We start from the raw sequence: 56,855 nt of genomic DNA on the forward strand, positions 1-56,855 counted from the left end.
CTCGGCGAGTCGGAGCTGGCCCGGGAGGCCGCCGACGCGGCGGTGGCGGGCGTCGACGCGGACGACGCGTGGTCGTTGCCGTACGCGCTGGTCGCGTCGGCGCGGGTGCTGATGAGCGGCGGTACGCCCGAGGGCGCCGATGAACTGCTCGGGCGGGCCGAGCGGGCCGCGGGGATGGACCAGCAGGCCCACTTCGAGGTGCGCACCGCCCGCGCGGAACTGGCTCTGCACCAGCGGCGGCCCGAGCTGGTGCCCGGCCTGTTGCGGGACGGGGAGGCGCCGGTGCTGACGGCGTGGGCCCATGTGCTGCGCGGGGAGCGGGAGTCGGCGCGCCGGGTCGCCGCCGCGGAGATCGAACGGGCCCGGGGTACGGGGGAACGTCTCGCCGAGGTGGAAGCCGGGGTGGTGCACGCGGTGGCCCTGGGCGGCGCCGCGGGGGCGCTGGCGCTGGCGGCGGTCGAAGAGGTGGCCCGGGGCTTGCCGTACCCCGCCGGGGTGGGTCGGGTCGTCGCGGCTCGGGGGGTGTCGGGTTCGGGGTGATGCGCGCGCGTCGGCGCCGTCGGGGGGTGCGGGTTGTTCGCGGCTGCGGGCCCGGTGGGGCTTCTCGCGCAGTTCCCCGCGCCCCTGGCGCCGTTGCACATTCCCTTTTATTGCGGCCGCGGGTTGTATGGGCTTCTCGCGCAGTTCCCCGCGCCCCTGAAGCGAGCTTCGCTCGCCCAGGGGAAGGTTGCGCGCAGCGCATGCCTCAGGGACGCGGGGAACTGCGCGAGCGGCCACGACGGATCCGCGTACCGCTCCGGACAGGACCCGGCAGACGTGACCGGGCCGCCCCGCCGCGGGCGCCCAGGCCGGAAGCCACCAGCAACAGGGCACTGAGCATCACGAACGGCGCCGCCGTACCGGCCACCCCCGCGATCAGCCCCGCCGACGCGGGCGCCGCGACCTGGCCCAGCCGGTTGCCGGTGAGGCGCAGCGCCAGGGCCGTCGAACGGGCGTCCGGCGGGGCCGCCTGGACGACCGTCGTCATCGACAGCGGCTGTCCCACGCCCAGACAGAATCCGAGCACGATCAGGATCGCGGCGAGGGCCCGGACCGGGACCGGGAGGGCGATCGACGCGCACAGCAGCGCCGCCAGCAGGCAGGTCGTCGCGATGAGTACCGACCGCCCCAGCCAGTTGATCAGCGGAGTCATGACGAGGCGACAGGCGATCGTCGCGCCCGCGCGCAGGCTCAGGAGCACGCCGACGACGGACGGGGCGATGCCGCGGTGTTCGCCGACCACGGGCAGGTAGGCGGTGAGGATGTCGGTCGCCGACAGCACCGCCAGGCTGATGAAGATGCCGCCGGGCACGCCGCGCGTCCGGAGGATCCGGCGCACCGGGACCCGGGACGCCGCCCGGTTCGCGCCCGAACTCGTCGACGTACGACGGGATTCGATGCGCCACAGCGAGGTGAACGCCATCGCGCACACGCCCGCCGAGATCAGCAGCGCGAGCGCACTCGTGCCCGCCATGTCGTCCCCGCCGATCACCGCGCCCGCCGCGATCGGGCCGATCAGCTGGCCGAGGGAGGCGCCGATCGTGAAGTGGCCGAAGTTGCGGTCCTGTTCGTCGGGGCCCGACTGGCGGGCCACGATCGACTGGGCGCCGATGACGAAGCAGAGGTGGCCGAGGCCCATCACGCCGCTCCACGCGGCCATCGCCACGAGGGAGTCGGCGAGGCCGCTCAGGGCGCAGCCGCCGGAGATCAGCACCACGCCGACCGGCAGCAGCGGCGCGCACCGGCCGTGGTCGGTCCGCCGGCCGAGCGGTACCGCGGCGAACAGCGGGAGGAGCGCGTAGACACCCGCGATCACCCCCACGGCCCGCTCGTCAGCGCCGAGCGCGAGCGCCCGGTAGGAGACGGCGGGCCGCGCCATCGACACCGCCCCCTGCGCGAAGCTGAAGGCGATGACGAGGCGCAGCAACCACGTACGGCTCATCGGTTCGTCCGGCCGGTCACACGATCCCGAACAGCAGGCCGGCGCCGAGGACCACGAGCGCGGTCAGCGCGGCCCATTTCACGGTGAACCTGGTGTGGTCGCCGAACTCGACCTTGGCCATGCCGACGAGGACGTACACGGCCGGGACGAGCGGGCTCGACATGTGCAGCGGCTGGCCGATGAGGGAGGCGCGGGCGATCTCCAGGGACGAGACGCCGTGCGCGGCGCCCGCCTCGGACAGGACCGGCAGGATGCCGAAGTAGAAGCCGTCGTTGGACATGAAGTACGTGAAGGGGATCGACAGGACACCCGTGACGAGGGCCATGTGCGGGCCCATCCAGTCGGGGATGCCGTTCACGACCCACTTGGCCATGTGGTCGACCATGCCGGTGCCCTGGAGGACGCCGGTGAAGACGGCGGCGGCGAAGACCATGCCGGAGACGTTGAGGACGTTCTCGGCGTGCGCCGCGATGCGGGCCTTCTGGTCGGGCATGTGCGGGTAGTTGACGGTGAGGGCGAGCGCCGCGGCCAGGATGAACAGGACCGGGATCGGCAGCCACTCCATGATCATCGCGGTGAGCAGGGTCACCGTGAGGAGCGCGTTGAACCAGTAGAGCTTGGGCCGCAGGGTGGCGCGGTTCGGGTCGAGGCCGGCGAAGGTCTCGCCGTCCTCGTTCTCGTACGAGGGGGCCGCGTGGTCGCCGGTGCCACCCGTCGCCCTGCCCTTGCCGGTACCGGTACCCGCGCCCACGAGGACCTTCTCGTCGGCGGTCTCGGTCACCGTCTCGGTGACCTCCTCGAGCGACAGGTAGCCGAGGCGCTTGCGCTCGCGGCGGCCCAGCACGTACGCGAGGGCGAAGACGAAGAGGAGACCGACGCCGAGCGCGGGGATCATCGGGACGAAGATGTCGCTCGCGTTGAGCTTGAGGGCCGTGGCCGCGCGGGCGGTCGGGCCGCCCCAGGGCAGCGTGTTCATGACGCCGTTGGCGGTGGCCGCGACACCCGTCATCACGACGAGGCTCATCTTCAGGCGCTTGTACAGCGGGTACATCGCCGAGACGGTGATCATGAAGGTCGTCGAGCCGTCGCCGTCGAGCGAGACGATCGCGGCGAGCACGGCCGTGCCGACGACGATGCGCACCGGGTCGGCCTTCGCGAACTTCAGGATGCCGCGCACGATCGGGTCGAAGAGACCGACGTCGATCATCACGCCGAAGTAGACGATCGCGAACATCAGCATGGCGGCCGTGGGCGCCAGATCGCCGATGCCGGCGATGACGTAGTCGCCGAGGTGCGCGCCCTTGCCCACCAGGACGCAGAACAGCGCCGGGATGAGCACGAGCGCCGCGATCGGCGACACCTTCTTCATCATGATCAGCACCAGGAAGGTGGCGATCATGACGAATCCGAGGATCGTCAGCATGGGTGGGTTCCTATCGTCGTTCGCCCTTGAACTACCGCCCGGGGGTCGGCGGTCAGCGAGACGTTAGGGGCCGCCCGACAGCGTTAACAAGATGTTGACGCGTGAGCAATAAGCGCAAAACTCCAGGTCACAGCTTTACGACGATCAGTGCGCAGGCTCCGGCCCGTCAGTCGAGGGTGCGGGCCAGATAGGCGCGCAGCAGTTCCCGGGTCTCCGCGATGATCGCCTCGTCGCCCTCGGGGCCGGTCTGGAACGCGAGGCGTACGAGCGCGTCGGCCGCCTCGACCGCCACCAGGAAGGTGCGCCGCAGCGCCTCGTCGGCGGTGCGGCCGAGGTGGGGGGCGAGGAGGTCGGTGAGGGTGTCGGCGACCCGGACGTTGGGAGCCGCGTCGGGGGCGCCGACCGGGATCTGGGTGCCGAAGTCGACCAGGGAGAAGCCCGGTGCGGTGCGCTTCATGGCGAGGTACTCGTCGAGGAACGCGTCCATCGCGGCGCGCCAGTCGTCGGCGGGGATCGCGTCGAGGCGCCCGGTGACGCGCTCCGTGTACCGCTCCAGGTTGCGCTGGGCCAGGGAGTCGACCATGGCCCGCTTGTCGGTGAAGAAGCGGTAGACCGAACCGATGGGGACGTCGGCGCGGCCCGCGACGGCCCGGGTGCTCAACCGCTCGTAGCCGACCTCGTCGAGGAGATCGGCGCAGGCGTCGAGGATCCGGCTCAGCCGTTCGGCGCTGCGCCGCTGAACGGGGGTGCGGCGCAAGGAGGTCGGGTGGGGCATGCCGGTCACCCTACGGCGCGGACGTCGCACGGGGTCAGGGGCTGGGCGACGCGGTCTCGGCCCCGGAGGCGGTGAGGTCGGCCGTGGCCTCGACGGGTTCGCCCTCCACCGCCCACACCGTGCGGTCGTCGGCGTAGAGGCGGGCGGTGACCTTGTGGGTGCCGCGGGTGACCCGGTCGCCGGGCAGCCGGTAGTCGACGGCGCGCAGCAGGGTCAGGCGCCGGCCGTCGAGGTAGAGCTGGACGTAGCCGCGGCCGTGCACGGCGCGGGCCTCGGTGCCCCGGGGGCTGAGCCGGAAGTTGCGGACCCGGATCCGGATGTCCCAGCCGCCGTCGGGCCCCGGGTCCGGCTGGACGACCAGGCCGACGTCAGGGGCGTCCTTGCCGGGGATCTGGCGCAGGTGGCGGCCCTCGGCGTCGGTCTTGTCGAGCACCGTGCCGACGTGGCGCGGGCCGCCGTCGTCGTCACCGCACCCGGCGAGGCCCGTGAGCAGGGCACAGGTGAGAAGGGTGGCGGCGAGGGCGCGGGCCGGCGACGTCCTGGGCATGCTCCGGACAGTAGAGGAACCCTCACGTTCGGGGATCCGTCTCGGGGAGGAGGCCCGGGGGCCCTCGCGGCGGACCCCGCGAACCCGGCGGACCGACCTCTTGCGCGGGCCGATCATGAATCCTACGGTTGAGCATAGGAATCATTGACGAGGGAGCGATGATGAGCGGGGACGTACGCAAGGCGGCCGAGACGCTGACCTATCTGTCCGGTTTCGGGAACGAGCACAGCTCGGAGGCCGTGCCGGGCGCCCTGCCCGAGGGGCGGAACTCGCCGCAGCGGGCCCCGCTCGGGCTGTACGCGGAGCAGCTCAGCGGCACCGCGTTCACCGAGCCCCGCGCGCACAACCGGCGTTCGTGGCTGTACCGCATCCGCCCGTCGGCGGCGCACCCGGAGTTCACCCGGACCGACAACGGCGCGATCCGCACGGCCCCGTTCACCGAGACGGTGCCCGACCCCAACCGGCGCCGCTGGAACCCGCTGCCCGAGCCGGCCCCCGGCACGGACTGGCTGGCGGGCCTGTGGACGCTGGGCGGCAACGGGGACGTGACGCAGCGCACCGGCATGGCCGTGCACCTGTACCACGCCAACTCCTCGATGTCGGACCGGGTGTTCAGCGACGCGGACGGCGAGCTGCTGATCGTGCCGGAGCGCGGGGGGCTGCTGCTGCGCACGGAGTTCGGGCTGCTGGCCGTGGATCCGGGTGAGGTCGCGCTGATCCCGCGCGGGGTCCGGTTCCGGGTGGAGCTGCTCGACGAGAGCGCCCGCGGGTACGTGTGCGAGAACTACGGGGCGCCGTTCCAGCTCCCCGACCTGGGTCCGATCGGCGCCAACGGCCTGGCGAACGTGCGGGACTTCAGGGCTCCCGTCGCCGCGTACGAGGACCGGGCAGACGCGGCCGGAGCGGTGGAGGTGGTCAACAAGTTCTGCGGCAACCTCTGGACCGCGACCTACGACCACTCCCCGCTGGACGTCGTCGCCTGGCACGGCAATCACGTCCCGTACGTGTACGACCTGCGCCGCTTCAACGTCATCGGCACGATCTCGTACGACCACCCGGACCCGTCGATCTTCACGGTCCTCACCTCCCCCTCGGACACCCCGGGACTCGCGGGCGTCGACTTCGTGGTGTTCGCGCCGCGCTGGCTGGTGGGCGAGGACACGTTCCGGCCGCCGTACTTCCACCGGAACGTGATGAGCGAGTACATGGGGCTCATCGAGGGCGCCTACGACGCGAAGACCGCCGGAGAGGGGGGCTTCGTGCCGGGCGGCGGCTCCCTGCACAACATGATGTCCGCGCACGGGCCCGACCGGGAGACGTTCGACAGGGCGAGCGCGGCCGAGCTGAAGCCGCAGCGGGTCGACGACGGGCTGGCGTTCATGTTCGAGACGCGGTGGCCGGTGGTCGCGACGGAGCAGGCTGCCGGGGCGGGGCACCTGCAGCGCGGCTACGACGATGTGTGGCGCGGGCTGGAGCGTCACTTCGGGGTGTAGTGGTGGGCGGGTGTGTCCGCCGGGTGACGGATGCGGCGCGGATCGCGGGTGCGTGGGGGCTCGTCGCGCAGTTACCCGCGCCCCCGAAGCACGCGCCGCGCGCGGCTTCCTCCTGGGTGGGCGGAGCTCGCTTCGAGGGGCGCGGGGAACTGCGCGACCAGCCACGCACCGTCCGCGGCCGCCGACCGGACCACCCTCGGCAGACGAGAGCGCACCCATGCCCCAGGCCACATTGCGCATCACGCCCCCGACCGATACGGATAACCCCGTGACGTCATTCGCCCCGGACTCGATCGTCCTGAACCGTAAGTTGCCGCTCTGGTATCAGGTGTCGCAGTCCCTGCGCGCCTCGATACTCGGAAGGTCACCGCAGGACCCGCTGCGCCTGCCCACCGAGGAACAGCTCGCCGGTCACTACGGCGTCTCGGTGCTGACCATGCGCCAGGCCCTCAAGGAGCTGGAGGACGAGGGCCTGATCACCCGGCACCGCCGCCGCGGCACCTTCATCGAACCGGCCGCCCAGCGCGGCGCACCGGTGCGGCTGCTCGGCTCGGTGGACGCGATCGTGGCGCAGCAGTCCGGCATGACGGCCGAGCTGCTCGAACACGGCAGCACGCCCGTGCCCGCCGCGCTGGCCGACCACTTCCCGGGGACCGGGCACGTCGCGATGTACCACCGGCTGCGCAGCGACGAGAAGACCGGCGAGCCGACGAACCACGCCCGCAACTACATCCGGCCCGAACTGGGCGAACGGGTCGACGTCGCGGACCTGGAGCGCTGGCCGATGACGAAGGTGCTCAGGGACGTCGTGGGCGTGCGGATCACCCGGGTCACCGACTCCGTCGAGGCGCGGCTCGCCGACCCGGAGACGGCCCGGCTGCTCCAGGTGCCGCTGCTCAGCCCGATCCTGCACTACACGGGCATCACGTACGACGAGGAGGGCCGCGTCCTCGACGTGGCCGTCATCCACTACCGCGGCGACCGGTTCTCGTTCTCGGTGACACTGGACGCGGACTGACCGCGCGCACGGGGGACGTACCATGCCGCACGTGACGAACGACCGGCTCACCGACGCGATCGAGCTCTCGGACCTCATGCCGTGGTCCGTGGCGCCCCTGCGCCTGGGCCGCGGCTGGCCCGTCGCGCCGGACGCCGCGTCCCTGAAGGCCCGTTGGGACAGATTCGTCCGCGCGAGCGCCGCCGAACGCGAGGCGCTCCTGGAGTCCTCCCGTGCCCGCACCCTGCACACGGCGGCGGCCCAGCTGCCCGGTCAGCGCGCGGGCACCGAGCCGCTCGCCCACGCCGAGGGCCCCTGCCCCGAGCCGGTGCGCATCCTGCACGGGCCGTTCGACGAGCAGTGGCTGATCCCCGACCAGCGCCTGATCGACGCGGCCCGCCCCGAGCTGTGGCGGGTCGCCGACGAGCGGCAGCTGTACCTGGTGGAGCAGGGGTACGTGCCCGAGGCCGCGGGCCCCGTCGTGCTCGCGTCCGCCGTGCTGCCCGAGGGCCGCTCCCCCGCCGGACGTCCCGGCCGGATCCGCCCCCTGTACCGGCGTCCGGGCGCGGCCGAACCGAACATCGCGCCGGGGCTGCTCCAGCACCTCTCCGGAACGTACGGACAGGACGTCGCCGCCGACGATCTGTTCGCCTGGATCCTGGCCACGGCCGGGCGCGACGCCCGCAAGGAGTGCCGGGTGCCGCTGCCCGCCGACCCGGACGTGTGGCGGCGCGGGGTCGAACTCGGCCGCCGCGTCCTGTGGTTGCAGCGGCGCGGCGCCGGCACCGAGCGCCCGAAGCTGCCGGGCGGCCGCCGCCCGTACGTCCGCGCCCCGCTCCCGGCCCGCCCGGCGGAACTCCGCTACGACCGCGAGGAGGAGGCCCTGCTCGTCGGGGACGGCCGGATCTCCCCCGTGCCGACGGCCGCCTGGGACTTCCACGTCAGCGGGGTGCGCGTCCTGGAACAGTGGTTCGCGCGCCGCACGGCGACGGCCGAGCCCGGCACGCTCGCGGCGGTCCGCCCGGCGACCTGGCCGCAGAACTGGACGTCGGAACTGCTCGAAGTCGTCACCGTCCTGGCCCTGCTGACCGAACTGCGCCCGCTCCAGGACGAGTTGACGGCCGCCCTCGGCGATCTGATCACCCCGGCCGAGCTGCGCGGCGCCCACGTCCTGCCGGTCCCGGACAGCGCCCTGCACCCGGCCTCGGTCCTGGACCACCAGGAAGAGGGGCCGGGCGGCCAGTTCGCGCTGCTCTGAGCGGAGCTACGCGCCGACCTCGCCCGCGAACCCCTCCAGCGTCCGCCGCAGTGCCCGCTCGAAGACGGCCTCCAGGTCGATGGGTCCGGCGTCCTCGGTGAACGCGGCGGCGAGGCGCGGGTACTTCCCCGTGGCCACCTGGCTGCCGAGGTAGGCGATCCGCACGGCCTGTTCCTGCTCCTCGCTCCACGGCAGCGACCGGGTGCGCTCGGCGGTGGCGATCTCGTTGGCGACGTAGGTCGTCACCACGCTCGTCACGGACGCGATCAGCTCCATCTTCGTGCCGTAGGACACCTCCAGCGGGTCCAGGCAGCTCAGGCAGTACTCCAGGTACGTCAGGGCGTTGGGGCTGAACCCGTACACCGGTGACATCAGGCGCGGCAGCCAGGGGTGGCGGTGCATGAGGGCGCGCGCCTGCCGGGCGAGGCCGAGCACGTCGGCGCGCCAGTCGCCGGACGGCTCGACGTAGTCGTACTCGGCGCTGACGGCGTCGACCATCAGCTCGTACAGGTCCTCCTTGCGCGGCACGTAGTTGTACAGCGACATCGTGCCCATGCCGAGGTCACCGGCGACCCGGCGCATGGAGACCGCGTCGATGCCCTCCGCGTCGGCGACGCGCACCGCCGCGGCCGCGATGTCGGCCCTGCTGTGCGCGGGCCGTGGGCCCCGTCCGGCGCGCTCGGGGCGCGCCCAGATCACTTCGGGTACGGCCGCTCGGCCCGCCATTGATCATCACCTCGCGAACCATCGTAGTTACGTACGGCGTACGTAGTGCGGTACGGTGGCACCATGACTTCTACGTACGCTGTACTTAGTGAGGGTCTGGAGAAGCGCTTCGGCAAGGGCGACACGGCCGTGCACGCCGTACGGGGCCTGGATCTCGCGGTGCGCGAGGGCACGGTCTGCGGTCTGCTCGGGCCGAACGGCGCGGGCAAGACGACCGCCGTACGGTTGTTGACCACGCTGCTCCGACCGGACGCCGGGACCGCGCGTGTCGCGGGCCACGACATCACCGCGCAGCCGCACGAGGTCCGCCGCCGCATCGGGGTCACCGGGCAGTACGCGTCGGTCGACGGCGAGCTGAGCGGGCGCGAGAACCTGCGGCTCTTCGCCCGGCTGCTGCGCGCGCCCCGGGAGGACGCGGACGCGCTGCTCGAACGGTTCGGGCTCGTCGAGGCCGCCGAGCGGCCCGCGCGCACCTACTCGGGCGGGATGCGCCGCCGCCTCGATCTGGCGGCGAGCCTGCTCACCCGGCCCGCCGTGCTCTTCCTGGACGAGCCGACGACCGGCCTCGACCCGCACAGCAGGAACGCCATGTGGGACGCCGTGCGCGACCTGGCCCGCGAGGGCACCACCGTCGTGCTGACCACCCAGTACCTGGACGAGGCCGACCGGCTCGCCGACGACGTCGTCCTGATCGACGAGGGCCGCGCCGCGCACAGCGGCACGCCCGCCGAGCTGAAGGCGCAGATCGGGCACTACGCCGAGGTCGTCGTGGCCGACCCGGACGAGCGCGCGCTGCACGCGGCCGCCGTCGTGCTCGATCAACTCACCGGCGCCCGACCCGAGTTGGACCGCGCCCGGCAGGCCGTCGGCGTCGTCGTGCTGGACCCGACGGTGACGCTGCCGCGCGTCGTGCGCGAACTCGACGCGGCGGGCGTGCCGCTGGCGGACGTCACGCTGCGCCCGCCCACCCTCGACGAGGCGTTCCTGCGCCTCACCACCAGCCGCCCCGAAGGAGTCCCCGCATGAGTTCCGCGATCGTGTACGACAGCACGGCGATGCTCGGCCGGCATCTGCAGCGCATCCGGCACGCCCCGGCGATCCTGCTGATGACGCAGACGATGCCGATCGTGTTCCTGCTGTTCTTCGGGTACGTCTTCGGCAGCGCCCTCGCGATGCCGGGCGCCGACTACCGGGCGTTCCTGGTGCCGGGCATGCTGGTGGCGACCGCGGCCAACGGGATCATGACGGGGATGTTCACCGCCGCGCAGGACTCGCACCGCGGCGTCATGGACCGCTTCCGTACGCTGCCGATGTCCCGCTCCGCGGTGCCGGTCGGGCAGGCGGCGGCGGACCTGGTGACGACGGCCGTCGGACTCGTCCCGCTGGTCCTCGTGGGTCTCGCCATGGGGTGGCGGATCGAGGGCGGGGCGGCGGCCGCGTGCGGCGCCTTCGGGCTGCTGCTCCTGTTCCGCTCCGCCGCGACCTGGGTGGGGATCCTGCTGGGGCTCGCCTCCCGGAGCGAGGAGGCGGCGGGGCAGCTGGGCGGTGCGACGTTCATGCTGCCGCTGCTCTCGAACGCGTACATCCCGACCGACGGCATGCCGGGCTGGGTCCGCACGCTGGCCGAGTGGAACCCGATCAGCGCCGTCGCCACGGCGGTGCGCGATCTGTTCGGCAACGCCCCGGTGCCGCACGGCGCGTCCTGGCCGGTGGCGCATCCGGTGGCCGGCTCGCTGAGCTGGTGCGCGGTCCTGCTCGCGCTGTGCGTGCCGCTCGCCGTCCGCCGCTACACGCACGGCGGACGGTGAGCGGAGCGACGGACGGCGCGCGGGACGACGGGCCCTAGGTCTGGGGCGCCAGTTCGGGGCCGAGCGAGGAGAACTTCTCCTGCGACACCACCCGCTTCGGCGGCCAGGTGATGTTGTTCGGCGGCCACTTCTGTCCGGTCTTCTTCAGGAACCAGGCCGGCGGCTCGTACATCGGCGGCTCATAGCCGTCGGGCAGCGCCGTCTTCCACGCGACGCCCTTCGTACGCTCCTTGAACTCGTCCTTGACGGCCTTCAGGCGCTCGGGCTGGGTGATCAGGTCCACCGCCGTCGCCGCCAGATACTTCGCGGCGGCCACCACGGCGGCCTGCCCGGGGGCCGCGGCGGCGCAGGCCGCGGTGGACCAGGTGTGCATCTTGGTGCCGATCGGGGCGAGCGCCGCGCCCATCGACACGGTCGGCACGTTCCAGCTGATGTCGGCGACGTCGGTCGACCCGCCGCCCAGGAACGCCGGGTTGGGCGGGGTCAGGTCGCCGATCGCGTCGTGCATGCCCTTCTGCGGCAGCCCGAGGGACTCCTGCAGCTCCTTCGCCAACGCATGGGCGGCGTCCGGGAATGCGGGCGGGCCGATCTGCCGCATGTTCTCGTGCAGCAGCTCGGCGAAGGACTGCGAGGGCAGCTGGTTCCAGCAGGCCGAGGTGATCCGGTGCTGCACCTTCGTCTGCGACGCCTTGGCGGCGGCCTCGGAGACGGCGATCACCTTGTCGAGCAGGACCTGGACGCGGGCCGGACTGCCTTCGCGTACGTAGTAGGAGATCTCGGCGATCTCCGGGGTCACGTTGGGGATGTCCCCGCCGTTGTTGATGACCCAGTGCAGGCGACCGCTCGGGGCGAGGTTCTCCTCGCGCAGAAACTCCGACATCGTCGCCATCATCACGGCGGCGTCCAGCGCCGACTTGTTGCCGAGCGGGGTGCCGCCGTGGCCCGCGACACCGAGGAAGGTGAAGGTCACGGCGGTCATCGCGGTCGTGCTGCCCCAGCCGGTGGCGTTGGCCGTGGAGGGGTGCCAGTCGAGGAAGGCGTCGAGGCCCTCGTACACGCCTTTGCTGACCGCGTACGTCTTGCCGATCAGGGTCTCCTCGGCGGTCGAGCCGAAGAACTTCACCGTGACGGGGAGCTTGTGCTTCTTCGCCGCCTGCGCGACGGCGGCGGCAGCGGCCGCCGCGGCGGTGCCGAGCGCGCTGTGCCCGCAGCCGTGCCCCGGGCCGTAGCTGGGGGCGAACGGGTCGTGGACGTACTCGCGCGGGTCGTGGTGTCCCACGCCCTTGTTCTGGGAGAGGCCGGGCAGCGCGTCGTACTCACCGCTGAAGCCGAGCACCGGGCCGCCGCTGCCGTACGTGAACGTCGCGGTGAAGGCGGTCGGGAATCCCGCGGTGCCGAACTCGACGTCGAATCCGGCCCGTTCGAGGAAGCCGGCCTCGGCGAGCGAGGAGTTCCACTCGCGCAGGGACAGTTCGGCGTTCTCCCAGATCTCGGCGTTCAGGCCGGTGATCCGGTCGGTGTTGCCGGTGATCCAGCCGAGTGCGGTGGCCTTGGCGGGGCTGTCCTCGGCCAGGCCCTCGGGGGCCTTGTACTCGGCGGCCCCGGCGGGGGTCGTGTCGGCCGCGGCGGCCATGGCGGGGTCCGCCTCCGCCGTCATCACGGCGGCGGTGACACCGGCCGCGCCGAGCATCTGCATGATGCGGCGTCTGCTGAGCTGGGGGCCCGACGCCAGCAGCGCCGAGTGATGTTCGTGCTGGTCGTGCAGGTCACACACGCGTACCTCCGGGGGACGGGGGCGAGGCTGGTGTAGCTGTATCGGCCATCGACGATCACGGCACACAGTGGACCCCGGAAGTTGCTCCGTCAACATCCGTGCATGACAAGCCTGTTACGGAAGCGGGAGAAGAGACGGACGCACACACGAGCCAGGCCCGCACCCGACCCCCACGCCGGAGCGTCCGCCGCATGCCGTGGGGATGACGGTCGCGAAGATGCGCAGCGGTACGCCGGACGGCGCGGAGGTCGAATGCGGGCCTGGACCCTTGCTGGACGGGCGGCCCGGCCCGGAGGCCGGGCCCGAGGGCCTAGTGGCCGCCGAACAGCGAGCGGCGCAGTCGCCGCAGAGGTGCGAAGAGCGAGACTCGTCGCACTCGTGCACGGCTGGTGCTGCGCTCGTCGTGCGCGGTGTCACGCGCGGTCAGCTCACGCATCAGCGTCGTCGCCTCGACCGTCTCGCGCTGCGGGACGGCAGGGCCGCCGAGCACCGAGAGATGGCGGTCGAGCCGCGAACTGGTCGCACTGCTCCCGCAGGTGATCGCAGGCACACGAGGCCTGCTGCGCACTGTTATCTGTTCCATGTCACTCCCCACCCGTACGAGGGCACTCAGCCCGGGCAGGTTAACCCTATCGCCCCCGCGCGACACTCGTGTATCCCGGTAGCAGGATTCACCTCCCCTGTAAGGAGGTTGACGCCTTCCCCGTGATTACTCTCCGAATCCAACTGATTTCAGGGCGAGTTGGACAAGAGGGGCACTTGTGGGGTGCCGGGAGCCGCCGTCCGGCTCGGTCGTGACAGCCAGTGAGGAGGCGTCCGACGTCAAGCCGGTCGCGAGCAACGGCGTGTCGGAGCCGCTGTCGGGCAGCACGCCCAGGGAACGCGGCGGCCCGGAGCCCTTGGGGAGCACCCACAGCTGGTGGTCGCGGCCGCGGGGCGGCGGGGCGAGATCCGTGACGGTGATCACGGCGCTGTGCCGGCGGGACGATGCGACGACGGCGATGCCGTCGCCGCGGACGGCACGGGCGTCCGGAGCGGCGAGAACGTGGGCGATCTCACGTGCCTCGGCCTGCCGTGCGTCGAGCCGGTCCTGAGTGCGGGTCAGCTCCACCCCGAGCAGCACCGCGGCGATCAGCGCGAGGACGGCGGCGCCCGCGGCCAGCGGCACGAGCAGCGGTCGGCGGGCCGCCGGCGCCGCGCCGGGCGGGGGCGCCGGTTCCTGTTCGAGGGTGCGGACGGCGCTCAGGACACGGTCGCGCAGCCCCGGCGGGGCCGGGACGCGGGCGGCGCGGGCCAGGCGCAGGGTGTCGACCGCGTGGGCCTGGACCTCGGCGGTGCAGCGCTCGCAGTGCCGCAGGTGCCGTTCGAACCGGGCGAGTTCGGGCGGGTCGAGGGCGTCGAGGGCGTACGGGACGGCGAGCGAGTGCACGTCGCGCAGCGGCCAGGCGGTGAGCCACCGCGGCAGGCGCCTCATGCGGAGGCCCCGTCCAGGCAGGACCGCAGGCGCAGCAGCCCGTCGCGCATCCGGGTCTTGACGGTGCCGAGCGGGACGGCGAGACGGCGGGCGACCTCGCGGTAGGTGTAGCCGTCGTAGTAGGCGAGGGTGACGGCCTGCCGCTGGAGGTCGGTGAGCCGGCCCAGACAGCGGCGCACCCAGTCCCGCTCCAGGACCGACTCGACCTCCTCCACGACCTGGTCGAAGGGCGGGGTGTCGGCCCGGCGCGCGGCGCGCTGCTCGCGCTCCCCCGCCGCGCGCACGCTCCTGACGCGGTCGACGGCCCTGCGGTGGGCGAGGGTGAGGATCCAGGGGAGGGCGGTGCCGCGCCGCGGGTCGTAGCGGGCGGCGGTGCGCCACAGTTCGAGGAACACCTCCTGGGCGACCTCCTCCGACTGCGCCGGGTCCCGCAGCACGCGCCGGATCAGTCCGTACACCGGGCCCGAGACCTGCCCGTACAACTCCTCGAAGGCCTGCTGATCGCCGCGTCCCACGCGGGTGAGCAGTGCGTCGGTGCTCTCCACGACATCCATACGGTCCCCCGTTCCGGCCCGCTCATTGTGCTGCCGCCCGTGATGCGGAGACAGGGGCGGGAGCGGATGGCACGCGCCGCCCCGCGACCGTCCCGGAAGCCGGACCAATCCGCCCCGCCCCGGGCCCCGAATGGCCGTCAAGAGGCTCGCGCGGTGCGAGCACCGAGACCTGAAGACGTTCACGAGGGACGGACGCGATGACAGCAACCGCCAGGAAACGCCGGGGAGTTCGCCCCCTGGCCGCGCTGATCTGCGGCGCGCTGGCCGCCGGGGGGCTCGCCGCCGCCGGGGCGACCGTGCTGCGACCGCAGGAGGCGCACGCCTCCAGCCATAGGGAGGCACCGCTGATCTCGGGGGACCCGCAGCACGACAACACGGACGTGTACGCGTTCGTCAGCCCCGACAAGCCGGACACCACGACCCTGATCGCCAACTGGATCCCGTTCGAGGAACCGGCCGGAGGACCGAACTTCTCTCCGTTCGCGGAGAACTCCCAGTACGACATCCACATCGACAGCGACGGTGACGGTCAGGGCGATCTGCTCTACCGCTGGACGTTCCACACGAAGACCAGGAACGGCAGCACGTTCCTGTACAACACGGGCCCGGTCACCTCGCTCGACGACCCGGACCTGAACGTCACGCAGACGTACGACATCGATCTGCTCACGCTGCACGACCAGAGGATCGTCTCCACGACCGAGCTGGCCGACGATCTCCCGGTCGCGCCTTCGAACGTCGGAAAGGCGTCGATGCCGCAGTACGGGACGCTGCGCGAGCAGGCGGTGCGCCAGGTGCAGGGCGGCGGATCGGCGTTCGCGGGCCAGGCCGACGACCCCTTCTTCCTCGATCTGCGGGTCTTCGACCTGCTCTACGGCGGCAACCTGTCGGAGGTCGGCCGGGACACGCTCGCCGGATACAACGTCAACACCATCGCGCTCCAGGTCCCGACGGCGTCCCTGACGCAGTCGGCGCAGCAGCCGATCATCGGCATCTGGTCCACCACCCAGCGCAAGAACGCCGAGGGCGCCTGGACCCAGGTCTCCAGGCTCGGCTCCCCGCTGGTCAACGAGGTGGTGATCCCGCAGCGGGACAAGGACAGGTTCAACGCCTCGCACCCGTGGAACGACGCGGACTTCCTGCCGTACGTCACCAAGCCCGAGCTGCCCAAGCTGCTCCAGGCGATCTACAAGCTGCCGGCACCGGAGGAGCCGCGCAACGATCTCGTCTCCGTGTTCCTGACCGGTGTGAAGGGCCTGACGCAGCCGCCGCACGTGCGGCCCGCGGAGATGCTGCGCCTCAACACCTCCATCAGGCCGACGAGTTCACCGAAGCGGCTCGGCGTCCTCGACGGGGACAACGCCGGGTTCCCCAACGGGCGACGGCTGACGGACGACGTCGTCGACATCGAACTGCAGGCCGTAGAGGGCGAACTCCTCGGCAACAAGAACGACTTGGGCGACGCCGTGAACGCCAACGACACGCGGTTCGGCTCCACCTTCCCGTACGTGGCCCTGCCCACGTCCGGCTCGCGCGGCCCGCTGGCGAAGAAGGACGGCAGTGGCGACACCAACCGCAGCGCCCTCAACGGCGGCGCGCTGGGCAGCAGTTCGTCGCCGTCCGGCGGCTCGCCCGACAACACGCTGCTCATCGCCTCGGCGTCGGCGGCGGGCGCCGGTGTGCTGCTCGTCGGCCTGGGCCTGGCGTGGTGGCGGGGCCGGACGCGGCGGCGCGGGGCGCTGTAGCCGGCACCCTCCCTGCTCATTCCCTCCCCCTCCTCCCCTTTCCTCCGCTCACAGAAAGGTGATCTTCATGGCTCCGCGCCTCTCAGGACGCACCGCCGTCGCCGCGTGCGCACTGGCACTCGCCCTCACCGGGGGCGCGGTCGCCATCGGCGGGGGCGGCGACGGCCATCGGCCCACGGTGGCCGCCGAGCCGCCGCCCCAACAGCTCGGCACGGGCGGCCTCGACCGTTCGGTCCAGACCCTCCAGACCCATCTCCGGTCCCAACCCCAGGACTTCGGCGCATGGGCGACGCTCGGCACGGCCTACGTCGAACAGGCCCGCACGCTCGGCGACCCGTCCCGCTACCCGCAGGCACAGCGCGCCCTGTCCCGCTCCCTGAAGCTGCGCCCCGACGGCAACGACGCCGCGCTCGCCGGACGGGCGGCCCTCGCCGCGGCCCGGCACGACTTCCGCGGCGCCCTGCGGGACGCCCGCCGCGCCCTCGCCGTGAACCCGTACAGCGAGCGCGCCCTGTCCACCCGTATCGACGCCCTGGTCGAGCTGGGCCGCTACGGGGAGGCCGGGCGGGCGGCCTCCGAGGCGGACGCGCGCCGCCCCGGCATCCCCGTCTTCACCCGTTTCTCGTACGTGCGTGAGCTGCGCGGCGACGTCACGGGCGCCCGGCGCGTCCTGCGGCAGGCGCTCGCCTCGGCGTCGTCGCCCGCCGACGAGGCGTACGTCGCCACGGCGCTCGGCCAACTCGCGTGGCGCCAGGGAGACTTCGGCGAGTCCCTGCGCGACTGCGGGCGCGCACTGCGGGCCGACGCGAGTTACGTGCCCGCGCTGGAGTGCCGGGGCAGGGCGCGGGCCGGCCGGGGCGACACCGCCGCGGCCGTCGCCGACCTGCGCGACGTCGTCGCCCGCTACCCGCTGCCGGGCCCGCTGGTCGAACTCGGCGAACTCTACGAAAAGCAGGGGAAGCTGTCGGCGGCCCGCGCCCAGTACGGGCTCGTCTCCGCCTGGATCGCGCTGGCCCGCGCCAACGGGGTCGACGTCGACCTCGACACGGCCCTCGCCGCGGCGGAGCACGGCGACCGGAAGGCGGCGCTGCGCGCGGCGCGGGCCGAGTGGGCGCGCCGGCACACCGTGCACACGGCGGACGCCCTCGGCTGGGCCCTGCACGTCAACGGCCACGACAGCGAGGCCCTCCGCTACGCCCGCTTCGCCACGCACACCGGCTACCGCGACGCGACGTTCTTCCGCCACCGGGGAATCGTGGCCCGGGGAGCGGAACGCAAGGAGTGGCTGAACAAGGCGAGGACCCTGACATGAACCACAACCTTGAGCGCCCGCAGCGGCCTGCAGCCATGAACAATCCGCCGCCCGCCCCCACCCGCCTCGGACAATCCACCACCAAGGACAATCCACCACCCACCCTCACCCACCTCGGGCAATCTGCCGCCAAGGACAATCCGCCGCCCGCCCCCACCCGCCTTGGGCAATCTGCCGCCATGGGCGGCAGGGTGGGCAAGGCGGCACCCCGGCGCGGGGCGAGCGCTCCGACCGGCCTCCGCCTCGGCCCCGCCGCACCATCGCCGGGTGCAGCACGATCTCGGCCGGTCGCGCGGTTCCCCGCACCCCTGGCGGGCCGCAGGATCCTCCTCGCCGCGCTCACCCTCCTGGCCGCCCTCGCCCTCACCCTGCTCCCCACCGCAAAGGCATCCGCCCACCCCCTGGGCAACTTCACCACCAACACCCACGACGGCCTCGTCCCCACCCCCACCCTGCTCCGCGTCACGCACCTGGAAGACCTCGCCGAGATCCCCGCCACCCAGGCCGAACCCGACATCAGGCGCACAGGGATGGCGAGTTGGGCCAGCACCCGCTGCCGCAGCGCCGCCGAATCCACCCACCTCACCGTCGACGGCCACCCCACCCCGCTCACCCCGGGCACCGCCCACGCCACCCTCCGCCCCGGCCAGGCCGGCCTGCACACCCTGCGCGTGGAGTGCCACGCCACCGCCCCACTGCCCCGCGAGGGCGCCACGCTCACCTTCCGCTCACCCGCCCGCCCGGGCCCCGGCTGGCACGAGATCACCGCGCAGGGCGACCGCACCACGCTCACCCGCAGCGACGTCCCCCGCACCTCCACGTCCCGCCTCCTCACCCACTACCCCAAGGGCCTGCTGTCGTCCCCGCCCGACGTGACCACGGCCGCCCTCCGCGTCACCCCCGGCGGCCCGGCCCTGACCGGACAGCGCCCGCCGCCCACGGCGTCCGGCGCCCTGCCGCGCGGCGCCGACCGCTGGACCAGCGCGCTGACCGGCCTCGTCGCCCGCCACGACCTCACCCCGGGCTTCGCGGCGCTCGCCCTGGCCGGCGCCCTCGTGCTCGGCGCGCTGCACGCGCTCGCCCCGGGCCACGGCAAGACGCTGATGGCGGCGGCCGCGGCGGCCCGCGGCCGGGCCCGGCTGCGCGACGTCCTGCCGCTCGCGGCCTCGGTCACCGTCACGCACACGCTGGGCGTGGTCGCGCTCGGCGCCCTGGTCATCGGCGGCTCGACGGCGACTCCGTCGATCGTGGCGTGGCTCGGCGTGGCCAGCGGCGTCCTGGTGACGGGCGCGGGCCTGACACTCGTACGCAAGGCATGGCGCAACAGACTGACACCCCGCACCCGCGCCCACACACACGATCACGATCACAGCCACAGCCACGAGCACGACCACAGCCTCGACCACAGCCACCCCCACCCCACAGCCCCCACCCTCCGCGGCGCCCTCTTCCTCGGCTTCGCCGGTGGCCTCGTCCCCAGTCCGTCCGCGGTCGTCGTCCTGGTCGGCGCCGCGGCCCTCGGCCAGGCCTGGTTCGGCACGCTGCTCGTGGTCGCGTACGGGGCCGGGCTCGCGGTCACCCTGACGGCGGCCGGGTTCGTCGTCGTACGGGCGGGGGCGTTCGCGGGCCGCCGGATCGGGCGGGCGCGGGCCGGGACGTGGCGGGTCGCCGGGCGCCTCGTGCCGCTCGGCTCCGCGTGTGTCGTTCTCGCCCTCGGGTGCGGATTGGTGTTCAAGGGGGCCGCATCGGCGCTCGGTTGAGCTACTTTTGTTCAGACTTGTCGTGTTGTCGTGGCGAGTGGGGGCGGCGCCCGTGAGCTCAGGTCCTGCCAGTGGCGGAAGTGGAAGCGGTGGTCGGGTCGTCGCAGGGCGGTACCGACTGCTCGACCCGATCGGCGAGGGTGGCATGGGCACCGTGTGGCGGGCCCATGACGATGTGCTCGGGCGCGAGGTCGCCGTGAAGGAGGTGCGGGCCCCGGCCGGGCTGCCACCGGCGGACCGCGAGCGGATGTACCGGCGCCTGGAGCGCGAGGCGTGGGCGGCGGCACGGATCGCACACCGCAATGTGATCACGCTGTACGACGTGGCGACGGACGGCGAACGCCCCTGGGTCGTCATGGAGTTGGTGCGCGGTGTCTCCCTCGCCGACCAGCTGGACGCGGAGGGCCCCCTCTCCCCGCAGCGCGCCGCACACATCGGGGCCGAGGTGCTCGCCGCGCTGCGGGCCGCGCACGAGGCCGGGGTGCTGCACCGCGACGTGAAGCCGGGGAACGTCCTGCTGTCGAACGACGGCCGGGTCGTCCTCACCGACTTCGGGATCGCCATGGTCGAGGGGACACAGGCGCTCACCATGACCGGGGAGGTGATCGGCTCCCCCGAATTCCTCGCCCCTGAGCGGGCGTTGGGACGCACGCCGGGCCCGGAGTCCGATCTGTGGTCGCTGGGGGTGCTGCTGTACGCGGCCGTGGAGGGTCACTCCCCTTTCCGGCAGGACACCCCGCTGAGCACGCTGCGTGCGGTCGTCGACGAGGAGCTGCCGCCGGCGGACCACGCGGGGCCGTTGACGCCCGTCATCGAGGGGCTGCTGCGCAAGGATCCGGCCGAGCGGATCTCCGCGGCGGACGCCGAGCGGGATCTGCGGATCGTCGGCGCGGGCGGCACGCTGCGCCCGGGGTCGTCGGGGCTGTCGTCGATGCCCACCCAGACGGGCCGGTACCCGTCGGCCTCGTCCACGCCGCCGAAGCCCCTGCCCGTACCCGTACCCCTGCCGACGGCCGGTGCCGCGTCCGCCGGCTCGCCGTCCGCGGCGGCCGGCACCGCGTCGACCGTTGCGGCCGACACCGGCCGGCGCGACGCGCGCCGCGCCTCGCTCGCCCTGATCGCGGGCATCGTCGTACTGCTGCTGGCGATCGGCGGACTGGCGTACGCGCTGCTCAACCGTGACGACGGGGGCGGCGGGAGCAACAGCGGCGGCAGCTCGGGGGGCTCCGGCAGCGGGAGTTCGGGCGGCGGTGCGACGAACGCGGGGGGCGGTGGCGGCGGTTCGTCGACCGGCGGCGGCCCGAGCGAGAGCTCCTCGGCGCCGGGCGGCAGCAGCACCAGCCCGGGAAGCGGCGGGTCCGGGGGCGGGGGCGGGCACACGACCACCCCGGCCCAGTCGGTGCGGGTCAGCGTCTCGGCGGTGCGCGGCAGTTACTCCGGGCCCTGCCCGCCGCCCGCGTCGGCGGCCCCGGCCTTCGCGGCGACGATCACCGTGGGGCGGACTCCGGCCGAGGTCGAGTACCGGTGGGTGACGAAGAGCGGGGAGCCGTCGGATCCCGGCTGGAAGACGCTCAGTTTCGGTTCGGGCGGCGCGAAGAGCCGTACGGTGAACACGACGGAGGCGACGTACACGGACGGCGGCACGCTGCGCAACGAGATCGGGGTGGAGGTGCGCAGCCCGGTCGCGGTGACGTCCGACTTCGTCTCGTACTCCGTGACGTGCGAGGTGGTGACCCCCACGACGGGAGCCACCACCGGTTCACCCACGTACTGAGGGGACGGTCACGCGGCGGACGTGAAGACGGGCAGGTAGCCGCCCGACTGTCCGGCGGCGGTCGGGTGGTACGACTCGCCGATGTTGGTCCAGTTGACGCTGTGCAGCCACGAGTCGCTGGAGCAGATCTCGTGTCCGGTGAACGTCGTGCGGACGTCGCCGAAGGTGAAGCCGTGGTCGGCGGCCTTCTTGCTGATGGTGGTGTCGAGCAGGTCGGCGGCGCTGTTGATGGCGGAGCGTTCGGTCTCGGACAGGCCCGCGAGGCACGAGCCGTTCAGCTGGTAGAAGCGGGGGTAGCCGATGGCCACCACGTGCGCGGCCGGGGCCTTGGCGCTGATCGCGTTGTAGACCGCGTCGAGGTTGCCGGGCAGGGTCGAGGTGACGTACGTGCGGGCCTGGGAGATACGGCTGAGGCAGGTGGACTCGGAGTAGAGGACACAGGTGGTCATCACGTCCGCGAAGCCCGCGTCGTTGCCGCCGACGCTGATGGAGACGAGGCCGGTGGCGCTGCTGAGCGAGCCGAGCTGATTGGCGATCACATCACCCGTACGAGCGCCCGAGCACGCCTCGAAGTTGAAGGTGGAGGGTGAATGGGCGGCTGCCCACAGGGACGGGTACGCCTTGGTGGAGCGCTTGCAGTCGCCGCTGGAGCTGATGTAGCTGCCGGAGCCGACCCCCGAGGAGTACGAGTCACCGAGGGCCACATAGCCGGTGGCCGCCGCCTGTGCGGTCGTCGCCCCGGTGAGGGCGACGCCGGATGCGAAGAGGAACGAGGTCACGAATGCCGCAAGTCGGAAACGTCTCATGGAACCTCCTTTAGCAGGATCTCTGCCACATCCGTGGTAGCACGCCCCTCTACTGCTCGGTAATACCCATGCGTGATGTTTTACATGTGCATGTCGATGCGTCAACTGAGGTTCAAGTCAAGGGAGTTCCCCTTGACGGCCCCCTTGCGGCTGCGCGACATTGAAGCCCGGCATCCGGCGCTTCAGGGGGCAAAGTCGCCCATGCAGACCATCGGCATCAAGCCGCCGTCATCCGGCGGTTCGGGGGAACAGCGGACGGACACACCGTCCGGCAGAGACACGCTGCATCTGCTCGCGGGGGCGGGCGTCGTCGCGGCAGGGGCAGGGCTCGTGCTCGCGCTCACGCACGCCGACTCACCACTGCGCGGACCACTCGCGCTCTTCTTCCTCCTGGCCGCGCCCGGCGCCGCGTTCGCGGCGGCCCTGCGCGGCCTCGACATCTGGGCCCGCATCCTCGTCTCGGCCGCCGGCGCGGTCTGCGTCGTGATGCTGGTCGCCCAGGGCATGCTCGCCACCCACCGCTGGTCGGTCGACGGCGGAGTCGTCGCGGTGGGCGCCATCAGCGCCCTCGCATTCCTCACCCAGTCGGCCGTCCGCAAATGGAAAGGCAAAATCCGCTAACGGGGCAGGAGTTGAGGTAAAGGACAGAACAACAAAAACGTGAGGCCTCGTTCCAGGTCTTGCCATACAGTCTCAATCATCAATACCGTCGTACATCCACCCGCATCGGACCATCACGCAATGCGATCTAGGGGAGGGCTCAAGATCGCGAAGGCCCGGCGCGGGGCGCGGTAGGGGGGTGCCGTGCTCGGTGAGCCGCTAGTTCTTACGACGTGGGTCGCTGAGTCGCGTGCCGCGCGGCCGGTCCAACCAACCGGTGTGTATTGCCAGCTCACCCGGCCTGTACGGAGAGCGATCCGTCCTGGCCGTAAGTGAGAACCCCCCTTTCGAACCGGATACACAACCGGACCGCCCGAGGGGCGGGCGGTCCACCGGACGAGAGGGACCAGACTCATGAGCAGTTCCGTGGTGCGCCCGGTGATCCCGGACGACGGGACCACGCCCGCACGAATACCCGCCCAGTACCGGGCGATCTCCACGCACCTGGCCATCGCGCCGCGGGTGAGCGTGGTCATTCCCGCCATGAACGAGGCGGAGAACCTTCCCTACGTCTTCAAGACTCTTCCGGACTGGATTCACGAAGTCGTCCTGGTGGACGGCAATTCGACCGACAACACGGTGGACGTGGCGCGGGAGCTGTGGCCGGACGTCGTGGTCGTGCCGCAGAGCGGAAAGGGCAAGGGGGATGCCCTGATCACCGGTTTCCAGGCCTGCTCGGGCGACATCATCGTGATGGTCGACGCGGACGGCTCGGCGGACGGCCAGGAGATCGTCAGCTATGTGTCGGCGCTGGTGTCCGGCGCCGACTTCGCCAAGGGCTCCCGGTTCGCCAACGGCGGTGGCACGGACGACATGACACCCATCCGCAAGCTGGGCAACTGGGCGCTGTGCACGGCCGTGAACGCCAAGTTCGGGGCCCGCTACACCGACCTGTGCTACGGGTACAACGCGTTCTGGCGCCACTGCCTCGACGAGATCGAGTTGGACTGCACCGGCTTCGAGGTCGAGACCCTGATGAACATCCGGGTCGTCAAGGCGGGCCTGAAGGTCCAGGAGATCCCCAGCCACGAGTATCTGCGCATCCACGGGGCGAGCAATCTGCGCGCTGTGCGGGACGGGATCCGGGTGCTGAAGGTGATCCTCCAGGAGCGCTCGAACCGGCGCGCCCTGCGCAACAGCAAGACCGGCCCCGCCAAGCTCAACCTGGTACGGGGAGACGGATCTTGACGGAGTCTCAGAGCACGCGGATGACGGCTTCGGTCGTCATCTGCGTGTACACCGAAGACCGCTGGACCGACATCCTCGCCGCTGTCGACTCGGTCCGGGAGCAGTCCTGCCCGGCCCTGGAGACGCTGCTGGTCGTCGACCACAATCCGGCGCTCCTCGACCGCCTCGGCAAGGAGTTCACGGAGGCGGCGGACATCCGCGTGCTCGCCAACCGGGGACCGCGCGGCCTGTCCGCCGGGCGCAACACCGGGATCGCCGTCGCGCGCGGCGAGATCATCGCGTTCCTCGACGACGACGCGGTCGCGGAGCGGGACTGGCTGCGCTGGTTCCTCGACGGGTACGCCGATCCGCAGGTGATGGCGGTCGGCGGGCGCACCGAGCCGATCTGGGCGTCGGGGCGCCGGCCGGTCTGGTTCCCCGAGGAGTTCGACTGGGTGGTGGGCTGCACGTACAAGGGCCTGCCGCGCGGCAAGGTGAAGGTGCGCAACGTGCTGGGCGGCAACGCCTCGTTCCGGCGCACCGCCTTCGACGCGGCCGGGGGGTTCGCCACCGGCATCGGCCGGGACGGCGACAAGCGGCCGCTGGGCTGCGAGGAGACGGAGCTGTGCATCCGCCTCAGCCGGGCCAGACCGGACGCGGTGCTGCTGATGGACGACCGCGCGGTGATCCACCACCGGGTCCCGGCCGCCCGTGAGCAGTTCGCCTACTTCCGCACCCGCACCTACGCCGAAGGTCTCTCCAAGGCCCTGGTCGCCCGAAGTGTCGGCGCCGACAAGGGACTTGAGAGCGAGCGCGCCTACACGAGCCGGGTGCTCCCGGCCGGGGTGGCGCGCGGGGTACGGGACTTCGTGCTCGGCCGGGCCGGGGGCGCGGGGCGGGCCGGGGCCATCGTGGCCGGAGTGGCGACGGCGGCCGGTGGGTACGTTCTCGGCAGTTTCCGGGCGCGGGGCGGAGGTGCTGGATCACCTGGGTTCTCCGTCGTGGAGATCGACCGGGACGACGCTTTGGGGGAAGCGGCATGAGTGACAGGGAACGGACGTCGGACGGAGTGCCGGTACCGATCCTCATGTACCACCAGGTCGCCCATGAGCCGAGCGACGAGACCCGGGGACTCTCGGTCTCCCCCGGGCAGTTCGCGGAGCAGATGGAGCTGCTCGCCGAGCACCGGTGCACTCCGCTGACCACCGCCGAGCTCGCCGGGATCTGGCGCGGCGGCGGCCGGGTGCTGCCCGACCGGCCCGTCCTGATCACCTTCGACGACGGCTACGAGGGCGTGCACCGGCACGCCCTGCCCGTTCTCGCCAAGCACGGCTTCGCGTCCACCCTGTTCGTCTCGACGGGGTGGCTGAAGGGCGCGCACGACACCGGCCGTGGGCTCGACACGATGCTCGACTGGGACCAGGTGCGGGCGCTCGCCGGGCAGGGCGTGGAGATCGGCGGGCACAGCCATACGCATCCGCAGCTGGACCAGCTCCCGGACGACGACCTGGAGTTCGAGCTGCGGGAGTGCCGCGAGATCGTCGCGCAGGAGCTGGGCGGGCCGCCCGTCTCCTTCGCGTATCCGTACGGCCATTCCGACCGGCGGGTGCGCCAGGCCGTGCGCACGGCCGGCTACGCCCAGTCGCTCGCCGTCGGCAACGGCCTCGCGAGGCGCCGCCAGGGTCCCTACGCCCTGCAGCGCGTCACCGTGCGCCGCTCCACCGGCGCCGCCGAGTTCGAGCGGCTGATCGAGGGCCGCGCGATCGGACGCACCTTCGCCAGGGACCGTGCCCTCACCAAGGGGTACGCCGTGGTCCGCAGAGCCCGACAGGTTCGCCGGAAGGCAGCTCGTACCCGTGTCTGACACGACCACCACCTCCGCCGCCCAGGCCGCCCAGGCCGCGCCGGGCACCACCGATGCCACCGAGCCGCAGGCGCCGCCCGGACGCAGACTCAGGCTGCCCGGCATGGGCCGCGGCAAGAAGGGCAAGACAGACGGCATGGGGTCGGGGGGCGGTAATCAGCTGTTCCGCAACGCCTATGCGCTGATGCTGAACACCGGCATCTCCGGGGTGCTCGGCGTCGGTTTCTGGCTGGCCGCCGCGCACTACTACACGGCGGACGCGGTCGGCCAGGGCTCCGCGGCGATCGCGGCGATGAAGTTCCTCGCGGGGCTCATGGCCGTGACGCTGACCGGGGCCCTGGCCCGCTTCATCCCGATCGCGGGACGCGGCACGGGCCGCCTCATCTTCCGTACGTACGCGGGGAGTTCGGCGGCCGTCGCCATCGCCGCGCTGATCTTCCTGCTGACGCTCGACGTGTGGGGCCCGTCGTACAGATTCCTGCACGGGCCGCTGAACGGTCTGGGGTTCATCGCCGCCGTCATCGCGTGGGCGCTGCTCACGCTCCAGGACGGGGTGCTGACCGGGCTGCGCAGCGCGCTGTGGGTGCCGGTCGGCAACACTGTGTTCTCGCTGGTGAAGCTGGGGCTGCTGGTCGCGTTCGCGACGACGCTCGCCACGACGGGTGTGTTCGTGTCGTGGGTGGTGTCCATCGCGTTCTCGGTGGTCCCGCTGGGCTGGCTGGTCTTCCGTCGGCTTGTGCCCAAGCACATCGAGGCGACGGACGGGAAGGCGGATCCGCCGAGTCTGCGGCAGATCGGCCGGTTCGTCGCGGGTGACTCCACGGGCTCGCTGTTCTCGCTCGCCGTCGTGTACCTGGTGCCGGTCGTCATCGCCTCGCAGGTCAGCTCCGCGGACAACGCGTACTTCTACATCACCACCACGATCGGCGGCACGGTCAATCTGCTGGCGATCAACATGGGTGCCTCGCTGACGGTGGAGGGCTCGCACGACCCGGCGCAGCTCGCCGCGAACACGCGGGCGGCGCTGCGCCGCATGGCCCGCATCATGATCCCGATCTGTGGGCTGCTCTTCATCCTCGCGCCGTACATCCTGCATGTCTTCGGCGCCGACTACGCGCACGCGGCGACGCCGCTGCTGCGCTGGTTCGCGGTCGGTGCGGCGCTGCGCGTGGTGATGGAGACGTACTTCGCGGTGCTGCGCGCACAGAGCCGGACCTCCGGACTCGCCTGGCTGCAGGGCCTGTTGTGCGTGCTGGTGCTCGGCCTGACGCTGCTGTTGCTGCCGCGGATGGGTCTGACGGGCGCGGGCGTCGCGGAGATCTCCTCGCTCGCGGTGATCGTGACGATCGCCGCGCCGAAGCTGTGGCGTGTGGTGCGGGCCGCGCCCGCCGCGCCGCCCTCCGACGCCGCGGCGCCCGACGGCGACCTCGCCGATCTCGGGACGCCGAAGGTGCCGGCCGGGGCGGCCGAGAAGCAGGGCCCGAAGTGGGCGCTGCGCAACGCGATGGACTCGGACACGCTGCATCTCGCGGTGCAGCTCAACCTGGACCACCAGGAGCGGCGGCCGGATGTGCGGCCGGGTCCCGTGACCCCGCCGCGCGGCACGCCCTCGGTGCACCGGCCGACGTGGGCGCTGCGGGCTCCGGTGCCGGGCCAGCGGTCGGGCGCCTCGGCCTCGCAGGCGTCCAGCGAGGGCAACAGCGAGAGCGGCTCGGGGATGCCGGGGACGCGCGACACCGTCGATCTGAAGCCGGGTGAGGAGACCGGCCAGGATTCGGGCGAGCCGCGCGGCCGGCAGCCCGGGGGCGGCGGTACGGAGGCGGGGACGGGGACGGGGACGGGGACGGACTCCGGCGACACCGGGGGCGGCAAGGGAGTCGGTCTCGTCTCCCCCTTGCCCGAGCTGCCGGTCACGCCCCCGGCACCGCCCGCGCCACCCGCGCCACCGGCCGCCCCGTCCGCACCCGTCCGGGCGCGCCTGACTCCGTCCGTGGCCGTCCTCGGCCTGCTCCTGGTCGCGGCGCTCGGTCTGTACTGGGGCCCCGTCCTCGGGATGAGCGACGTCGACCTGGACCGCATGGGCGGTCTGGGTCTGATCTCCGTCCTGTCCCCCGTGACGCTGCTCGGCGGCGCACTGCTCATCGGTGTCTTCGCCTCGCTGCTGTGGCTCGAACGCCCGCACACATGGCTGCTGTTGGCGACGCTGCTCGCCACGGTCGTGTCGCTGCACGCGCTGCCGGCCGTCATCGAGACGGAGCCGCGCTTCGCGACCGCCTGGCAGCACCTGGGCTTCATGGACTACATCGACCGCACGGGCTCGGCGGTGCCGGACCTGGACGCCCGCTGGAGCTGGCCGGGCTTCTTCGCCGCGGCCGCGTTCGTCGCCAAGGCGTGCGGCGTCAGCGACCTGGGCGAGGTCATCCGCTGGTGGCCGATGACGATCCAACTCCTCTATCTGGCACCGATGTTCCTGCTGCTGCGCTCGGTGCGGGCCGGCTGGAAGGCCAAGTGGACCGGCCTGTGGATCTTCGTGCTCAGCGGCTGGGTGGGCCAGGACTACTTCTCGCCGCAGGGCTTCACGTACCTGCTGTATCTGATGTTCGTGGCGATCCTGCTGGTCTGGTTCCGGGCGCCGCGCGTGCTGTGGACCAAGCGCCGGCCGGGTGAGGCGGAGGTCGAGCCGACGGACCGCCGTCAGCGGGCGGTGCTGCTCGTCGTCCTGATCGCGCTGTTCGCGGCGACGGTTCCGGCCCACCAGCTCACGCCGTTCGTGATGCTGGGCGTGCTCGCGGTGCTGGTCCTGGTCGGCCGCTCCGAACTGCGCGGTCTGCCGCTGTTGTTCGGGGTGCTCGTCGCGGTCTGGCTGGGCTTCCTCGCCGAGCCGTACTGGTCGGGGCACTTCAACGACCTGTTCGGCGGCGTGGGCGGTGTCGGCGGGAACGTCTCTTCGTCGGTCTCCGGCCGTATCCAGGGCGGCAGTTCGACGCACAAGCTGGTCCTCTACACGCGTGTGCTGCTCGCGGGCGGCGTGATGGCGTTCGCCTGCTACGGCTGGTGGCGGCGGCGCGACTGGAAGTACCGCGAGCGGACGCTGATCGTGCTGACCTTCGTGCCGTTCCTGGGCTTCGGCATGCAGTCGTACGGCGGCGAGATGGCGCTGCGCGTCTTCATGTTCGCGCTGCCCGGCGCCGCGCTGCTCGCCGGTCTCGCGCTCTTCCCGCGCACCGGCGTCACCGCGAAGGAGCGCGACAAGGACCGCATCAGCCTGGCCCCGCTGGCCGCGCTGATGGCGGGCCTGCTGCTCATGGGCGGCTTCCTGGTGGCCCGTTGGGGCAATGAGCCCTTCGAGCGGATCAGGCCGGGCGAGGTCGCGGCCATGGACTACGTGTACGCCCATGACAAGCCGACGGTGCGGCTGCTGTGGATGAGCAACGACACGGTCGACAACGTGACGCCCGCGATGCCGTGGGGCGCGCGCGACATGGAGAAGGTGCAGTACGTGCCGACGCTGGCGCCGGTCGACCCGGTCCTGGTCGGCGGCCTGGTGAAGGCGCTCAAGGACGCAGGACCGAACTCGTACCTGATGATCAACAAGAGCCAGGTCGTCTATCTCCAGCTCGACGTCGGCTACTCGAAGGCGTGGTCCTCGCGTCTGGTGGAGAACCTGGACCGGCGTACGGAGCTGAAGAAGGTCTACGCCAACGCCGACGTGACGATGTACCAGTTGCGCAAGGAGCCGTCCGGCAAGGTCGAGAAGCCGAAGCCGGGACCGATCGGCCCGCAGATCACCTGGACGCCGTGGTCGGTGGTGGGCGCGCTCGCCGCGCTGGCGCTGATCGTGCTGCTCACGGCGCGCGAGGTGGTCAGGGTGGCGGCCCGCCCGAGCGTGCGCCAACTGCGCTGGCTGCAGAGCACGTTCTGGTTCTCCCTGCCGCTGCTCGCGGTGGTGCTCGCGTCGCTGATCCAGCGGTTCATCACGATGGGGCTCAACTGAGGCGACGAGGACGACGAAGGGGCGCGGGGTGGTGCGACCACCCCGCGCCCCTTCGCCGTTCTTGTCAGCGCGTTCTCGTCAGCACGTCCTCGTCAGCACGTCCTCGCTAGCGCGTCACCGCTCCAGCCACTTCACCTCGTACCCCTGCATGTCGAACCGCTTGCCGTCGACCTTCGCGCTGATCGGGCGGTTCAGGGTGTTCACGACGAGGACCGCCTTGTCGTCGGCGAGGACGCGGACGTTGGGGACGTCGTCGGCGGCGACGGACACGCTCTTGTACTTCGTGCCCGGGCCGAACTCCTCGTTGAACCGGGAGACCAGGCCGTACATCGGCAGCGGTCCCCCGCCGGAGGAGCTGTCCGTGGGCCGCCACAGGCAGCCGGCGCACGAGTCGCCCTTCTCGTCCTCCGGGTTCCAGTAGAACCCGGACGTCGTGCCGCCCTTGGCCAGGGCGATCATTCCGGCGGCCTGCACGGCGACGCGGTGCGGCTCGCTCCAGCCGTCGCGCTCGTCCCTGCTGTCGGCGGGTTCCACGTAGTACTCGGCCCACCACAGCGGCAGATCGCCGGTCTGGTCCTCGATCCACTTGCTGACGGCCGTGAACTTGTCGGTGGCCGCGAACTCGTTCGGCAGCATCTCGTCGTCGTTCGTGTAGCTCGACCCGTCGACGACGACGAAGTCCGCGCCCACCTTGTTCTTGTTCCAGTAGTCGAAGGCGTCGACGATCCGCTGGTCCATCCGGCCCCAGGGCCCCTTGACGACGTCCGACGCCCCGTCGGTCTGTTTCGGGTCGAGGCTGTCCATCACCAGGTAGGGGCCGCCGACCAGGATGTCCTTGTCGACCTTCTTCAGCGCCTTGTAGACGCGGTTGTACAGCTGGGTGTAGCCCTCGTAGTCCCAGCGGGCCTTGCCGTCGTTCCAGAAGCCCTTGAACTCGTTCCACACGATGAAGTGCCGGACGTACGGGTAGCGCTTGGCGACCGTCGCGGCCAGGTTCGCGTAGTCCTGGTAGTGGTCGGGGTCGGGGGCCTTCTCCAGGTTCTGCTGACTCCAGTCGGTGTTGTCGACGCCGGGCTTGCCGCCCTTCATCCAGTCGGGCGCGCAGCACAGCGTGATCACGGGGGTGCCGCCCGACTTGCGGATGAAGTCGATGCGGCGGTCCATCGCGTCGAAGTCGTAACGCCCCTTCACCGGCTCGGGGTTGTCCGCGCCCCAGCCCATGATCGCCTGATTCTGCGGCATCGGGGCCCCGCCGAGCAGTTTCTCCGCGCGCACGACGGCCGGGTCCGAGCCCTCGTCCGCCGAGTGCTGGGTGTGGGTGAAGCCCCAGCCGACGTCGGGACCCTGCTGTTCGGGAGGGTCTGCGGGGGTGCCATGGACCTTGTCGCCGTCCGGCGACGTGCCCGCGTCGATGTTCTTGTTGTCAGGAAGCGTGCTGATCACGGTCAGCACCAGGGCCAAAGCGGCCACACCCACGCCGAGCAGGGCGATGAGCCGCCATCGCCGTGCCCCCGAATTCCACCCATGACGTCCCATCAAGGGCAAGACTAACCAGGGCAGTTGGCGGAGGAACAGACTCCGTTGCCACAGCCTCGTAACGACGTGCGGGTCAGAATGCACGGCGTGCTACGTGGGTGACGCGCTGCGGAAATCCCGTGCGGGCGGCCCTTGTGTGCCGGATCATGGCGGCATGTCTGCGAACCCTTTCGACGCGCTGCCGGTACGGCTGGGTGTCGACGACAGCGACTCGCCCTCCGATGTCGTCGACGCGCTCTTCCTCGGCCGCTTCGCCACGGGCGAGCAGCCGCACTCGCACGCGGTCAACATCGACCGGGTCAGGTCAGGTGCCACGCTGCTGCCGCCGGACGCCCGTATCCTGCGCTCCGCCCGCGACGACGACCGCAGCGCGACCCTCGCCGAGGGCGACGGCTGGACGCTGCTGATCTCCCGCTGGAACCGGGGCGCCGACGTCACGGTCACGGCGACCACCGCCGAGCTGGCGGCGAAGGTCCTCGGCCAGGCCACGGACGGCGCGGCCGACGAGCCGGAACCGCAGCCGGAGAACGTGACGATGGGCTTCTGGTACGTCTCACCGCGCCGCGGCCCGCACCGCACGACCCGGCAGATCTCGGCCGGTACCTGGGACGAGGTGCGGTCCAACTACACGGAGCCGGTGGCCGCGGCGATGGACCGGCTGATGAAGACGCGGCCCGAGGACATCGCGGGCCGGCTGCTGCTGCTCCACGGCCCGCCCGGCACGGGCAAGACGTCGGCGCTGCGCACGCTGGCCCGCTCCTGGCGGGACTGGTGCCAGGTGGACTGTGTGCTCGACCCGGAGCGGCTCTTCTCCGACGTCGGCTATCTGATGGACATCGCGATCGGCGAGGACGACGGCACGGCGAAGGGCCGCTGGCGGCTGCTGCTCCTGGAGGACTGCGACGAGCTGATCCGCGGCGAGGCCAAGCACACCGCGGGGCAGGCCCTGTCCCGGCTGCTCAATCTGACGGACGGGCTGCTCGGACAGGGCAGGAACGTTCTGGTGGGCGTGACCACCAACGAGGATCTGGAGCGGCTGCACCCCGCGGTGGTGCGGCCCGGCCGCTGTCTGGCCCGGATCGAGGTGGGTCAGCTGACCCGGCGCGAGGCCGTGGACTGGCTGGGCACCGAGGAGGGCGTGGGCCGCGACGGCGCGACCCTCGCCGAGCTGTTCGCGCTGCGCCGCGGGGTGTCGCCGACGGCGGTGCCCGATCAGCGGGACGGGGCCGACGCGGGCCTGTACCTCTAGGGCCCGCTGGGGCGTGTGCCTCCTGGCACCTGTATCTCCCGCCGTGCATACGGGCGATTAGGCTGCCGGGCATGGACACGACCGGCAGCCTTCCCGCATCCCATCGGGCCGTCCTGCGCGGCGCCGCGGATCTCGAGCCGGGCTTCGCGTGCGCCGCGCACGGCATCCTGGCCGACCTGGTCGCCGGGGGCGCCGCGCTCGGCTGGACCGAGCCGCCCTCCGCCGACGAGGTCACGGCGCTCGTCGGGCAGGTCGCGGCGGCGGTGCGGGCCGGCGACGGGGCGCTGCGCGCCGCGTATCGCGACGGCCGGCTCGTCGGGTTCGGGTACTGGCTGCGCTACGCGCGGCCCACGCACCGACCGCACGCCGATCTGGAGAAGCTCGCGGTGGCCGCCGACGCGCACGGCCACGGGGTCGGCAGAGCGCTGACCGGCGCGCTGATCGCCGACGCCCGGGCGGCGGGCATCGAGGTGCTGACCCTGGACGCCCGCGGCGACAACGCGAACGCGCTGCACCTGTACCGCTCCCTCGGCTTCACCGAGTACGGCCGGCTGCCCGGCTTCGTGGCGGTCGGCGAGAAGCGCTACGACAAGGTCTTCTGCATGCTGGACCTGCGCGGGCCCGGCCGGCGGCCCTGACCGGCCGGCGTCACGGGTACACGGCCCGCAGCGCGTCCCGCGCCGCCGCGAGTGCCTGGTCCTGGGTGAGCCCGAGGCGGCGCACCCGCTCGGCGAACGCCTGCGCCGCGGCCGACGCCTCCCGTGCGGCGGCGTCCCCCGCGGCTGCGATGAACGTGCCGTTGCGCCCCCGCGTCTCGATCACCCCGTCCGCCTCCAGGGCCCGGTACGCCTTGGCCACCGTGTTCGCGGCGAGGCCGAGCTCCTCGGCGAGGCCGCGCACGGTGGGCAGCTTGTAGCCGACGGGGAGCGTGCCGCCGCGGGCGAGCTCGGAGATCTGGGCCCGCACCTGCTCGTAGGGGGCCGCGCTGTCATCGATCCGGATCTTCAGAGTCACGGGCCGATTGTCCCGCAGCACCGGAAATTGGGAGGCACCCGGGCACGGTCGGCGCGTAGCGTGCGGCCCCATGACTGTGATCGTCCGCGCCCTGCGCGCCGGTAGAGCCGCCGAGACCGAGGGCTTCGTACGGGTCCGCCGTGCCTGTGTGCCCGCGATGCTCGCCACCCCCGCCTCCATCGCCCACGACGTGACGCAGGCCCATCCCGACGCGCACTACCAGCAGCTCATCGCCGTCACCGACGACGACACGGTGATCGGTACCGCGCAGGTCGGCATCGCGTACGACAGCCCGCAGCCGGGGCAGGGCTACGCGAACGTGTATGTGCACCCCGACCACCAGGGCCGAGGCGCCGGCACCCGGCTGCTGCGCACCGCCGAGGAGTATCTGGCCGGGCACGGCGCGCGCGAGGTGTACTCCTGGGCGCTGGACGACCCCCGCAATCTCGCCTGGGCCGCGGCCCGCGGCTACCGCGCAAGCCGCAGCGCCCACTTCCTCCGCCTCGACCTGACGGCCGACGCGCTCCCGGAGCGGCAACTGCCGCCGCCCGGCGTCGAGTTGCGCACGGCGGCCGACTTCGCCGACGACCCGCGCCCGATGTTCGAGCTGGACGCCGAGACGGTACAGGACGAGCCGAGCGACATCCCGACCGAGTTCGACGACTACGAGCAGTGGCTGGCGGACACCTGGGAGCATCCGCTGCTCGACCGCGAGCTGACGACGGTGGCGCTGGTGGACGGCCGTCCCGCCGCGTTCTCGGTGGCCCGGGTCGACGGCGAAGGCCGCTACTCGACGGGCATGACCGGCACGGCCCGCGCCTTCCGCGGGCGGGGCCTGGCCAAGCTCGCCAAGAACGACTCGCTGCACCGGGCCCGCGCGGCCGGGATCACGGTGGCGTACACCGGCAACGACGCGGGCAACGAGCCGATGCTCGCGATCAACAAGTGGTTCGGCTATGTCATCGACTCGACGGAGGTACGTCATGTCCGAACCCTCGAAGCCTGACCCGGTGCGGGTGCGGCTCGTCAAGGCGGGCCGCACGAAGATCAGTTACCCGGCGGACCTGCTCGCCGACGACGGGACGCGCGTCACCGTGCGGGCCGCCTGGGCGGGCGACGGGGTGCGCGACTTCGGGTTCGTCCGCTTCGAGCCCGGTGACGTGTTCACCGAGCACTACTGGCGCGACCGCTGGTACGCGGTCAAGGAGGTGCGCTCGGGGGACGGCACGGTGAAGGGCTGGTACTGCGACGTCACGCGGCCCGTGACGCTCGACGGCGCCGACATCGTCTGCGAGGACCTGGACCTGGATCTGTGGGTGTCGGCGGACGGCACGCAGGTGCTGCGGCTCGACGAGGACGAGTACGCCGAGAGCGGGCTCGCCGAGCGGGACCCGGCCGCCGCGCGAGCGGCGGCCGAGGCCCTGGACGCCCTTGAGCTCCTGGCCCGCAACGGGGAGTTGACGGGCCTGCTCGGTCTCAGTCGGTGAGGACGGGGTGCGCGACCACGGCGTACCGATGGTCGCGCACCGTCTTGCCCCACAGCCGCGCGTCCCCCGACAGGTCCTCGTACCGCAGGTCGGCGGCGAGGGGCCGCACCATCTCCCGCAGCCGCTCCGCCGGTATGCCGACCGGGCTCGTCTCGCCCCACACCCCCTCGACGAGCACGAGCCGGCCGCCGGGCCTCAACAGCCCGGCCCAGCGGCGCAGTACGGCCTCGGGGTCCGGCAGCGTCCACAGCACGTGCCGGCACAGCACCACGTCGTACGTCGCCGTGGGCACCGGCGGCTCGGCCGCGTCCCCGGTGCGGAACTCGGCTTCGTGGCCCGCCAGCTTGCGCCGGGCCAGCTCCAGCATGGCCGGGGACAGGTCCACGCCCGTGATCCGGTGGCCGCGCTCGGCCGCGAGGAGGGAGAGGCTGCCGGTGCCGCAGCCCAGGTCGAGCAGGTGGCCGGGCCGGTCGGGCAGCCAGGCGGTGAGGCGCTCGGCCCAGGCGGCGCGGATTCCGGGGTCGCGCAGTCCGTGGTCGGGCTCCTCGTCGAACGAGGCCGCCTCCACGTCCCAGTCGACGGGCTTCTGTTCAAGGTCTGTGCTCTTCGTCATTTCGCCATAGTGACAAGCACCACTGACAATTGCGCTTCGACAGGTGACCCTCCGGGAACAGGTCTACAACGGCCCCACATCGGAGCCGGTGTGGGGACAGGAGGCACCATGCGCCGAGTGACCATGCACAAGCCGGTCAGGTCGAGCAGTGTGACCCGCCGACAGCAGGACGAGGCAGCCGCGGAGCAGCGCCGGGAGCGCCCCGAGGTACGCCGGGACGTGCGCAAGACGTGGTGGCCGGACGAGTAGGCCGGCCGGGGCGGTGAGACGCCCGCTCGGGGACGGACCCCGACCGGGCCGGTGACGGTGCCCTTCGACGTGCCTCCGCGGGCAGCCTTGCACCGGGCCCGATGGTCGGCCCCGGGTATGCGAAGACGTTTCACGAGCGGTGTGGCCGCGGTGCTCGCCGCGGTGACGGCCGACCGCCGGATGGTGGTGTTCGGCTCCACGGGCTGCACCAACCCGAAGAAGCGGGACCTGGACGCGTTCCGGGTGCTGCGCGGCACGGACGCGGGGAGGGCGTACCAGCGGCACTTCACCCTCGACGATCTCGGCCGAGGGCGGCGGTCCGGGCACAGCCTGAGGACAGCCTGAGCCCGGCCTTAAGAGGGCCATAAAGATCGACTCGGGGCCCCCGAACGGTCCGGACGCGGCGGCGTGGCGGGCTAACTTCCTTGCCACACCCCCACGTTCGACATCCCGAGGAGTCCCCATGCCCGCACGCCGCCGCCGGCTGACCGCACTCGCCACCGTCGCTTCGGGCACCACCGCCCTGGCCGCCCTGGCCGCCGCTCCCGCGGCCGCGCACGGCACACTCGGCGACCCCGTCAGCCGGGTCGCCGCCTGCTACGCGCAGGGCCCCGAGAACCCGACGTCCGCGGCGTGCAGGGCGGCGGTCGCGGCGGGCGGCACCCAGGCCCTGTACGACTGGAACGGCATCCGGATCGGGGACGCGAACGGGCAGCACCAGGCGCGGATCCCGGACGGCAAGCTCTGTTCGGCGAACGCCGAGGAGTTCAAGGGCCTGGACCTGGCGCGGGACGACTGGCCCGCGACGAAGGTGTCGGCGGGCTCGTACACCTTCACGTACAAGGTGACCGCCCAGCACAAGGGCACCTTCAACCTCTACATGACGAAGCAGGGGTACGACCCGTCGAAGCCGCTGGCCTGGGCCGACCTGGACCTGGAGCACCCGGTCGCGACGAAGACGGACCCGGTGGCCGAGGGCGGCTCCTACACGTTCTCCGGCTCGCTGCCCGAGCGCACCGGTCGTCAGCTGATCTACGGCATCTGGCAGCGCTCGGACAGCCCGGAGGCGTTCTACTCCTGCTCGGACGTGACGTACGGGGGCGACTCCGCGGCGTCGGCGTCGGCAGCGGCGGCGCCCACGGCCTCCGCCCCGTCCGACGAACAGATCGCGAAGGACGCCGACAAGTCGACGGTGGACCACAGCGGGATGGACATGGGCAGTGCCGACCCGGCCTCCCCCACGGCCCAGGACATCACCAACTCACTGGGCACGCAGGGCAGTTCGGATCGCCTGGCCGAGACGGGAGGCGACTCGTCCACCGCGTACCTCGCGATCGGCGGGGCGGCCGCCCTGGCGATCGGCGCGGCGGGTCTGTTCGCCTCGGTGCGCCGCCGCGCGGTGGGGAACGGCGGCGCAGGCCGGCACAGCCGCTAGTTGAAGCAGTCGGTCCGCGTGGCGTGCGCCGGATCGAGGGCGTTGGCGACCTCGTGGTACGCCACGAGGTCGACCGTCCCTATGGTGACGTGCTCGGAGAGGTCGACCGGGCACAGATCCTGCAGCACCACGTTGCGCACGTCGGGCCCGTCGAGGAACTGGGTCCGGTACGGGGTGACGACCTCGTCGTACTTCGTGGCGATGACGGTGTAGTGGACGCCGGGCACGGTGTCGCCGCCGGCGTTGAGCTTGGTGATGAACGCCGAGCCCGCCACCTGGTCGGCGAGGGCCGGGGTGGCGAGGGTGAGCAGGTCACCGGCGCCCGGGAAGTACGGCAGGAGTTTCGTCAGCCCCGAGAGCGTGGTGCCGTGGTTGTCGGGCGCGATGCCGACGAGCGCGTTCACCTCGGCGGCGCCGCCGAGGAACTTGAGGTAGTAGCGGGGCATCATGCCGCCCTGCGAGTGCCCGACGAGGTCGACCTTGGCGGCGCCGGTGGCGCCGCGCACCTTGTCCACGAAGGCGTCGAGCTGTTCGGCGGACTTCTCGATGGGCCCGAGGCCGTTGAAGAGCGGGACCCCCGGCAGCTGCCCGTAGTCGAGCGAGAAGACGCAGTAGCCGCGCTTGACCAGGTAGGGCGCGAGGACCAGCCAGTTGTCGACGGAGTTGCCGAACGTGCCGTGGACCAGGACGACGGGGCGCGGATGCGCGGCGGACGGCTTGCAGGACCAGTCGTTCCAGCCGGCGCTCGCCGTGGTGGCGGCCCGGGCGGGGGCCGCGGTGGCCGTGGTGGTGACGGTGGTGGCGGCGAAGAGCGCGGCGGCGACGGCCAGCGCACGCGCCCCTCTCGACCGGGATCTGTTTCTGGGCAGCATCGTGGATCTCCTTGCGGCTCAAGGGAGTTGCAGGAGGTACGAGATCTCGCTGTGCCCACGTCAAGTTACGCGTGAGTAGTACCGGCGTGAAGTTACGCGTCGGTAAAAAAATCCGGAGCGGGTTGCGCCGGTCGAGGCTGACGGGATGTCACCACGTCGGCCTGATGGGCCCATCGGGGGACACGGCCGCCAACTTCTGTGCCAGCGACCGCACTTCATCCTCACCGAGCTCCGCCACCCAGGGCCGTACCGCGTCCGCCGCGGCCTCCTCGGCGGCCCGGGTGCAGGCCCAGCCCCGCTCGGTGAGCACCAGGAGCCTGGCCCGCGCGTCATGCGGGTGCGGCTGCCGCTCCACGTACCCCTTGCGCACCATCTCGTCGACGAGCTGACCGGCGGCCTGCTTGGTCACTCCGAGATGAGCGGCGAGCTCGCTGGCCGTGGCGCCCCCGAACGACAGCCGCGCGAACGCGAAGCCGTGCACGGGCCGCAGCCCCTCGAAGCCCCTGGCCACGACGCCTTCGTGCAGACGTTGCGTCAGCCCGCTCGCGGCTGCGAGCAGGGCGGCGGTCAGGGCGAGGGCTTCGGATTTCTGCACACGTGCATTGAAACACCCTTGACGAGATGGTCAAGCAGCCTGACTATATAGACAAGCAGCTTGACCAAATCTCTTGAGAAGCCCGAGGAGAAGGAATGCCCGTAGTCCACGCGTCCGAGGCCGTCGTCCACGAAATGCACGGCGTCCGCTTCGTCTCGTACGCCACGCCCCGCACCGGCAGCGAACAGCTGGCGGCCTGGCGGGGCGAGATCCCGGCCGGCACCAAGGCACCGGCCCACACGGTGACCCACGAGGAGATCCTGCATCTGCTCACGGGCTCGCTCCGGCTGACCCTGGACGGCGAGACCCACACGCTCACGGCCGGCGACACGGCGATCGTGAACGCGGGCACGACGCTCGCGGTGGAGAACCCCGCCGACACGACGGCCACGATGTGGGTGACGACGTCGGTGGGCCTGGAGGCGGAACTGGCGGACGGGACCCGGGTCACGCCGCCGTGGGCGCGCTAGGGCGCGCATCGGAAGTCCCTCCCCCAGCCTCCGGCCGGGGAACCCCCTGAGAGCACGCACCGGGCGCCGGGCGGACGGGCGGTTCGCGGTCTACGCCGCCAGGGCCGCCGGCACGATCGCGCCGGGGCCGAACTTCGCACGGGCCCGGTCCGCCACCGCCTCCAGGGCGCGGACGCGTTCGTCCGCCGGGTCGAAGGTCAGCTGGTGGGTGGCGCGCTCCGCCGGGCCGAGGTCCTCCGCGCGCAGGGCGAGGCCGCGGACCCGGGCCCGTTGCAGCCCGAGCGCCTCGTACATCCGGTACGCGGCCGAGGTGAGCGCCGCGGAGTGCGCGGTCGGCTCGGCGAGCCGGCGGGTGCGGACGGTCGTGGTGCGGTCGGCGTAGCGGACGGTGAGGGTCAGGGCGCGGCAGATCTGCCCCTCGTCGCGCATCCGGGCGCCCAGCTCGTCGGCGGCGGCGAGCAGCGCGCGGCGGTGCCGGTACGGGTCCAACTCATCGCGCGCGAAGGTGCGTTCGGCCGCGAGGGAGCGGGCGGCGGCGTTCGGCACGACCCGGGTGCGGTCGATGCCGCGCGCCTTCTCGTGGAGCTCGCGGCCGGTGCGGGCCGTGGTGAGCCGCTGGAGCGTGGAGAGCGGGGCGGCGGCCACCCGGTCGACGGTGTCGAGCCCGTACTCGCACAGGGTGCGGGCGGTCGCCGCGCCCACGCCGGGCAGTGCGGCGACCGGCTGTCCGGCGAGGAAGGCCGCGAGGTCGGTGACGATCCGGGTGGTGCCGGGTCCGGCCTCGCGGGCCGCCATCCGCGCGGCCATCGGTCCCGGGCCCGCGCCGATGACGCACTCGACCCCGTACAGGGCGACGGCCCGTACCCGGATGACGGAGGCGATCTGCCGGGTGTCCCAGCCGAAGTACCGGGTGGCGCCGCGCAGTTCGACCAGCGCGGTGTCGGGCGGCAGCGCCTCGACGGCCGGGCTGAACTCACCGAGCAGCTCCAGGAGCCGGGGCAGCTCGGCCTCCTTCTCCGGCGACAGCCGAAAACGTACGCACAGCACATCAGTCACTGATTCCACCTCGCCTCACCCCGCGCTTCCCGGACTCCGGTGCCAGAACGTGCGTCCGCCGGGCGGTCCCGGCGGACCCGAGGAGCCCGCGGGGCGCAGATCCGCCCACGGGTTCATCTCGTAGCCGGTGGACATGCGGATCCGGCGGCCGTCGTCCGTGCTCCCGCCCGCGCCCTCACCCTCTCCTTCAGGGGGTTCCGCCATCAGCCGGGCCACCTCGTCGAGCCCCTTCTCCCGGTACACCTCCACCAGCTCGGCCATGTTCCAGGCCCGCCCGCCCACCACGCTCAGGCTGCGCGGTCCGCGTCGCTGCACCTCTCCCCGTACGAGCAGCAGCCACGAGTGGAAGACGGTGTGCGCGCACGCGGCGTGCGCCTCGTCGAAGAACGCGAGGTCCACCAGGCCCGTGCCGTCGTCGAGGGTCGTGAAGACGACCCGTTTCCCGGAACGGATCGGCGGCGTCTGGGTGGCCGCCTTCGCCCCGGCCACCAGCACGGTCCGCCCGTGCTCGGCCTCCCGGAGGCGGCGCGCCGACACCACTCCCAACTCCCGCAGGAATTCGGCGTGGTCGCCCATGAGATGGCGCGAGGCGTCCATGCCGAGAACGCCGAGCTCGGCGCTGAGCCGTTCGGCTTCGCCGAGGTCGGGCAGCCCCGCCGACGCGGTGCGCCGCCCGCCGGTCAGCGGCAGCTGGCCGCCGCCCGAGCCTCTCCCCGAGCGCTGAAGCTCCGTCAGATGCAGTTGCAGATCACGCCGGTTGGCGCCGAACGCGTCGAGCGCGCCGACCTGGGCGAGCCGGGTCGCGAGCGGACGGCTCGGCCGGGCCCGTTCCCAGAAGTCGAGCAGGGAGGCGTACGGCTGCCCCTTCTCGATCCGCGCGGCCTCCGCCTCGCTGATCCCGTAGACGTCGGAGAGCGCGAGCCGCACACCCCACTTCTCCGGCGCCGGATCGGACACCAGTTCGATACGGTGGGCGACCGCGGACCGGTTCACGTCCAACGGCAGCACCGGCACCCCGCGCCGCCGCGCGTCCGCGAGCAGCAGCCGCTTCGGGTACATGCCGGGGTCGTGCGTGAGCAGTCCCGCGTAGAACGCCGCCGGGTGGTGGGCCTTGAGCCACGCCGACTGATAGGTGGGCACGGCGAAGGCCACGGCGTGCGCCTTGCAGAACCCGTAACTGCCGAACGCCTCGACGATCCCCCAGGTGCGGGCGATGGTGTCGGCGTCGTAGCCGCGCGAGGCCGCGTGCTGCGCGAACCAGAACCGGATCCGGCCCTGCGACTCGGGGTCGGAGAGCCCTCTGCGCACCCGGTCGGCCTCGTCGCGACCGCAGCCCGTCATGATGTCGACGATCTTGATGATCTGCTCGTGGAAGACGACGACGCCGTACGTCTCCTCCAGCGCCTGCGCGAGGTCGGGGTGCGGGTAGCGGATCGGCGCCCGCCCGTGCCGCGCCTCGATGAACGGGCGCACCATGTCGGCGGCGACCGGTCCCGGCCGGAACAGGGAGATGTCCACGACGAGATCGTGGAAGGTGGCCGGCTGCAGCCGTCCGACCAGGTCCCGCTGGCCCGGCGACTCGATCTGGAAGCAGCCCAGCGTCTCGGCGGACTTGATGAGTCGATACGTCCTCGGGTCGCCCTGCGGCACCTGCGCCGGGTCGTCCAGGTCGAGCCGCTCCCCCGTCGCCCGCTCGATCTCGCCCACCGCGTGCGCCATCGCCGACTGCATCCGCACGCCGAGCACGTCGAGCTTGAGCAGCCCGAGGTCCTCCACGTCCTCCTTGTCGAACTGGGACATGGGGAAGCCCTCGCCGCTGGTCGGCACGACAGGGGTGCGCCCGAGGAGGGACGCGTCCGAGAGCAGCACGCCGCACGGGTGCATGGCGACGCCGCGCGGCAGCGCGTCGATCGCCTCGACCAGCTCCCACATGCGCTTGCGGTCGCCGAACTCGCCCGCGATCTCCTTGAGTTCGGGCAGTTCCGCCATGGCCGAGCGGGCGTCGCGGGCCCGGACGTGCGGGAACGCCTTGGCGATCCGGTCGATGTCGGCGGGGTCCATGGACAGGGCCGCGCCCACGTCACGGATCGCGTGCCGCACCCGGTACGTCTCCGGCATGGCGACGGTCGCCACGCGCTCGGCGCCGAAGCGGTCGAGGATCGCCCGGTAGACCTCCAGGCGGCGCGCGGACTCCACGTCGATGTCGATGTCGGGCAGCACGGAGCGGCGCTTGGACAGGAACCGCTCCATGAGCAGGCCGTGCTCGACGGGGTCGGCGTTCGCGATGCCCAGCAGGTGGTTGACGAGCGATCCGGCGCCCGAGCCGCGGGCGGCGACCCGGATCCCCATCCCCTTCACGTCGTCGACGACCTGGGCGACCGTCAGGAAGTAGGAGGCGAAGTCGTAGTGGGCGATGATGTCCAGCTCGCGGTGCATCCGCTCCCAGTACTCCCGCTTGCCCGCGTGCCCGAGGCGGACCATGCCGGCGGTGGCGCGCGAGGCGAGGACGCGCTGCGCGGTGCGTCGCCCGGCGCCCACGAGCCGCGCCTCGGGGAAGCGGACGGAGCCGAGGCCGAGATCGTCCTCGGGGTCGACCAGGCACGCGGCGGCGGTCGCCTGAGTCTGCTCGATCAGCCGGTACGCGGTGTCGCGGTGGAACCCCGCGGCCTCCACCACCCGCTCGGCCTCGCGCAGCATGGCGTCGGCGTCCTTCAGCCAGCGCTCCCCGCCGTCCAGCTCCTTGGTCGGGTCGACGGGCACGAGCCGGCGTGCGGCGTCCAGGACGTCGGCGACGGGGCCCGCGCCCTGATCCGCGTACCGGACGTCGTTGCTGAGGACGGGCCGTACGCCCTGCTCGGCGGCGAAGCCGACGGTGCGCGCGGCGAGCCGCAGCGATCCGGGCCCGGTGCCCTTCCTGCCGTGGTGCACGGCTTCGAGGCGCAGGTCGTCGCCGTACACCTCGCGCCAGGGCACGAGCAGCCCGGCGGCCTTGTCGGGGCGTCCGGCGGCGAGCGCGCGCCCGACGTCCGATGCGGGTCCGAGCAGCACGGTCAGGCCCGCGCCGTGGTTCTCCTCCCACGGCAGCCGGACGTCCTGCGCGCCGCCCGCGTGCGCGGCGGTGATCATGCGGCACAGCTCGGCCCAGCCGCGGGCGCCGTCCCGGGCGAGAAAGGTGACTCTGGGTGTCGACTCGTCGATGAAGGCACCGCCGCGCACGGGCGGCCGGCGCCGGTCGCCCCGTACGGGCGTGCCGACCGCCAGCTCGGTCCCGAACAGCGGCCGCACCCCGTGCTTCGCGCACGCCTTGGCGAACCGCACCGCCCCCGCGATCGTGTCCCGGTCGGTGAGGGCGAGGGCGTCCATGCCCCGCTCGGCGGCGCGCTCGGCCAGCCGCTCCGGGTGGGTGGCGCCGTAGCGCACGGAGAACCCGGACACGGTGTGCAGATGCGTGAAGCCCGGCACACGCACCTCCAGCACACCTCGAACCAATCGGATCTCACCTCCCCCACCTCCACCATAGACCAAGTTTCGAACGACTGTGCGATATCGAATGCGGACACCCATTCGGGCCACCCCACCTGCACGAACAGGGGCCTCGCCGGACCGTGGGGGCATGAGATTCGCCGATGGGTTCACCCGTGAGTTCAAGGACGCCGTCACCCCCCGGGCCGCGCTGCTCGTCATCGGCGTCCTCGCCCTGCAGCTGCTGTTCATCGCCTCGTACGTGGGAGCGCTGCACAATCCGAAGCCCAAGGACGTGCCCTTCGGAGTCGTCGGACCGACGGCCGCCGTCGCGCAGCAGACCGAGCAGCAGCTGACGAAGCTGCCGGGCTCACCGCTGGACCCGCGCGTGGTCGCCGACGAGGCGGCGGCGAAGCGGCAGATCATGAACCGGGACATCGACGGCGCCCTGGTCCTGAACCCGCGGGGCACCACGGACACCCTGCTCGTCGCGTCCGGCGGCGGCACCGTCCTCGCGTCCGCCCTGCAGACCCTGGCCACCGAGGTCGACGGCCTCCAGCAGCGCACGGTGAAGACGGTCGACGTGGCACCGGCGTCCGGTCAGGACTTCGACGGGCTCTCGGCGTTCTACCTCGTCGTCGGCTGGTGCGTCGGCGGCTATCTGTGCGCGTCGATCATGTCGATCAGCGCCGGTTCCAAGCCCGCCAGCCCGCAGCGCGCGCTGATCAGGCTCGGCGCGATGGCGCTGGTCGCGATCGCGGGCGGCATCGGCGGCTCGCTCATCATCGGCGACTCGATCCTGGGCGCGCTGCCCGGCTCCTTCTGGGGCCTCGCAGGGCTCGGCGCGCTGATCACCTTCGCGGTCGGCGCGATCACCCTGGCCCTGGAGGAGCTCACCGGCATCGTCGGCATCGGCCTGGCCGTGCTCATCATCGTCGTCGCGGGCAACCCGAGCGCGGGCGGCGCCTTCCCGCTGCCGATGCTGCCGCCGTTCTGGAAGGCGATCGGCCCCTGGCTGCCGCCGGGCGCAGGCACCTGGGCGGCCCGCTCCATCGCCTACTTCCAGGGCAACGACATCACCCGGTCCCTGCTGGTCCTGGCGGCGTGGGCGGTGGTCGGGGTGGCGGTGACGCTGCTCGTGTCGAGCATGCGCGAGAAGAAGCGGAAGCACGGAGCGCACCGGGCCTCGCAGGGCGGCTCGCACGTCGGGGCCGCCTCGTGAACTTCCCGCACCGCTCGGGCCCTGCCGCCCAGGCCGTCTCCGTCAAGCGCATGGAGCCCACGGCCCAGGCCCAGCTCGGGCCACTGGGCCTCACCGGCTTCATCGTCGTCACGATGATCGCCACCGGTATCGACGCGGGCGTCTTCCCCGAGCGGCTGGCGGCGGCCGACGTGCCCACGGTCGGCTTCTTCATCGGCGGCCTCGCCCAGCTGCTCGCCGGTCTCTTCCAAGCCCAGCGCGGTGACACCTGGCACGCCACGGTGTTCGGCGGCTTCGGGCTGTTCTGGATGGCCAAGGCGCTGATGCTGCAGTGGATCGTGCCCGGCCTCGACCCGTCGCTGCGGGGCGACGCGATGGGCCTGTTCACGCTGCCCTGGGTGTTCGTGGTCTTCGTCCTGTGGCTGGCGAGCTGGCGGATCCATCTGGTGCTGCTGCTCACCTTCAGCTGCGTCCTCGTCGTCTTCGTCGCGATGACCTGCAACGGGTTCACGGGCCTGGTCGGCTGGAACCGGGTCGCGGGCTGGTTCGGCCTCGGCGCGACGGCCGGCGCCCTGTATCTGCTCGCCGGTCAGGTGATGGCGTCGACCTGGGGCCGCGCGGTCCTGCCGATGGGCCGCTTCCTCGCCCCGCCGGAGCCCTCCGAGACGTGATCACCACCCTCGCCGTCGAGAACTACCGCTCCCTGCGCCGCCTGATCGTCCCCCTCGGCCGGCTGAACGTGATCACCGGCGCGAACGGCACCGGCAAGTCCAGCCTCTACCGCTCCCTGCGGCTGCTCGCCGCGTCGGCCCGCGGCGGCGCCGTCGCCGCGCTCGCGCAGGAGGGCGGTCTGCCGTCGGTGCTGTGGGCGGGCGACCGCGACGCGGGGCCGGTCGGTCTCAGACTGGGCTTCGCGGGCGACGAGTTCGGGTACGCGGTCGACTTCGGCCTTCCCCCGTACGATCCGGGCTCGCCCTCGATGTTCCAGCTCGACCCCGAGATCAAGCGCGAGTCCACCTGGGCGGGCCCCGTCCTGCGGCCCGCCGCCCTGCTCTGCGACCGGGCGGGCCCCGCCGTGCGCACCCGCACCGCCGACGGCGGCTGGCACCGCAGCCGGAACATCAAGCCGTACGACAGCATGCTCAGCGAGTTCGCCGACCCCCAACTGGCCCCGGATCTGCTGCGGTTGCGCGATCTGATCCGCTCCTGGCGGTTCTACGACCATGTACGCACCGACGCCGAGGCGCCCGCCCGCGCCGCCCGCATCGGCACCCGTACACCCGTGCTCGCCCCCGACGGCGCCGACCTGGCCGCCGCCCTCCAGACGATCCGGGAGACCGGTGACGACGAGGCGCTCGACACGGCCGTCGCGGACGCGTTCCCCGGCAGCCGGGTCCGGATCGTCGACAGCGGCGGCCGGTTCGAACTCCAGCTGACGCAGCGCGGGCTGAAGCGGCCACTCGGCCCCGCCGAGCTCTCCGACGGCACCCTGCGCTATCTGCTGTGGACGGCCGCGCTGCTCACCCCGCGCCCGCCGTCCCTGATGGTCCTCAACGAGCCCGAGACCAGCCTGCACCCCGAACTCCTCGCCCCGCTCGCCCACTTGATCCTCGCCGCGACCAGGGACTCCCAGGTCGTCGTGGTCACCCACGCCCGCCCGCTCGCGGAGGTCCTGGCACACGAGGCGCCCCGCCACCGCGTCGACCTCAACTCCGTCGAACTGCTCAAGGAGTCGGGGCGGACGACGGTGGCGGGGCGCGGGGGCCTGCTCGACGAGCCGCTCTGGTACTGGCCCGAGCGGTGACTACGCCGCGGGCTGCCCGTAGTACGCCTGGCGCATCAGCCGCTTCATGTCGTCGATCATCGGCATCCGCGGGTTGGCGGGCGCGCACTGGTCGGCGTAGGCGTTCATGGCCTGCTGCGGCAGGGCCTCCAGGAAGGCGGCCTCGTCGACGCCCTCCTCCTTGAAGGAGGCCGGGATGCCGCAGCGCTCACGCAGCTCCTCGACGGCCCTGGCGTACGACTCCACGCCCTCTTCCGGGGTCGCGGCCGGCAGGCCCAGCATCTTCGCGATCTCCTGGAGCCGCTCGGGCGCCCGGTAGGTCTCGGCCTTCGGCCACGGGGTCGCCTTGTACGAGACGGTGCCGTTGTGCCGGATGACGTGCGGCAGGAGCAGCGCGTTGGTGCGGCCGTGGGCGACGTGGAAGGTGTTGCCCAGGGTGTGCGCCATCGCGTGGACCAGGCCGAGGAAGGCGTTGGCGAAGGCCATGCCCGCGATCGTGGAGGCGTTGTGCATCTTCTCGCGCGCCTCGGGGGCCTTCGCGCCGTCCTTCACGCAGGCTTCCAGGTTCTCGAAGATGAGCTTGATGGCCTGGAGGCACTGACCGTCGGTGAAGTCGTTCGCGTAGACCGAGACGTACGCCTCGGTGGCGTGGGTCAGCGCGTCGAAGCCGGAGTCGGCGGTGACCGTCGGCGGCAGGTTCATCGGCAGCATCGGGTCGATGATCGCCACGTTCGGGGTGAGCGCGTAGTCCGCGAGGGGGTACTTCTGGGCCGCCGCCGGGTCCGAGATCACCGCGAAGGGGGTGACCTCCGAGCCCGTACCGGATGTCGTCGGGATGGCGACGAGCTTCGCCTTCTCGCCCAGCTGCGGGAACGTGTAGGCCCGCTTGCGGATGTCGAAGAACTTCTCCTTGGTGTCCGCGAACTCGATCTCGGGGTGCTCGTACATCAGCCACATGATCTTCGCGGCGTCCATCGGCGAGCCGCCGCCGAGCGCGACGATCGTGTCGGGCCCGAAGTCCCGCATCGCCGCCGCGCCCGCCTGCACGGTGGCCAGCTCCGGGTTCGGCTCGACGTTGTCGATGACCTGCACCGTGACCGGCTGCGGACGGGAGCCCAGGATGTCGGTGACCTTCTGCACGAAGCCGATGGCGCCCATCGTCTTGTCGGTCACGAGCGTGACCCGGCTGACGCCGTCCATCTCGCCGAGGTACTTGACGGCGTTGCGCTCGAAGTAGATCTTCGGCGGGATCTTGTACCACTGCATGTTGGTGTTGCGCCGCCCGATCCGCTTGATGTTGACGAGGTTGACGGCCGAGACGTTGTTGGAGACCGAGTTGTGGCCGTACGAGCCGCAGCCCAGGGTCAGCGACGGGAGGAAGGCGTTGTAGACGTCGCCGATGCCGCCGAAGGTGGAGGGCGAGTTGACGATGACGCGGATCGCCTTGACCCGGCGGCCGAACTCCTCGGCGAGCTCCTCGCTCTCGGTGTGGATGGCGGCGGAGTGCCCGAGACCGTTGAACTCGACCATTTCCGCGGCCAGTCGGAGCCCGTGCTCGGTGTCGCGGGCCTTCAGGGCGGCCAGGATCGGGGAGAGCTTCTCGCGGGTGAGGGGCTCGCCGGGGCCGACCTCGGCGCACTCGGCGACGAGGATCGAGGTGTCGTCGGGCACCTCGAAACCGGCCTGCTCGGCGATCCAGACCGGCGACCTGCCGACGACGGCGGCGTTCAGCTTGGCGCCCGCGCAGTCCGTGCCGTAGGCGGTCGTCCCGAAGACGAACTCCTCCAGCTTGGTCTTCTCGGCGGCGGTCAGGACGTGGGCGTGCAGCCGCTTCAGCTCGGCGATGCCGTCCTCGTAGATCTCCTGGTCGAAGATGACGGCCTGCTCGGAGGCGCAGATCATGCCGTTGTCGAAGGCCTTGGACAACACGATGTCGTGGACGGCGCGGCCCAGCTTGGCGTCCTTCGCCACGTACGCGGGGACGTTCCCGGCGCCGACGCCGAGGGCCGGCTTGCCGCACGAGTAGGCGGCCTTGACCATGGCGTTGCCGCCGGTGGCGAGGATGGTGGAGACGCCCTCGTGGTTCATGAGGAACCCGGTGGCCTCCATGGAGGGCTCCTCGATCCACTGCACGCAGTGCTCGGGGGCTCCGGCCTCGATCGCGGCGTCGCGCACGATCCGGGCGGCCTCGGCCGAGCACTTCTGGGCGCTGGGGTGGAAGGCGAAGACGATCGGGTTACGGGTCTTCAGCGCGATCAGCGCCTTGAAGATCGTGGTGGAGGTGGGGTTGGTGACGGGGGTCATCGCGCAGACGACGCCGACCGGTTCGGCGATCTCGGTGATGCCGTTGATCTCGTCGCGGGAGACGACGCCCGCGGTCTTCAGGCCGCGCATCGAGTTCACGACGTGCTCGCAGGCGAAGAGGTTCTTGACCGCCTTGTCCTCGAACAGACCGCGCCCGGTCTCCTCGACGGCGGCCTTCGCCAGATCACCGTGGTGGCTGAGCGCCGCGAGGGACGCCTTCTTGACGATGTGGTCGACCTGCTCCTGGTCGTACGTCTCGAACTGTGCGAGCGCCTCCAGCGCCCCGGCGACCAGTTCGTCCACCATGCCCTTGGCTTCCACGGCAGGCTCCTCTTTTCACGCCCTTTTCGCTGATGCCTCAATTCCACACCTTTACGCCCCGCCCCGGGGGCGGTGAACGGCCCCAGCCGATGGGCCGAAGGTCCCTGCGAGTCGCGGAGACACCCGCACAAACCACCCCTCACCTGCGTGAACGTCAAAGGTCCTTGGACCCTTGCGCGCTTGTGAAAGTTTTCACAAGAATTTCGCGAAAAGGTCCCGCCCCCGCTTTCCGGGGGCGGGACATAAACGTGCGGGTCAGCCGATTTCCGCGCCGAACGTCGAGAGCGCCTCCGTCACCGGCTGGAAGAACGTCTCACCGCCCGAGGTGCAGTCGCCGCTGCCGCCGGAGGTGAGGCCGATCGCCTTGTCCCCGGAGAAGAGCGAGCCGCCGCTGTCGCCCGGCTCGGCGCAGACGTCGGTCTGGATGAGACCGTTGACGATGTCGCCGTTGCCGTAGTTCACGGTGGCGTCGAGGCCGGTCACCGTGCCGTCGTGGACCTGGGTGGTGGAGCCGGAGCGGGTGACCTGCATGCCGACGGTCGCGTCGGCGGCCCCGGTGATCTGCTGCGCGGAGCCGTTGTAGAGGTTCACCTCGCTGGGGTGGGAGACGTCCGCGGTGTACTTCACGAGCCCGAAGTCGTTGTCCGGGAAGCTGGACTGCTCGTTGGTGCCGATCACCTGGCCGCTGGAGTCGGACCAGGTGGAGATCGCCTCGGTGCAGTGGCCCGCGGTGATGAAGTACGGCTGGCCGTCCTTGACCACGTTGAAGCCGAGGGAGCAGCGGCCGCCGCTGCCGGTGATGGCGTCACCGCCCGCGATGAAGGGCTTGAACTCACCCTGGCTGCGCCGGAGTTCGGCCTTGGCGCCGAGCCCGTCGACGACCTTGTTCAGCTGCTGCCAGTCGGCGCCCTTGACCGTGCGGTCGGCGGTGACGACGACCTTGTTGGTGGCGGGGTCGGTGGCCCAGGACGTGCCGGGGATCGTCGCGTCGTCCTTCAGGGTGGTGCGGGCGCTCTTCAGCGCGGCCAGCGAGTTCTGGACGACTCTGGCCTTCGCGCCGGCCGCCTCGACGGCCTGCGCGGCGTCCTCGCTCAGCACGTTGACGACGAGGTGCTTCGCCTTGGCGTCGTAGTAACTGCCGGCCGCGTCCGCGCCGAGGTCCTTGTGCAGGGCCGAGGCGAGATTTCCGGCCTTGGCGACGGAGAGGTTCTTCAGCGCCACGTCCGGTGTGTCGGTGCTGGCGTTCGCAGTCTGGAAGGTGATGCCCGCGGCGACCAGAGCGGCGATTCCCGCTCCGGCCAGCGCGGCACGGCGCTTGGGTATGCGTCGGTGCTTCAACTCACGTCCTCCTGTGGGGGGTCGGGAACCGGACGTCGTGGGGGACGTATCGGCTCCTTGAGGGTGACGGGCCCACTATCCCGACGGTCACAGGGGGCACACAAGGTCGACTTCAGGACGCGCGTACGGTAACTCCTGTGCGCCCTTCACCACTTGAGCGCCTCCGTCGGCTCCCACGTCGATCCCCTTTGCAAACACCGTCTGCATACGGTTTTCGGCGGAGGGTAAGGCCTAGTCCTGTCTCAATAACGCCCCTCAGAGGGTGGGGTGGTCCCGGACCCGGTCCTGGAGTTCTCGATGGCGGGACCGATGGGCGGAACCGATGGGCGGAGCCGGACACCCGCAGGACCCCCGCCACGGTGGCCCGGTCCAGGAATCTGCGCAGCCGCAGCGGGGTCCCTGACCGGGCGCGCGAGCAGACGACGACCGTGCGCGAGCAGACGACGGCCGCCAGGTGACGGCTGCCTGGACCGGTCCGGTCCAGGCCGATCCCCTCGCCGAGGCAGACGCCGACCACCGGAGCGGCGAACCGCCCCTGCCGCGGCGTCGGAGGTCAGCGCGAAGGTGACACCGGCCGTGACGCCGAAGAGCAGCCCGGCGGACAGGGACCACAGCGTGTCGGCCCGGAGGAGGTCGCCGGGCCGGGCCAGGCGCGACGGCGGTCCGGAGGCGGTGCGGCACAGGCCCATGCCGAGCCCCGCGACCGCGCCGTACCCGACGGTCGGGGCAAGCCGCCCCGTGAGCCCGGCGGCCGGTCCGCCCGGGACGGCGAGCCGACCGGCCGGCTCATGGTCCGCGCACGGCTGTCCCGCAGCGGTGGGTCGGGGCACGGGATCGGAGGCGGTCACGGCAGAGACGGAAGAGGGTGACTCCCTTCTCTCACCATGGGCCGAACGGTCCAACTCCGGTGCGCACGGAGCGCATTGCCCGTCAGCCTCCACCGGCCGGCGACCGGCCTAGGCGCCCTCCGCCGTGCTCTCCTCACCCTCCCGAGCCGGGGTCCGCGGCTCGGGTTCCGGTTCCGGGGTGCGCTTCGACAGCTCCGTCAGCTGGTGGACGGCGGACCGGGCCGCGGGGGCCGCGTCACCGGGTGTGGCCCGCTCCAGGAACCGGAGCAGTTCCACCGGGAACGGCAGCACGAGCGTCGAGTTCTTCTCGGCGGCCACGGCCACCACGGTCTGCAGCAGGCGGAGTTGGAGCGCGGCCGGGGTGTCCTCCATCTGCTGGGCGGCCTCGGCCAGCTTGCGGGAGGCCTGGAGTTCGGCGTCCGCGTTGATGACCCGGGCGCGGCGCTCCCGGTCCGCCTCGGCCTGCCGGGCCATCGACCGCTTCATGGTCTCGGGCAGCGACACGTCCTTGATCTCGACCCGGTCGATCTGCACGCCCCAGCCGATGGCCGGGCTGTCGATCATCAGCTCCAGGCCCTGGTTGAGCTTCTCGCGGTTGGAGAGCAGATCGTCGAGGTCGCTCTTGCCGATGATGGAGCGCAGCGAGGTCTGTGCCATCTGCGAGACCGCGAACCGGTAGTCCTCGACCTGCACCACGGCGTCGGACGCGTCGACCACCTTGAAGTAGACGACGGCGTCGACCCGCACCGTGACGTTGTCCCGCGTGATGCCCTCCTGCGCGGGCACCGGCATCGTCACGATCTGCATGTTGACCTTACGGAGCTTGTCCACGAACGGCACGATCATCGTGAACCCGGGCCCGCGCACCGACGACGTCAGCTTCCCGAGCCGGAACACCACCCCGCGCTCGTACTGTTTGACGACGCGGGCCGCCGCCATCCCGTAGACCGCTCCGGCGCAGACGACGGTGACTCCCGCCGCCACCAGTTCCTCGACCATCTCACGGCCCCCCAGGGTCCGAAGCGGGCGCAACAGGCGCGCGGTTCAAGCGCGTACTTCGACCGTAACTCTGTAAGGGGCACAAAGGGAGAGCCCCCGCCCGGTGCGATACCGGACAGGGGCTCCCGCTGCTGGCTGCGGTTCAGGACGTACAGGGAACGGTACGGTGCCGAGCTCAGTACACGTGCACGCCGTACTTGCTGAGCGCCTCGGTCACCGGCTGGAAGAACGTGGTGCCGCCGGAGGTGCAGTTGCCGCTGCCGCCCGAGGTGAGACCGTAGGCCACGCCGCCGGTCGAGTACAGCGAACCGCCGGAGTCGCCGCCCTCGGCGCAGACCGTGGTCTGGATCAGGCCGGAGACGATGTCACCGCCGCCGTAGTTGACGGTGGCGTTCAGCGCCGTGACCTTGCCGCTGTGGATGCCGGTGGTGGAGCCGTCACGGTAGACGGTGGCGCCCACGCTGGGCGTGCCCGAGCTCGTGATGTCCGTGTTTCCCGCGGTGCCGGACTTCGTGATCGAGCTGTTGGTGTACTTCACCAGGGCGTAGTCGTTGCCCGGGAAGCTGTACCCCACGTTCGTGCCGAGCGTGGTGGTGTGCCCGGAGTTGGAGTACCAGGTGGAGGCGACCTCACCGCAGTGGCCCGCGGTCAGGAAGTAGTAATTGCCGCTGCTGTCCTGGACGTTGAAGCCGAGGGAGCAACGGTACTGGCCGCCGTAGATGGCGTCGCCGCCGGCGATCAGCTTCTTGAAGGTGCCGGCCGTGCGCTCGATCCGCAACGCTCCCGCGTCGGCACCGGCCTCTTGCTTGATCTGGTTGATCTCCGTCTGCGAGACCGTGCTGTCGACGGTGACGAGCACCTTGCCGGTCTTCGCGTCGACGGCCCAGGCGGTACCGCCGATGTCGGCGGACTTCACCGCGGCGCCGGCCCGGGTGAGCTGTGTCGCGCTGAAGGTCTGGGACTCCGCGGCGTGCGCGGAGGGAACGGTGAACGCTGCCGCGGCGAGCAGTCCGGAGCCCGCGGCGATCAGCCCGGTCCGTCTCGCTATGCCACTGCGGGGGGTGGTGCGCTTGATCCTCACTGGTCGTTCCTCCCGAGGGAAGTCGGGGGCCCGCGTGGGGTCGGGGCCCGTGAGGCGCGGTCAGGCACGGCGGCGGTCCGGATTCCGGACACGCCGTGACCCTGACAAGCGCTGTTCGGGAGTATTCGTGTCCTCAACTGTCCGGCACAAGAGCGCCTTTCGGACTTCCGCCAGATCTCCGCACACACGACGGATTGCCCCGACGGCTTCACTCGTACGTCGCGTACGCCGCCGCCGGGGCTGGGCTTCCTCCGTCAGACGGTCGGGGCGGCCGTCAGGTTCCGCTCCCCCGCCGCGATGTCCACGGGGAGGGTGTTGCCCGGGGGCGGGAAGGGGCAGACGAAGTGATCCGCGAAGGCGCACGGCGGCAGCGTCGCCCGGTTGAGGTCGACCGTCGTCCGGCCGTCGGCGTCGGGCGCGGCCGCGTACAGGAACCGGAACCGGTAACTGCCGTGCCCGCTGGTGGCGTCGGCGAAGACGGCCCACAGCCGGCCGTCGCCCTGCCGCGCGACCTGCAGGGTGTGCCGCTGCCCGGCGAGCGTGAAGGCGAGCTCGCCCGCGAGGCCGAGCGCGCGGTGCCGGCCGTCGGCGTTCTCGACGCGGACGGCCGTGGGCCCGTCCTCGTACGGGGTGAAGCGGCCGTCGGCCGACCAGCGCGGGTCGTACGGTGTGGCGTCGATGCCGCCGGACTCCAGGAAGGCCGTGCGGGCGGGCGCGGCCGGGTCGAAGTCCCGTACGCCCCACAGGCCTTCGCGGACGATGACGACGAGCCGGCGCTCGCCGAGCGGCACGGTGGCGTCGGCCCCGTACCGGGTCCGTACCCCGTCCACGGTCCGTACGACGGCGTCCCCGTCGACCCGCCACTGCCCCGGGATGGCCGGAAGTCGGCCGTCCGGATGGTCGTCGAGCCAGTGGGTGCCGGTGAGCGAGAGGGGCCCGTACGGCGCGGAGACGGACGCCGTCCGCTCCTCGTGCCACTGCTTCCAGGCGTCGGTCGCGGTACCGGTGTCGATGGCGTCGGTCATGCGGTGAGGGTCCTTTCGGAGGTGCGCGGTCCCAGGTGGGAGCGCAGGGTGGAGCCGTCGTATTCCATGCGGAGGTGGGGAGTCCGGGCAGGTCACAGGACCTTGGAGAGGAACGCCCTGGTGCGTTCCTCGCGCGGCGCGTCCAGTACGCCCGCGGGGGCGCCCCGCTCGACGATGCGGCCGTCGTCCATGAACACGACGGTGTCGGCGACCTCGCGGGCGAAGCCGATCTCGTGCGTGACGACGATCATCGTGGTGCCCCGGTGCGCCAGGTCGCGGATGACGTCGAGCACGTCGCCGACGAGTTCGGGGTCGAGCGCGGAGGTCGGCTCGTCGAACAGGAGCAGCTTGGGTTCCAGGGCCAGGGCCCGTGCGATGGCGACCCGCTGCTGCTGTCCGCCGGAGAGGCGGTGCGGATAGGCGTCCGCCTTGTCGGCGAGCCCGACGCGGTCGAGCAACGCCCGCGCGGTCTCCTCGGCCCGGGCGCGCGGACGGCCGAGGGCGAAGACGGGCGCCTCGACGATGTTCTCCAGGACCGTGAGGTGCGGGAAGAGGTGGAAGTTCTGGAAGACGAAGCCGATGCGGGTGCGCTGCCTGAGGATCTCGCGCTCGCGCAGCTCGTACAGCTTGTCGCCCGAGCGGCGGTGGCCGACGACCTCGCCGTCGACACTGACCCAGCCGCTGTCGGCCTTCTCCAGGTGGTTGATGGTGCGCAGCAGCGTGGACTTGCCGGAGCCGGAGGGGCCGAGGACGACGGTGACCTCGCCCGCGCGGACGTCGAGGTCGATGCCGCGCAGTACTTCGGTGGCCCCGAAGCTCTTGTGCAGGGCCCTCACCTCGACCATGGGCGTGGTGGTGTTCATCGGGTCGTACGTACCTTTCACGAGAAGGGGTGCTGCGGGCGGGCCCGCCGCTCGGGCTCAGGCGGCGGTGGCGCGGCGGGAGAGGTCGCGCAGGAGCGTGAGGACGGCGCGGGCCGTGGCGTCGTTCTGGCGGAACGACGGGCTGTTCGTCCGCGGCCGGGTGAAGGCGCCGGCGCCGCGCGCGTCGGTGTGCGGGCCGAGGGCGAAACGGCGCGGGTGGGCGGTGCCGTCCCGGTCGAGGATCCGCCCGTCGGCCTGGTCGACGGCGAGGAGCCCGGCGGGTGTCGCGCGGGCCCCGTCCTCGTGCAGGGCGCGCAGCAGCCGGTCCCGGGTGCGGGCGAGGGTGGGCTGCGGCAGCCGTGCCTCGACGAGCGCGCGGGTCTCGATGCGGGCGCCCGGCACGGTGGCGCTGGTGGCGCGGAAGACCCCGTCCTCGGCGGTGACGCGCAGGTCGGCGCCGACGAACTTCACGACGCCCGCGCGGGACAGCGCGAGGAGCTGGCGCAGGCGCGGTCCCGGCGGCCCGGAGGCCAGATAGCTGAAGAAGCCGTGCCACCACGGGCCGATGTCGCCGAGCCGCACGATCTGCCCGTACACGGAGAGCAGCCCGAGGAAGACGGCCAGGTCGGGGCTGTGGCCGGGGTCGTGGCGGCGTTCCAGGTCGTCCGTGATGTAGCCGCGCAGCCCTTCCTGCAGTTCCTCGTGCGTCGCGTACCGCACCCCGTCGAGCGGCCGGTCGAGGGCGGTGAGGTCGAGCCGGTCGGCCGGGTCGGGCACCGCGGCGCCCACGAGGGCGTCGAGGTCGGCGCCGAGCGGCGCCGCGGCCGCGTACTTCTCCTCGAAGACGTCCCAGGCGACGGCCGTGCGCTCGGGGTGGGCGCTGAACAGCCGGTGGTAGTGCGCGTATCCGAGCTCCTTGGCGATGAGCGGCCACAGATCCCGCCGGAAGTCGAACTCCCCCTTCAGGGCGAGGAGTTCATCGACCTGCGCGGGCCCGAGAAACCGCGGCAGATCGGGCCGCGGCGCCACGTCGACCCATCCGCCCCGCTCAGCCCCCGTCTCCGGCTGCGGCCCGGCACCGGGTTCCGGCCCCGCAGGATCGGGCGCGGCACCCCACTCGTAACCGATCTTCGAGTGATACGGCACCCCACGCCGCGACCCC

The 56,855-nt window shown here is 72.0% G+C and carries 50 protein-coding genes (2 of these 50 running past the window's edge); 26 read left to right on the plus strand and 24 right to left on the minus strand.

Annotated features, from left to right (window positions below):
* A protein-coding gene (locus J3486_RS11715) for an AAA family ATPase (RefSeq protein WP_207820151.1) crosses the window boundary here: on the plus strand, positions 1–540 show its 3' portion. It extends 2,748 nt beyond the left edge of the window; 540 of the gene's 3,288 nt are visible here — the last part of the coding sequence; the start codon falls outside the window, past its left edge; its stop codon occupies positions 538–540.
* A gap of 205 nt (positions 541–745) precedes the next feature.
* Here J3486_RS11715 and J3486_RS11720 read toward each other — a convergent pair whose 3' ends face one another.
* From J3486_RS11720 to J3486_RS11735, 4 genes are all read right to left on the minus strand, one after another.
* Complete coding sequence (locus J3486_RS11720) at positions 746–1,981, minus strand: MFS transporter (RefSeq protein ID WP_207820152.1); 1,236 nt, start codon at positions 1,979–1,981, stop codon at positions 746–748.
* 16 nt (positions 1,982–1,997) lie between these two features.
* Positions 1,998–3,404, minus strand: coding sequence for a CitMHS family transporter (locus J3486_RS11725; protein ID WP_207820153.1), 1,407 nt, complete (start codon positions 3,402–3,404; stop codon positions 1,998–2,000).
* A gap of 166 nt (positions 3,405–3,570) precedes the next feature.
* Positions 3,571–4,179, minus strand: coding sequence for a TetR/AcrR family transcriptional regulator (locus tag J3486_RS11730; protein ID WP_207820154.1), 609 nt, complete (start codon positions 4,177–4,179; stop codon positions 3,571–3,573).
* 34 nt (positions 4,180–4,213) lie between these two features.
* A complete protein-coding gene (locus J3486_RS11735; RefSeq protein WP_207820155.1) occupies positions 4,214–4,726 on the minus strand; it encodes a hypothetical protein in 513 nt (170 codons plus the stop codon).
* A 161-nt stretch (positions 4,727–4,887) separates the two neighbouring features.
* On the opposite strand from J3486_RS11735, the gene hmgA reads away from it, so the two are divergent.
* The 3 genes from hmgA (at position 4,888) to J3486_RS11750 (ending at position 8,474) form a co-directional block, all read left to right on the plus strand.
* Complete coding sequence (gene hmgA, locus J3486_RS11740) at positions 4,888–6,219, plus strand: homogentisate 1,2-dioxygenase (protein WP_207820156.1); 1,332 nt, start codon at positions 4,888–4,890, stop codon at positions 6,217–6,219.
* 268 nt (positions 6,220–6,487) lie between these two features.
* Positions 6,488–7,237, plus strand: a complete 750-nt coding sequence (locus J3486_RS11745; RefSeq protein WP_207820157.1) for a GntR family transcriptional regulator — start codon at positions 6,488–6,490, stop codon at positions 7,235–7,237.
* A gap of 22 nt (positions 7,238–7,259) precedes the next feature.
* Positions 7,260–8,474, plus strand: coding sequence for a type ISP restriction/modification enzyme (locus tag J3486_RS11750; protein ID WP_207820158.1), 1,215 nt, complete (start codon positions 7,260–7,262; stop codon positions 8,472–8,474).
* A 6-nt stretch (positions 8,475–8,480) separates the two neighbouring features.
* Here J3486_RS11750 and J3486_RS11755 read toward each other — a convergent pair whose 3' ends face one another.
* Positions 8,481–9,200 carry a TetR/AcrR family transcriptional regulator gene (locus tag J3486_RS11755; RefSeq protein WP_207820159.1) on the minus strand — a complete coding sequence of 240 codons (720 nt, stop codon included), beginning with the start codon at positions 9,198–9,200 and terminating at the stop codon, positions 8,481–8,483.
* A gap of 63 nt (positions 9,201–9,263) precedes the next feature.
* On the opposite strand from J3486_RS11755, the gene J3486_RS11760 reads away from it, so the two are divergent.
* Positions 9,264–10,226 carry an ATP-binding cassette domain-containing protein gene (locus tag J3486_RS11760; RefSeq protein WP_207820160.1) on the plus strand — a complete coding sequence of 321 codons (963 nt, stop codon included), beginning with the start codon at positions 9,264–9,266 and terminating at the stop codon, positions 10,224–10,226.
* A complete protein-coding gene (locus tag J3486_RS11765) occupies positions 10,223–11,008 on the plus strand; it encodes an ABC transporter permease (RefSeq protein ID WP_207820161.1) in 786 nt (261 codons plus the stop codon). The genes J3486_RS11760 and J3486_RS11765 overlap by 4 nt, the downstream gene beginning before the upstream one ends.
* Before the next feature lie 34 nt (positions 11,009–11,042).
* On the opposite strand, the gene J3486_RS11770 is transcribed toward J3486_RS11765, so the two are convergent.
* The 4 genes from J3486_RS11770 to sigK form a co-directional block, all read right to left on the minus strand.
* Complete coding sequence (locus J3486_RS11770) at positions 11,043–12,782, minus strand: amidohydrolase (protein WP_207820162.1); 1,740 nt, start codon at positions 12,780–12,782, stop codon at positions 11,043–11,045.
* Between the two features lie 310 nt (positions 12,783–13,092).
* Positions 13,093–13,365 carry a hypothetical protein gene (locus tag J3486_RS11775; protein WP_207820163.1) on the minus strand — a complete coding sequence of 91 codons (273 nt, stop codon included), beginning with the start codon at positions 13,363–13,365 and terminating at the stop codon, positions 13,093–13,095.
* Between the two features lie 126 nt (positions 13,366–13,491).
* Complete coding sequence (locus J3486_RS11780) at positions 13,492–14,256, minus strand: anti-sigma factor domain-containing protein (RefSeq protein ID WP_207820164.1); 765 nt, start codon at positions 14,254–14,256, stop codon at positions 13,492–13,494.
* Positions 14,253–14,810: an ECF RNA polymerase sigma factor SigK gene (sigK, locus tag J3486_RS11785; RefSeq protein ID WP_207820165.1), complete on the minus strand. Its 558-nt coding sequence runs from the start codon at positions 14,808–14,810 to the stop codon at positions 14,253–14,255. The genes J3486_RS11780 and sigK overlap by 4 nt, the downstream gene beginning before the upstream one ends.
* 197 nt (positions 14,811–15,007) lie before the next feature.
* Here sigK and J3486_RS11790 point away from each other — a divergent pair, with 197 nt between their 5' ends.
* From J3486_RS11790 to J3486_RS11805, 4 genes are all read left to right on the plus strand, one after another.
* Entirely contained in the window at positions 15,008–16,555 is a 1,548-nt protein-coding gene (locus J3486_RS11790; protein ID WP_207820166.1) for a DUF4331 domain-containing protein, read from the plus strand.
* 67 nt (positions 16,556–16,622) lie between these two features.
* Positions 16,623–17,867, plus strand: coding sequence for a tetratricopeptide repeat protein (locus tag J3486_RS11795; protein WP_207820167.1), 1,245 nt, complete (start codon positions 16,623–16,625; stop codon positions 17,865–17,867).
* 179 nt (positions 17,868–18,046) lie between these two features.
* Entirely contained in the window at positions 18,047–19,627 is a 1,581-nt protein-coding gene (locus tag J3486_RS11800) for a sulfite exporter TauE/SafE family protein (protein ID WP_207820168.1), read from the plus strand.
* 145 nt (positions 19,628–19,772) lie between these two features.
* A complete protein-coding gene (locus J3486_RS11805; protein ID WP_229377837.1) occupies positions 19,773–21,401 on the plus strand; it encodes a serine/threonine-protein kinase in 1,629 nt (542 codons plus the stop codon).
* An 8-nt stretch (positions 21,402–21,409) separates the two neighbouring features.
* Here the strand turns inward: J3486_RS11805 and J3486_RS11810 are convergent, their stop codons facing one another.
* Positions 21,410–22,207: an SGNH/GDSL hydrolase family protein gene (locus tag J3486_RS11810; protein WP_207820170.1), complete on the minus strand. Its 798-nt coding sequence runs from the start codon at positions 22,205–22,207 to the stop codon at positions 21,410–21,412.
* 201 nt (positions 22,208–22,408) lie between these two features.
* Here J3486_RS11810 and J3486_RS11815 point away from each other — a divergent pair, with 201 nt between their 5' ends.
* From J3486_RS11815 to J3486_RS11835, 5 genes are all read left to right on the plus strand, one after another.
* Entirely contained in the window at positions 22,409–22,828 is a 420-nt protein-coding gene (locus J3486_RS11815; RefSeq protein WP_229377838.1) for a hypothetical protein, read from the plus strand.
* Between the two features lie 393 nt (positions 22,829–23,221).
* Entirely contained in the window at positions 23,222–24,055 is an 834-nt protein-coding gene (locus J3486_RS11820) for a glycosyltransferase family 2 protein (RefSeq protein ID WP_229377839.1), read from the plus strand.
* Positions 24,056–24,075: 20 nt separating this feature from the next.
* Complete coding sequence (locus J3486_RS11825; RefSeq protein ID WP_207820295.1) at positions 24,076–25,077, plus strand: glycosyltransferase family 2 protein; 1,002 nt, start codon at positions 24,076–24,078, stop codon at positions 25,075–25,077.
* Positions 25,074–25,898, plus strand: a complete 825-nt coding sequence (locus J3486_RS11830) for a polysaccharide deacetylase family protein (RefSeq protein ID WP_207820171.1) — start codon at positions 25,074–25,076, stop codon at positions 25,896–25,898. Before J3486_RS11825 ends, J3486_RS11830 begins: the two co-directional genes overlap by 4 nt.
* Positions 25,891–29,892: a lipopolysaccharide biosynthesis protein gene (locus J3486_RS11835; RefSeq protein WP_207820172.1), complete on the plus strand. Its 4,002-nt coding sequence runs from the start codon at positions 25,891–25,893 to the stop codon at positions 29,890–29,892. The genes J3486_RS11830 and J3486_RS11835 overlap by 8 nt, the downstream gene beginning before the upstream one ends.
* A gap of 114 nt (positions 29,893–30,006) precedes the next feature.
* Here the strand turns inward: J3486_RS11835 and J3486_RS11840 are convergent, their stop codons facing one another.
* Positions 30,007–31,428 carry a xylan 1,4-beta-xylosidase gene (locus tag J3486_RS11840; RefSeq protein ID WP_207820173.1) on the minus strand — a complete coding sequence of 474 codons (1,422 nt, stop codon included), beginning with the start codon at positions 31,426–31,428 and terminating at the stop codon, positions 30,007–30,009.
* 154 nt (positions 31,429–31,582) lie between these two features.
* Here J3486_RS11840 and J3486_RS11845 point away from each other — a divergent pair, with 154 nt between their 5' ends.
* Positions 31,583–32,677 (plus strand): DUF5925 domain-containing protein, encoded by a 1,095-nt coding sequence (locus J3486_RS11845; protein WP_207820174.1) that lies wholly within the window; start codon positions 31,583–31,585, stop codon positions 32,675–32,677.
* 71 nt (positions 32,678–32,748) lie between these two features.
* Positions 32,749–33,315: a GNAT family N-acetyltransferase gene (locus J3486_RS11850; RefSeq protein WP_207820175.1), complete on the plus strand. Its 567-nt coding sequence runs from the start codon at positions 32,749–32,751 to the stop codon at positions 33,313–33,315.
* A gap of 10 nt (positions 33,316–33,325) precedes the next feature.
* On the opposite strand, the gene J3486_RS11855 is transcribed toward J3486_RS11850, so the two are convergent.
* Positions 33,326–33,691 carry a GntR family transcriptional regulator gene (locus J3486_RS11855; RefSeq protein ID WP_207820176.1) on the minus strand — a complete coding sequence of 122 codons (366 nt, stop codon included), beginning with the start codon at positions 33,689–33,691 and terminating at the stop codon, positions 33,326–33,328.
* Positions 33,692–33,761: 70 nt separating this feature from the next.
* On the opposite strand from J3486_RS11855, the gene J3486_RS11860 reads away from it, so the two are divergent.
* Complete coding sequence (locus J3486_RS11860) at positions 33,762–34,697, plus strand: GNAT family N-acetyltransferase (RefSeq protein ID WP_207820177.1); 936 nt, start codon at positions 33,762–33,764, stop codon at positions 34,695–34,697.
* The gene (locus J3486_RS11865) at positions 34,675–35,178 is read left to right on the plus strand and encodes a DUF402 domain-containing protein (RefSeq protein WP_207820178.1); all 504 of its coding nucleotides are present in this window, start codon (positions 34,675–34,677) and stop codon (positions 35,176–35,178) included. The genes J3486_RS11860 and J3486_RS11865 overlap by 23 nt, the downstream gene beginning before the upstream one ends.
* Here the strand turns inward: J3486_RS11865 and J3486_RS11870 are convergent.
* Positions 35,168–35,791, minus strand: coding sequence for a bifunctional 2-polyprenyl-6-hydroxyphenol methylase/3-demethylubiquinol 3-O-methyltransferase UbiG (locus J3486_RS11870; RefSeq protein WP_207820179.1), 624 nt, complete (start codon positions 35,789–35,791; stop codon positions 35,168–35,170). The genes J3486_RS11865 and J3486_RS11870 overlap by 11 nt on opposite strands.
* A gap of 108 nt (positions 35,792–35,899) precedes the next feature.
* Between J3486_RS11870 and J3486_RS11875 the strand changes: the two genes are divergently transcribed.
* The 3 genes from J3486_RS11875 (at position 35,900) to J3486_RS11885 (ending at position 37,475) form a co-directional block, all read left to right on the plus strand.
* Positions 35,900–36,040 carry a hypothetical protein gene (locus J3486_RS11875; protein ID WP_207820180.1) on the plus strand — a complete coding sequence of 47 codons (141 nt, stop codon included), beginning with the start codon at positions 35,900–35,902 and terminating at the stop codon, positions 36,038–36,040.
* Positions 36,041–36,157: 117 nt separating this feature from the next.
* Positions 36,158–36,385, plus strand: a complete 228-nt coding sequence (locus J3486_RS11880; RefSeq protein ID WP_207820181.1) for a hypothetical protein — start codon at positions 36,158–36,160, stop codon at positions 36,383–36,385.
* 118 nt (positions 36,386–36,503) lie between these two features.
* A complete protein-coding gene (locus tag J3486_RS11885) occupies positions 36,504–37,475 on the plus strand; it encodes a lytic polysaccharide monooxygenase (protein WP_207820182.1) in 972 nt (323 codons plus the stop codon).
* Here the strand turns inward: J3486_RS11885 and J3486_RS11890 are convergent.
* Complete coding sequence (locus tag J3486_RS11890) at positions 37,472–38,347, minus strand: triacylglycerol lipase (RefSeq protein WP_207820183.1); 876 nt, start codon at positions 38,345–38,347, stop codon at positions 37,472–37,474. The two genes, J3486_RS11885 and J3486_RS11890, sit on opposite strands and share 4 nt — an antisense overlap.
* A 148-nt stretch (positions 38,348–38,495) precedes the next feature.
* Positions 38,496–38,942, minus strand: coding sequence for a MarR family winged helix-turn-helix transcriptional regulator (locus tag J3486_RS11895; RefSeq protein ID WP_207820184.1), 447 nt, complete (start codon positions 38,940–38,942; stop codon positions 38,496–38,498).
* Positions 38,943–39,037: 95 nt separating this feature from the next.
* On the opposite strand from J3486_RS11895, the gene J3486_RS11900 reads away from it, so the two are divergent.
* Positions 39,038–39,412: a cupin domain-containing protein gene (locus J3486_RS11900; protein ID WP_207820185.1), complete on the plus strand. Its 375-nt coding sequence runs from the start codon at positions 39,038–39,040 to the stop codon at positions 39,410–39,412.
* Positions 39,413–39,502: 90 nt separating this feature from the next.
* On the opposite strand, the gene J3486_RS11905 is transcribed toward J3486_RS11900, so the two are convergent.
* Complete coding sequence (locus tag J3486_RS11905; RefSeq protein WP_207820297.1) at positions 39,503–40,459, minus strand: hypothetical protein; 957 nt, start codon at positions 40,457–40,459, stop codon at positions 39,503–39,505.
* 24 nt (positions 40,460–40,483) lie between these two features.
* A complete protein-coding gene (locus tag J3486_RS11910; RefSeq protein WP_207820296.1) occupies positions 40,484–43,930 on the minus strand; it encodes a DNA polymerase III subunit alpha in 3,447 nt (1,148 codons plus the stop codon).
* Between the two features lie 151 nt (positions 43,931–44,081).
* Between J3486_RS11910 and J3486_RS11915 the strand changes: the two genes are divergently transcribed.
* The 3 genes from J3486_RS11915 to J3486_RS11925 are packed head-to-tail and all read left to right on the plus strand — an operon-like array spanning position 44,082 to position 46,935.
* On the plus strand, positions 44,082–45,152 hold the full coding sequence (locus J3486_RS11915) for a DUF3533 domain-containing protein (protein WP_207820186.1): 1,071 nt from the start codon (positions 44,082–44,084) through the stop codon (positions 45,150–45,152).
* Positions 45,149–45,802 carry an acetate uptake transporter gene (locus J3486_RS11920; protein WP_207820187.1) on the plus strand — a complete coding sequence of 218 codons (654 nt, stop codon included), beginning with the start codon at positions 45,149–45,151 and terminating at the stop codon, positions 45,800–45,802. The genes J3486_RS11915 and J3486_RS11920 overlap by 4 nt, the downstream gene beginning before the upstream one ends.
* Positions 45,799–46,935, plus strand: a complete 1,137-nt coding sequence (locus tag J3486_RS11925) for an AAA family ATPase (protein ID WP_207820188.1) — start codon at positions 45,799–45,801, stop codon at positions 46,933–46,935. Before J3486_RS11920 ends, J3486_RS11925 begins: the two co-directional genes overlap by 4 nt.
* Here J3486_RS11925 and adhE read toward each other — a convergent pair whose 3' ends face one another.
* From adhE to J3486_RS11960, 7 genes are all read right to left on the minus strand, one after another.
* The gene (adhE, locus tag J3486_RS11930) at positions 46,936–49,524 is read right to left on the minus strand and encodes a bifunctional acetaldehyde-CoA/alcohol dehydrogenase (protein WP_207820298.1); all 2,589 of its coding nucleotides are present in this window, start codon (positions 49,522–49,524) and stop codon (positions 46,936–46,938) included.
* Positions 49,525–49,794: 270 nt separating this feature from the next.
* Positions 49,795–50,877, minus strand: coding sequence for a S1 family peptidase (locus J3486_RS11935; RefSeq protein ID WP_207820189.1), 1,083 nt, complete (start codon positions 50,875–50,877; stop codon positions 49,795–49,797).
* Between the two features lie 956 nt (positions 50,878–51,833).
* Positions 51,834–52,724 (minus strand): slipin family protein, encoded by an 891-nt coding sequence (locus J3486_RS11940; protein ID WP_229377840.1) that lies wholly within the window; start codon positions 52,722–52,724, stop codon positions 51,834–51,836.
* 175 nt (positions 52,725–52,899) lie between these two features.
* Positions 52,900–53,805 (minus strand): S1 family peptidase, encoded by a 906-nt coding sequence (locus tag J3486_RS11945; protein WP_207820190.1) that lies wholly within the window; start codon positions 53,803–53,805, stop codon positions 52,900–52,902.
* A 254-nt stretch (positions 53,806–54,059) separates the two neighbouring features.
* A complete protein-coding gene (locus J3486_RS11950) occupies positions 54,060–54,830 on the minus strand; it encodes a DUF1684 domain-containing protein (RefSeq protein WP_207820191.1) in 771 nt (256 codons plus the stop codon).
* A 92-nt stretch (positions 54,831–54,922) separates the two neighbouring features.
* Positions 54,923–55,693: an amino acid ABC transporter ATP-binding protein gene (locus tag J3486_RS11955; RefSeq protein WP_307804782.1), complete on the minus strand. Its 771-nt coding sequence runs from the start codon at positions 55,691–55,693 to the stop codon at positions 54,923–54,925.
* A 57-nt stretch (positions 55,694–55,750) separates the two neighbouring features.
* Positions 55,751–56,855, minus strand: the 3' portion of a protein-coding gene (locus J3486_RS11960; protein ID WP_207820192.1) for an FAD/NAD(P)-binding domain-containing protein. Its footprint extends 755 nt past the window's final position; only the last 1,105 of its 1,860 coding nucleotides appear in the window; its start codon lies beyond the right edge, outside the window — the gene reads right to left on this strand; it ends in the stop codon at positions 55,751–55,753.

This window comes from Streptomyces sp. VRA16 Mangrove soil (assembly GCF_017377775.1).
Lineage (GTDB): Bacteria > Actinomycetota > Actinomycetes > Streptomycetales > Streptomycetaceae > Streptomyces.

Excerpts from the sequence above, each read along its gene's own strand:
- J3486_RS11720 (WP_207820152.1), bottom strand. The coding sequence starts at position 1,981 with ATGAGCCGTACGTGGTTGCTGCGCCTCGTCATCGCCTTCAGCTTCGCG.
- J3486_RS11725 (WP_207820153.1), bottom strand. The coding sequence starts at position 3,404 with ATGCTGACGATCCTCGGATTCGTCATGATCGCCACCTTCCTGGTGCTG.
- J3486_RS11730 (WP_207820154.1), bottom strand. The coding sequence starts at position 4,179 with ATGCCCCACCCGACCTCCTTGCGCCGCACCCCCGTTCAGCGGCGCAGC.
- J3486_RS11735 (WP_207820155.1), bottom strand. The coding sequence starts at position 4,726 with ATGCCCAGGACGTCGCCGGCCCGCGCCCTCGCCGCCACCCTTCTCACC.
- hmgA (WP_207820156.1), top strand. The coding sequence starts at position 4,888 with ATGAGCGGGGACGTACGCAAGGCGGCCGAGACGCTGACCTATCTGTCC.
- J3486_RS11750 (WP_207820158.1), top strand. The coding sequence starts at position 7,260 with ATGCCGCACGTGACGAACGACCGGCTCACCGACGCGATCGAGCTCTCG.
- J3486_RS11755 (WP_207820159.1), bottom strand. The coding sequence starts at position 9,200 with ATGGCGGGCCGAGCGGCCGTACCCGAAGTGATCTGGGCGCGCCCCGAG.
- J3486_RS11760 (WP_207820160.1), top strand. The coding sequence starts at position 9,264 with ATGACTTCTACGTACGCTGTACTTAGTGAGGGTCTGGAGAAGCGCTTC.
- J3486_RS11765 (WP_207820161.1), top strand. The coding sequence starts at position 10,223 with ATGAGTTCCGCGATCGTGTACGACAGCACGGCGATGCTCGGCCGGCAT.
- J3486_RS11775 (WP_207820163.1), bottom strand. The coding sequence starts at position 13,365 with ATGGAACAGATAACAGTGCGCAGCAGGCCTCGTGTGCCTGCGATCACC.
- J3486_RS11780 (WP_207820164.1), bottom strand. The coding sequence starts at position 14,256 with ATGAGGCGCCTGCCGCGGTGGCTCACCGCCTGGCCGCTGCGCGACGTG.
- sigK (WP_207820165.1), bottom strand. The coding sequence starts at position 14,810 with ATGGATGTCGTGGAGAGCACCGACGCACTGCTCACCCGCGTGGGACGC.
- J3486_RS11790 (WP_207820166.1), top strand. The coding sequence starts at position 15,008 with ATGACAGCAACCGCCAGGAAACGCCGGGGAGTTCGCCCCCTGGCCGCG.
- J3486_RS11795 (WP_207820167.1), top strand. The coding sequence starts at position 16,623 with ATGGCTCCGCGCCTCTCAGGACGCACCGCCGTCGCCGCGTGCGCACTG.
- J3486_RS11800 (WP_207820168.1), top strand. The coding sequence starts at position 18,047 with ATGGGCGGCAGGGTGGGCAAGGCGGCACCCCGGCGCGGGGCGAGCGCT.
- J3486_RS11805 (WP_229377837.1), top strand. The coding sequence starts at position 19,773 with ATGGGCACCGTGTGGCGGGCCCATGACGATGTGCTCGGGCGCGAGGTC.
- J3486_RS11810 (WP_207820170.1), bottom strand. The coding sequence starts at position 22,207 with ATGAGACGTTTCCGACTTGCGGCATTCGTGACCTCGTTCCTCTTCGCA.
- J3486_RS11815 (WP_229377838.1), top strand. The coding sequence starts at position 22,409 with ATGCAGACCATCGGCATCAAGCCGCCGTCATCCGGCGGTTCGGGGGAA.
- J3486_RS11820 (WP_229377839.1), top strand. The coding sequence starts at position 23,222 with ATGAGCAGTTCCGTGGTGCGCCCGGTGATCCCGGACGACGGGACCACG.
- J3486_RS11825 (WP_207820295.1), top strand. The coding sequence starts at position 24,076 with ATGACGGCTTCGGTCGTCATCTGCGTGTACACCGAAGACCGCTGGACC.
- J3486_RS11830 (WP_207820171.1), top strand. The coding sequence starts at position 25,074 with ATGAGTGACAGGGAACGGACGTCGGACGGAGTGCCGGTACCGATCCTC.
- J3486_RS11840 (WP_207820173.1), bottom strand. The coding sequence starts at position 31,428 with ATGGGACGTCATGGGTGGAATTCGGGGGCACGGCGATGGCGGCTCATC.
- J3486_RS11845 (WP_207820174.1), top strand. The coding sequence starts at position 31,583 with ATGTCTGCGAACCCTTTCGACGCGCTGCCGGTACGGCTGGGTGTCGAC.
- J3486_RS11850 (WP_207820175.1), top strand. The coding sequence starts at position 32,749 with ATGGACACGACCGGCAGCCTTCCCGCATCCCATCGGGCCGTCCTGCGC.
- J3486_RS11860 (WP_207820177.1), top strand. The coding sequence starts at position 33,762 with ATGACTGTGATCGTCCGCGCCCTGCGCGCCGGTAGAGCCGCCGAGACC.
- J3486_RS11865 (WP_207820178.1), top strand. The coding sequence starts at position 34,675 with ATGTCCGAACCCTCGAAGCCTGACCCGGTGCGGGTGCGGCTCGTCAAG.
- J3486_RS11870 (WP_207820179.1), bottom strand. The coding sequence starts at position 35,791 with ATGACGAAGAGCACAGACCTTGAACAGAAGCCCGTCGACTGGGACGTG.
- J3486_RS11875 (WP_207820180.1), top strand. The coding sequence starts at position 35,900 with ATGCGCCGAGTGACCATGCACAAGCCGGTCAGGTCGAGCAGTGTGACC.
- J3486_RS11880 (WP_207820181.1), top strand. The coding sequence starts at position 36,158 with ATGCGAAGACGTTTCACGAGCGGTGTGGCCGCGGTGCTCGCCGCGGTG.
- J3486_RS11885 (WP_207820182.1), top strand. The coding sequence starts at position 36,504 with ATGCCCGCACGCCGCCGCCGGCTGACCGCACTCGCCACCGTCGCTTCG.
- J3486_RS11890 (WP_207820183.1), bottom strand. The coding sequence starts at position 38,347 with ATGCTGCCCAGAAACAGATCCCGGTCGAGAGGGGCGCGTGCGCTGGCC.
- J3486_RS11900 (WP_207820185.1), top strand. The coding sequence starts at position 39,038 with ATGCCCGTAGTCCACGCGTCCGAGGCCGTCGTCCACGAAATGCACGGC.
- J3486_RS11915 (WP_207820186.1), top strand. The coding sequence starts at position 44,082 with ATGAGATTCGCCGATGGGTTCACCCGTGAGTTCAAGGACGCCGTCACC.
- adhE (WP_207820298.1), bottom strand. The coding sequence starts at position 49,524 with ATGGTGGACGAACTGGTCGCCGGGGCGCTGGAGGCGCTCGCACAGTTC.
- J3486_RS11940 (WP_229377840.1), bottom strand. The coding sequence starts at position 52,724 with ATGGTCGAGGAACTGGTGGCGGCGGGAGTCACCGTCGTCTGCGCCGGA.
- J3486_RS11950 (WP_207820191.1), bottom strand. The coding sequence starts at position 54,830 with ATGACCGACGCCATCGACACCGGTACCGCGACCGACGCCTGGAAGCAG.
- J3486_RS11955 (WP_307804782.1), bottom strand. The coding sequence starts at position 55,693 with ATGAACACCACCACGCCCATGGTCGAGGTGAGGGCCCTGCACAAGAGC.